Origin of the sequence: Paeniglutamicibacter sulfureus (assembly GCF_039535115.1) — a bacterium.
Classification (GTDB): Bacteria; Actinomycetota; Actinomycetes; order Actinomycetales; family Micrococcaceae; genus Paeniglutamicibacter; species Paeniglutamicibacter sulfureus.
The window spans coordinates 2,626,545-2,683,123 of sequence record NZ_BAAAWO010000001.1 but is presented as its reverse complement, the minus strand read 5'-3'; the positions used below and the strand labels follow the sequence as shown (position 1 = coordinate 2,683,123).

General features: G+C 64.1%; 52 protein-coding genes and 1 pseudogene (2 of these 53 cut by a window edge). 29 read left to right on the top strand and 24 right to left on the bottom strand.

Annotated elements, in window-relative coordinates; all coding sequences use genetic code 11:
* Positions 1 to 1,335: the 3' portion of an MFS transporter gene (locus ABD687_RS12255; RefSeq protein WP_302263957.1), read on the top strand. 105 nt of this gene lie to the left of the window's left edge; the window shows 1,335 of its 1,440 coding nt (coding positions 106–1,440); its start codon lies beyond the left edge, outside the window; it ends in the stop codon at positions 1,333 to 1,335.
* 8 nt (positions 1,336 to 1,343) lie between these two features.
* On the opposite strand, the gene ABD687_RS12250 is transcribed toward ABD687_RS12255, so the two are convergent.
* Positions 1,344 to 1,898 (bottom strand): TMEM175 family protein, encoded by a 555-nt coding sequence (locus ABD687_RS12250; RefSeq protein ID WP_302263958.1) that lies wholly within the window; start codon positions 1,896 to 1,898, stop codon positions 1,344 to 1,346.
* Between the two features lie 86 nt (positions 1,899 to 1,984).
* On the opposite strand from ABD687_RS12250, the gene ABD687_RS12245 reads away from it, so the two are divergent.
* Positions 1,985 to 2,581, top strand: coding sequence for an isochorismatase family protein (locus ABD687_RS12245; RefSeq protein WP_310290798.1), 597 nt, complete (start codon positions 1,985 to 1,987; stop codon positions 2,579 to 2,581).
* A 21-nt stretch (positions 2,582 to 2,602) separates the two neighbouring features.
* Here ABD687_RS12245 and ABD687_RS12240 read toward each other — a convergent pair whose 3' ends face one another.
* A complete protein-coding gene (locus tag ABD687_RS12240) occupies positions 2,603 to 3,550 on the bottom strand; it encodes a CHAD domain-containing protein (RefSeq protein WP_310290801.1) in 948 nt (315 codons plus the stop codon).
* Between the two features lie 115 nt (positions 3,551 to 3,665).
* On the opposite strand from ABD687_RS12240, the gene ABD687_RS12235 reads away from it, so the two are divergent.
* Entirely contained in the window at positions 3,666 to 3,950 is a 285-nt protein-coding gene (locus ABD687_RS12235; protein WP_310290803.1) for a VOC family protein, read from the top strand.
* Between the two features lie 91 nt (positions 3,951 to 4,041).
* Here the strand turns inward: ABD687_RS12235 and ABD687_RS12230 are convergent, their stop codons facing one another.
* Positions 4,042 to 4,251 carry a hypothetical protein gene (locus ABD687_RS12230; protein WP_310290805.1) on the bottom strand — a complete coding sequence of 70 codons (210 nt, stop codon included), beginning with the start codon at positions 4,249 to 4,251 and terminating at the stop codon, positions 4,042 to 4,044.
* Between the two features lie 327 nt (positions 4,252 to 4,578).
* Between ABD687_RS12230 and ABD687_RS12225 the strand changes: the two genes are divergently transcribed.
* The 3 genes from ABD687_RS12225 to ABD687_RS12215 all read left to right on the top strand — a co-directional run bounded on the left by ABD687_RS12225 (position 4,579) and on the right by ABD687_RS12215 (position 7,239).
* Positions 4,579 to 4,764, top strand: coding sequence for a CsbD family protein (locus ABD687_RS12225; RefSeq protein WP_264268719.1), 186 nt, complete (start codon positions 4,579 to 4,581; stop codon positions 4,762 to 4,764).
* Positions 4,765 to 5,191: 427 nt separating this feature from the next.
* A complete protein-coding gene (locus ABD687_RS12220; protein WP_310290809.1) occupies positions 5,192 to 5,599 on the top strand; it encodes a hypothetical protein in 408 nt (135 codons plus the stop codon).
* A gap of 53 nt (positions 5,600 to 5,652) precedes the next feature.
* Positions 5,653 to 7,239 carry an FAD-dependent oxidoreductase gene (locus ABD687_RS12215; RefSeq protein WP_310290812.1) on the top strand — a complete coding sequence of 529 codons (1,587 nt, stop codon included), beginning with the start codon at positions 5,653 to 5,655 and terminating at the stop codon, positions 7,237 to 7,239.
* A 74-nt stretch (positions 7,240 to 7,313) separates the two neighbouring features.
* Here the strand turns inward: ABD687_RS12215 and ABD687_RS12210 are convergent, their stop codons facing one another.
* Complete coding sequence (locus tag ABD687_RS12210) at positions 7,314 to 8,222, bottom strand: MBL fold metallo-hydrolase (protein ID WP_344760992.1); 909 nt, start codon at positions 8,220 to 8,222, stop codon at positions 7,314 to 7,316.
* Positions 8,223 to 8,753: 531 nt separating this feature from the next.
* Between ABD687_RS12210 and ABD687_RS12205 the strand changes: the two genes are divergently transcribed.
* Positions 8,754 to 9,335, top strand: coding sequence for a TetR/AcrR family transcriptional regulator (locus tag ABD687_RS12205; RefSeq protein ID WP_310290818.1), 582 nt, complete (start codon positions 8,754 to 8,756; stop codon positions 9,333 to 9,335).
* A gap of 24 nt (positions 9,336 to 9,359) precedes the next feature.
* Here ABD687_RS12205 and ABD687_RS12200 read toward each other — a convergent pair whose 3' ends face one another.
* The 6 genes from ABD687_RS12200 to ABD687_RS12175 all read right to left on the bottom strand — a co-directional run bounded on the left by ABD687_RS12200 (position 9,360) and on the right by ABD687_RS12175 (position 18,010).
* Positions 9,360 to 10,892 carry an MFS transporter gene (locus ABD687_RS12200; protein WP_310290821.1) on the bottom strand — a complete coding sequence of 511 codons (1,533 nt, stop codon included), beginning with the start codon at positions 10,890 to 10,892 and terminating at the stop codon, positions 9,360 to 9,362.
* A 446-nt stretch (positions 10,893 to 11,338) separates the two neighbouring features.
* Positions 11,339 to 12,205 carry an SDR family NAD(P)-dependent oxidoreductase gene (locus tag ABD687_RS12195; RefSeq protein ID WP_310290824.1) on the bottom strand — a complete coding sequence of 289 codons (867 nt, stop codon included), beginning with the start codon at positions 12,203 to 12,205 and terminating at the stop codon, positions 11,339 to 11,341.
* Positions 12,206 to 12,210: 5 nt separating this feature from the next.
* Positions 12,211 to 13,005 (bottom strand): carboxymuconolactone decarboxylase family protein, encoded by a 795-nt coding sequence (locus ABD687_RS12190; RefSeq protein ID WP_310290826.1) that lies wholly within the window; start codon positions 13,003 to 13,005, stop codon positions 12,211 to 12,213.
* A gap of 682 nt (positions 13,006 to 13,687) precedes the next feature.
* A complete protein-coding gene (locus tag ABD687_RS12185; protein WP_310290828.1) occupies positions 13,688 to 15,940 on the bottom strand; it encodes a cytochrome P450 in 2,253 nt (750 codons plus the stop codon).
* A 10-nt stretch (positions 15,941 to 15,950) separates the two neighbouring features.
* On the bottom strand, positions 15,951 to 17,159 hold the full coding sequence (locus tag ABD687_RS12180) for a serine hydrolase domain-containing protein (protein WP_310290830.1): 1,209 nt from the start codon (positions 17,157 to 17,159) through the stop codon (positions 15,951 to 15,953).
* A gap of 38 nt (positions 17,160 to 17,197) precedes the next feature.
* Positions 17,198 to 18,010, bottom strand: coding sequence for an SDR family NAD(P)-dependent oxidoreductase (locus ABD687_RS12175; protein ID WP_310290833.1), 813 nt, complete (start codon positions 18,008 to 18,010; stop codon positions 17,198 to 17,200).
* Positions 18,011 to 18,320: 310 nt separating this feature from the next.
* On the opposite strand from ABD687_RS12175, the pseudogene ABD687_RS12170 reads away from it, so the two are divergent.
* Positions 18,321 to 19,607, top strand: a pseudogene (locus ABD687_RS12170) (MFS transporter); the annotation flags it as partial.
* 211 nt (positions 19,608 to 19,818) lie between these two features.
* On the opposite strand, the gene ABD687_RS12165 reads toward ABD687_RS12170, so the two are convergent.
* Positions 19,819 to 20,733, bottom strand: a complete 915-nt coding sequence (locus tag ABD687_RS12165; protein WP_310290835.1) for a LysR family transcriptional regulator — start codon at positions 20,731 to 20,733, stop codon at positions 19,819 to 19,821.
* Positions 20,734 to 20,867: 134 nt separating this feature from the next.
* On the opposite strand from ABD687_RS12165, the gene ABD687_RS12160 reads away from it, so the two are divergent.
* The 8 genes from ABD687_RS12160 (at position 20,868) to ABD687_RS12125 (ending at position 28,685) form a co-directional block, all read left to right on the top strand.
* Positions 20,868 to 22,052, top strand: coding sequence for a cytochrome P450 (locus ABD687_RS12160; RefSeq protein WP_310290837.1), 1,185 nt, complete (start codon positions 20,868 to 20,870; stop codon positions 22,050 to 22,052).
* A gap of 10 nt (positions 22,053 to 22,062) precedes the next feature.
* On the top strand, positions 22,063 to 23,043 hold the full coding sequence (locus tag ABD687_RS12155; protein ID WP_310290839.1) for a PDR/VanB family oxidoreductase: 981 nt from the start codon (positions 22,063 to 22,065) through the stop codon (positions 23,041 to 23,043).
* Between the two features lie 39 nt (positions 23,044 to 23,082).
* Complete coding sequence (locus tag ABD687_RS12150; RefSeq protein ID WP_310290841.1) at positions 23,083 to 24,300, top strand: FAD-dependent oxidoreductase; 1,218 nt, start codon at positions 23,083 to 23,085, stop codon at positions 24,298 to 24,300.
* A gap of 2 nt (positions 24,301 to 24,302) precedes the next feature.
* Positions 24,303 to 25,154, top strand: a complete 852-nt coding sequence (locus ABD687_RS12145) for an SDR family NAD(P)-dependent oxidoreductase (protein WP_310290843.1) — start codon at positions 24,303 to 24,305, stop codon at positions 25,152 to 25,154.
* A gap of 100 nt (positions 25,155 to 25,254) precedes the next feature.
* On the top strand, positions 25,255 to 26,466 hold the full coding sequence (locus tag ABD687_RS12140; protein ID WP_310290845.1) for a cytochrome P450: 1,212 nt from the start codon (positions 25,255 to 25,257) through the stop codon (positions 26,464 to 26,466).
* A 6-nt stretch (positions 26,467 to 26,472) separates the two neighbouring features.
* Positions 26,473 to 27,480 (top strand): alpha/beta fold hydrolase, encoded by a 1,008-nt coding sequence (locus ABD687_RS12135; RefSeq protein WP_310290847.1) that lies wholly within the window; start codon positions 26,473 to 26,475, stop codon positions 27,478 to 27,480.
* A gap of 6 nt (positions 27,481 to 27,486) precedes the next feature.
* Positions 27,487 to 28,311 carry an N-acyl homoserine lactonase family protein gene (locus ABD687_RS12130; RefSeq protein WP_310290849.1) on the top strand — a complete coding sequence of 275 codons (825 nt, stop codon included), beginning with the start codon at positions 27,487 to 27,489 and terminating at the stop codon, positions 28,309 to 28,311.
* On the top strand, positions 28,311 to 28,685 hold the full coding sequence (locus tag ABD687_RS12125; RefSeq protein WP_310290852.1) for an FmdB family zinc ribbon protein: 375 nt from the start codon (positions 28,311 to 28,313) through the stop codon (positions 28,683 to 28,685). Before ABD687_RS12130 ends, ABD687_RS12125 begins: the two co-directional genes overlap by 1 nt.
* 188 nt (positions 28,686 to 28,873) lie before the next feature.
* Here ABD687_RS12125 and ABD687_RS12120 read toward each other — a convergent pair whose 3' ends face one another.
* The 7 genes from ABD687_RS12120 to ABD687_RS12090 form a co-directional block, all read right to left on the bottom strand.
* On the bottom strand, positions 28,874 to 29,494 hold the full coding sequence (locus ABD687_RS12120) for a flavin reductase family protein (RefSeq protein ID WP_310290854.1): 621 nt from the start codon (positions 29,492 to 29,494) through the stop codon (positions 28,874 to 28,876).
* Between the two features lie 145 nt (positions 29,495 to 29,639).
* On the bottom strand, positions 29,640 to 30,515 hold the full coding sequence (locus ABD687_RS12115) for an NAD(P)-dependent oxidoreductase (protein ID WP_310290856.1): 876 nt from the start codon (positions 30,513 to 30,515) through the stop codon (positions 29,640 to 29,642).
* The gene (locus ABD687_RS12110; RefSeq protein WP_310290858.1) at positions 30,508 to 30,906 is read right to left on the bottom strand and encodes a carboxymuconolactone decarboxylase family protein; all 399 of its coding nucleotides are present in this window, start codon (positions 30,904 to 30,906) and stop codon (positions 30,508 to 30,510) included. Before ABD687_RS12110 ends, ABD687_RS12115 begins: the two co-directional genes overlap by 8 nt.
* 56 nt (positions 30,907 to 30,962) lie before the next feature.
* A complete protein-coding gene (locus ABD687_RS12105) occupies positions 30,963 to 31,880 on the bottom strand; it encodes a dioxygenase family protein (protein ID WP_310290860.1) in 918 nt (305 codons plus the stop codon).
* Positions 31,881 to 31,908: 28 nt separating this feature from the next.
* On the bottom strand, positions 31,909 to 33,030 hold the full coding sequence (locus ABD687_RS12100) for a maleylacetate reductase (RefSeq protein WP_310290863.1): 1,122 nt from the start codon (positions 33,028 to 33,030) through the stop codon (positions 31,909 to 31,911).
* 63 nt (positions 33,031 to 33,093) lie between these two features.
* Entirely contained in the window at positions 33,094 to 34,431 is a 1,338-nt protein-coding gene (locus ABD687_RS12095) for an MFS transporter (protein WP_310290864.1), read from the bottom strand.
* 531 nt (positions 34,432 to 34,962) lie between these two features.
* Positions 34,963 to 35,475 carry an HtaA domain-containing protein gene (locus ABD687_RS12090; RefSeq protein ID WP_310290868.1) on the bottom strand — a complete coding sequence of 171 codons (513 nt, stop codon included), beginning with the start codon at positions 35,473 to 35,475 and terminating at the stop codon, positions 34,963 to 34,965.
* Positions 35,476 to 35,779: 304 nt separating this feature from the next.
* Between ABD687_RS12090 and ABD687_RS12085 the strand changes: the two genes are divergently transcribed.
* From ABD687_RS12085 to ABD687_RS12075, 3 genes are all read left to right on the top strand, one after another.
* The gene (locus tag ABD687_RS12085) at positions 35,780 to 36,643 is read left to right on the top strand and encodes an SDR family NAD(P)-dependent oxidoreductase (protein WP_310290870.1); all 864 of its coding nucleotides are present in this window, start codon (positions 35,780 to 35,782) and stop codon (positions 36,641 to 36,643) included.
* A 67-nt stretch (positions 36,644 to 36,710) separates the two neighbouring features.
* Complete coding sequence (locus ABD687_RS12080; RefSeq protein ID WP_310290871.1) at positions 36,711 to 37,868, top strand: serine hydrolase domain-containing protein; 1,158 nt, start codon at positions 36,711 to 36,713, stop codon at positions 37,866 to 37,868.
* Between the two features lie 16 nt (positions 37,869 to 37,884).
* The gene (locus ABD687_RS12075; protein ID WP_310290873.1) at positions 37,885 to 40,128 is read left to right on the top strand and encodes a cytochrome P450; all 2,244 of its coding nucleotides are present in this window, start codon (positions 37,885 to 37,887) and stop codon (positions 40,126 to 40,128) included.
* A gap of 59 nt (positions 40,129 to 40,187) precedes the next feature.
* On the opposite strand, the gene ABD687_RS12070 is transcribed toward ABD687_RS12075, so the two are convergent.
* Positions 40,188 to 40,865: a TetR/AcrR family transcriptional regulator gene (locus ABD687_RS12070; protein ID WP_310290875.1), complete on the bottom strand. Its 678-nt coding sequence runs from the start codon at positions 40,863 to 40,865 to the stop codon at positions 40,188 to 40,190.
* A 317-nt stretch (positions 40,866 to 41,182) separates the two neighbouring features.
* Positions 41,183 to 42,340 (bottom strand): SMP-30/gluconolactonase/LRE family protein, encoded by a 1,158-nt coding sequence (locus tag ABD687_RS12065; protein ID WP_310290877.1) that lies wholly within the window; start codon positions 42,338 to 42,340, stop codon positions 41,183 to 41,185.
* A 647-nt stretch (positions 42,341 to 42,987) separates the two neighbouring features.
* Here ABD687_RS12065 and ABD687_RS12060 point away from each other — a divergent pair.
* The 5 genes from ABD687_RS12060 to ABD687_RS12040 all read left to right on the top strand — a co-directional run bounded on the left by ABD687_RS12060 (position 42,988) and on the right by ABD687_RS12040 (position 48,545).
* On the top strand, positions 42,988 to 43,719 hold the full coding sequence (locus ABD687_RS12060) for a tyrosine-protein phosphatase (protein WP_310290880.1): 732 nt from the start codon (positions 42,988 to 42,990) through the stop codon (positions 43,717 to 43,719).
* Positions 43,716 to 44,549: a metallophosphoesterase gene (locus ABD687_RS12055; protein ID WP_310290882.1), complete on the top strand. Its 834-nt coding sequence runs from the start codon at positions 43,716 to 43,718 to the stop codon at positions 44,547 to 44,549. Before ABD687_RS12060 ends, ABD687_RS12055 begins: the two co-directional genes overlap by 4 nt.
* A gap of 72 nt (positions 44,550 to 44,621) precedes the next feature.
* Positions 44,622 to 45,638 (top strand): ABC transporter substrate-binding protein, encoded by a 1,017-nt coding sequence (locus tag ABD687_RS12050; protein WP_310290883.1) that lies wholly within the window; start codon positions 44,622 to 44,624, stop codon positions 45,636 to 45,638.
* Between the two features lie 7 nt (positions 45,639 to 45,645).
* Entirely contained in the window at positions 45,646 to 47,379 is a 1,734-nt protein-coding gene (locus tag ABD687_RS12045; protein ID WP_310290886.1) for an ABC transporter permease, read from the top strand.
* Positions 47,380 to 47,402: 23 nt separating this feature from the next.
* Positions 47,403 to 48,545: an ABC transporter ATP-binding protein gene (locus ABD687_RS12040; protein WP_310290889.1), complete on the top strand. Its 1,143-nt coding sequence runs from the start codon at positions 47,403 to 47,405 to the stop codon at positions 48,543 to 48,545.
* 266 nt (positions 48,546 to 48,811) lie between these two features.
* Here the strand turns inward: ABD687_RS12040 and ABD687_RS12035 are convergent, their stop codons facing one another.
* A complete protein-coding gene (locus ABD687_RS12035; RefSeq protein ID WP_310290890.1) occupies positions 48,812 to 48,967 on the bottom strand; it encodes an Rv0909 family putative TA system antitoxin in 156 nt (51 codons plus the stop codon).
* 479 nt (positions 48,968 to 49,446) lie between these two features.
* Here ABD687_RS12035 and ABD687_RS12030 point away from each other — a divergent pair, with 479 nt between their 5' ends.
* Entirely contained in the window at positions 49,447 to 50,520 is a 1,074-nt protein-coding gene (locus tag ABD687_RS12030) for an alkene reductase (RefSeq protein ID WP_310290892.1), read from the top strand.
* 124 nt (positions 50,521 to 50,644) lie between these two features.
* On the opposite strand, the gene ABD687_RS12025 is transcribed toward ABD687_RS12030, so the two are convergent.
* Together ABD687_RS12025 and ABD687_RS12020 are read right to left on the bottom strand one after the other, a co-directional pair.
* Positions 50,645 to 52,015 (bottom strand): MFS transporter, encoded by a 1,371-nt coding sequence (locus ABD687_RS12025; RefSeq protein ID WP_310290895.1) that lies wholly within the window; start codon positions 52,013 to 52,015, stop codon positions 50,645 to 50,647.
* Positions 52,016 to 52,200: 185 nt separating this feature from the next.
* Entirely contained in the window at positions 52,201 to 52,698 is a 498-nt protein-coding gene (locus tag ABD687_RS12020) for a flavin reductase family protein (protein ID WP_310290897.1), read from the bottom strand.
* 228 nt (positions 52,699 to 52,926) lie between these two features.
* Between ABD687_RS12020 and ABD687_RS12015 the strand changes: the two genes are divergently transcribed.
* From ABD687_RS12015 to ABD687_RS12000, 4 genes are read left to right on the top strand one after another with little or no spacing between them, the layout of a single operon-like run.
* Positions 52,927 to 53,454 (top strand): cupin domain-containing protein, encoded by a 528-nt coding sequence (locus ABD687_RS12015; protein ID WP_310290898.1) that lies wholly within the window; start codon positions 52,927 to 52,929, stop codon positions 53,452 to 53,454.
* Positions 53,454 to 53,912, top strand: a complete 459-nt coding sequence (locus ABD687_RS12010; RefSeq protein WP_310290900.1) for a nuclear transport factor 2 family protein — start codon at positions 53,454 to 53,456, stop codon at positions 53,910 to 53,912. Before ABD687_RS12015 ends, ABD687_RS12010 begins: the two co-directional genes overlap by 1 nt.
* 8 nt (positions 53,913 to 53,920) lie before the next feature.
* Positions 53,921 to 55,156 (top strand): acyl-CoA dehydrogenase family protein, encoded by a 1,236-nt coding sequence (locus ABD687_RS12005; RefSeq protein WP_310290902.1) that lies wholly within the window; start codon positions 53,921 to 53,923, stop codon positions 55,154 to 55,156.
* A gap of 45 nt (positions 55,157 to 55,201) precedes the next feature.
* Positions 55,202 to 56,506, top strand: coding sequence for a carboxylesterase family protein (locus tag ABD687_RS12000; protein WP_310290905.1), 1,305 nt, complete (start codon positions 55,202 to 55,204; stop codon positions 56,504 to 56,506).
* Here ABD687_RS12000 and ABD687_RS11995 read toward each other — a convergent pair.
* Positions 56,442 to 56,579 carry the end of a PaaX family transcriptional regulator gene (locus ABD687_RS11995; RefSeq protein WP_310290907.1) on the bottom strand. Its footprint extends 792 nt past the window's final position, so the window shows 138 of its 930 coding nt (coding positions 793–930); the start codon falls outside the window, past its right edge; it ends in the stop codon at positions 56,442 to 56,444. The two genes, ABD687_RS12000 and ABD687_RS11995, sit on opposite strands and share 65 nt — an antisense overlap.

Genomic DNA, 56,579 nt, shown 5'->3' with positions numbered 1-56,579 from the left:
CTGGTCAATACGGCCCTCGCGAACGTCATCACCAGCTTCCTCTGGTTTGCCCTGACCTTCTGGGTGTATCTGGAAACCCGTTCGGTGCTGGCCACCGGGCTCATTGGCGGCACCTACATGCTGCTGGTTGCGTTCTTTGGCCTGTTTTTCGGGGTGCTGGTGGACAGGTACCGCAAGCACGCGGTGATGGTGGGTTCCACGCTGTTTACCGTGGCCTGCTTTGGGGTGGCCGGGGCAATGTTCATGCTGGTTCCCGAGGCCGATCTGATGAGCCTGACCGGGATCTGGTTCTGGCTTTTTGCCCTCGTGATCCTCATTGGCGCGGTGGTCGAGCAACTGCGCAACATCGCCCTGTCCACCACCGTGACCCTGCTGGTGCCCGCGGACCGCCGGGTCAACGCCAACGGCTTGGTGGGGACGGTGCAAGGCCTTGCGTTCATGATCACCTCGGTCTTCAGCGGACTGGCCATCGGGTTCCTGGGGATGGGAGGCGCGATCATCATTGCGCTGGTGGCCTGCGGTGCGGTGCTGGTGCATCTGCTGGTCCTGCGGATTCCGGAGCCAAAGATCGTGCGGGCAGAGGGGCGCGAGAACTTCGCCGATCTCCGTGCCGGCATCGCTGCGGTGCGGGCCACCCAGGGACTGTTTGCCCTGATCCTGTTCACCACCTTCAACAACCTGACCGGCGGGGTGTTCATGGCGCTGATGGACCCGTACGGCCTGACGATCTTCCCGGTGGAAATCTGGGGCGTGGTGCTCGGGGTGACCGCCACCGGGTTCCTGATCGGCGGCGGACTGGTGGCCAAGTTCGGCCTGGGCAAGAACCCGATCCGGACCATGCTGATCCTGGTGGCCTGCACCGGCGTGCTGGGTGCCACGTTCACGATCCGCGAGTGGTGGTGGCTTTATGCGGTGGGGATCTGGATTTTCATGATGATTATTCCCGCGGTGGAGGCGGCCGAGCAGACGGTGATCCAGAAGGTGGTGCCGTACAAGGTCCAGGGCAGGGTGTTTGGCTTCGCCATGACGTTCGAATCGGCCGCCGCTCCGATCACCGCGTTCATGATCGCGCCGCTGGCCGAGTTCTGGATCATTCCCTACATGGCCTCCGACCCGGGCAAGCAAAGCTGGGGTTGGCTGCTAGGGGAGGGGAACGCCCGCGGGATCGCGATGGTGTTCCTGGTTTCCGGGATCGCCTCGATCATTCTTGGGCTTGCTGCACTGGCGACCAGGTCCTACCGGCGGCTCTCGATCGCCTATGCCACGGCTCCGGAGAGCGCGCCGATCGCGGAGGGCCAACAGGACGTGGAAGCCACTTCCGACGACGATTCCTGAACGCCGATTCAGGCGGGTTGATGCCCCGCACCAAGGTTGCGCTCGATCCGGCGATCCGGGACCAGCCAGAGCACGGCAACGGCCACGAAGAACGCGACGCCCAGGTAGCCCCAGACCCTGTCGTGTTCGCCGCCCAGCAGGGCGGCAAGGATCCCGAGGGTGTAGAGCACCAGGGACGCCTTGCCCTTCCGGTCCGGTCCCATGGCGCGCTTGAGCGCCGAGTCGGCGCCCTGCCCGCGGATGATCACGCGCTGCAGGATGAGGTAGGCGGCTGCCGCCGCCAAAAGATTGATGCCGTAGGTGACGACGGGCGTCCTGGCCAGGGAGCTTTCATCCATCCAGGCGGTGCTGAACGGCAGGAGGGACAGCCAGAAGAGCAGATGCAGGTTGGCCCAGAGGACTCCGCCGGTGATCTTCTCGGTGACCTGGAACATGTGGTGATGGTTATTCCAGTAGATGCCGATGTAGACGAAGCTCAGCAGGTAGGTCAGCAGGCTGGAACCGATGACCGGGAGGAGCGAAGCCAGGTCGTGGCCCTCGGGAACCTTGAGTTCCAGGACCATGATCGTGATATACCGTGTCTTTCATCTGCACGAATTGCCACGGGTCGGCCGCGTCCGGCCGCCGAGGGACTCGAGAGGAGCACGACATGGAGAAGAAGACCGCCCCGGAACCGGTGCGCGACCAAGCCCGGGACCACCTGCTCACGCCGCAGAACTGCGTGTTGGCGTTGATTGACTTCCAGCCCGAACAGTACGGGACCGTCACCTCGACCACGCGCGAGCGGATCGACCTCAACGTGGTGGCGCTGTGCCGGCTGGCCACGAAGTTCGGGGTGCCCGTGGTGCTGTCCACCGTCGGGGTGGACATGGGCGTGAACCAGGGAACCAGTCAGGTGATCAAGGACGAGTTGCCCGGTGTGAGGGAGATTGACCGCAGCGGGGTGAACGCCTGGGAGGACGCGGACTTCCGCGCGGCGATTGAGGGCACCGGGCGCCGCAAGGTGGTCATCGCCGGATTGTGGACCGAAGTCTGCCTGACCTTCCCGACCCTGGACATGCTCGCCGAGGGCTATGGCGTCTATCCGGTGGCGGACGCCGTCGCCGCCGGCGCCCAGCCGGTGACGGCGATTTCCTTCGGCTCGGAGCTCATGCGCAACTGGGCCCGCGAGGACTCGGACAAGCTGCGCGAGGTGATGCGCTGGTACTTCCCGCGCAAACAGGAACTCGACGCGGACGGCAAGTAGGACCGCTACCCCCCCGAACGCTCAGCGGCGCAACCGCAGCGCACCCGATGTCCGCCGGGCCCGGGCGTACTGTCGTGCCGCAGATCTGGCGATGCCTTCCTCCCGCTTGAGAATCTTTTCGCACGCGTGCCGGGTATCCTGCCGTAGGGAAGGTTCGGCGGCCAGAGATTCGAGGAAGGCGCGGGTCATCACGCTGTCCTGGTGGTTGCCCAGGATCTTCTGCAGCCGGCGTGCCCGGTGGGCCAGGGTGGCGGCCCGTTTCGAGTGGATCCCGGCGGCGGATTCCGCGGCGTGCAGCAGCCGCTTGGTGTCCTTGCGCAGCCGGTGCAGCGCCACATCGCGGTCGTGCCCGGGTTCGGTGCGCACCATGGCCCGGTACGCGCGGTCAACGATCCTGGCCTGGTCGTTGACCGATGCCGCGACCTCGGTGCCGGCGGGGCGGCGGGCAGGTTCCCTGGCCGGGGGATCGTCCCGGAATCGCTCGAGGTCCTCCAACAGCCGACGATAGCGCCTGGACTTCAAGGCCTTGCCCACCCGCCGGTGTCCGGCGTCGAGGGCATCGCCAAGCCCGCGTTCGAGGGACTCCACGAGAACCTCGGTCCGCCACTTCGCGGGCAGCTCCTCGATGCGGTCACGGAGTCGTTCGCGCACGACCTCGGCATCCCGGGAACGGCCCAGGGCCTTGGCCAGCCATTTGAGCTCGTGGCCCAGACTCCGGCGTGGGCTTGCCTCGAAAAGATGCCCGTAGATTTCCAGGGCGGAGCGCAGCCGCCGGGTTGCCGATCTCATGTCGTGGACGGCTTCCGGGCTGCCGGAACGAACCTCGGGATCTTGGATGAGCAGTTCCTTGATTTGGTCGTCCAGGTAGCCGATGGCCACATCCAGGACGGTCCCGTTTTCGCGCTTCGCCGGGTTGCCCGAGGTGTGGCCGGGCGGCGGCGGGTCGGCGGGTCCCCGGGCATTGGCCATGGCGTGCATCCTTTCCCGGAACCTCGAACACGGGTGGCCTCCGCGGGCAGATCCCGGGCGGCCCGCCGCGGTTGCGTCAATCCCGATTCTAGAACCCGGAGGCCAACCCGGACATATGCGGATCTGGGCAGGCAATGGGCAGCAGTCACCCGCGCCGACCCCTCGGCCGGAGGAGACAGCATCTACCTGCCGCCCAACGGTCCGGGCGGATTCGGGATGTTCTTTCAGCCGGGAACCACGCCGCGGGCGCGAGGTCCAGCGCCTGATCGGGCTCGGAGCCACGCACCAGTGGGACGTGCTCGACGAGGTGCCCTACGTCCGGTGGACCACCCTCGCCGATCCGGAGGGCAACCTGTTCTGCGTGGCCGAGCACCCGCCGGTGGACCAGCAACGCGCATAGGGACGGGCGAAGTATCGGCTGTCGAACGGAAGCGACGTCGGGCGTCGCACCGCTGACGGGCTGCTGGAAATGGAAACTTGAAGGAACTTGCTCAGGCCACGAGCTGGTGCTGCCGCGAGTCCACGGTGGGCGCATTTCCGGGTTGCGGTGAAGCGCTCGCCTCGGTCACCTGGTCCATGGAGATCCCATGGTCCAAGGCTGTTTGGATGATGGCGTCCAGCGCATCGGTACGCTCCTGAAGGAGCACCCGGGCGGAGGAGACGTCTTCGGTTGCTGCGCGGATCAGATCCAGCTCATGCACGGTTTTTCCCTTTCATTGGCTTCAAAGTTCGCATCTTGAAGGCTAGCCTGTCCACCTTTGCACGCCATGAATGGCGGGTTAAATCGAGGATTCCCATGGATCCGGTACCTGCTCAAACTGGCTGCGCCTCGTTCAACGCCTACCTGTTTGAACGATCCGCCATGCTCCAACCAAGGGCTCCGGCCAACCCTGCCGCCGCGTGAACCGTGGGTTCGTTGTCCACGGCAGAGCCTCATTGCCGGACTCGGCATGGATTCCCAGCAAACACCAAGAAAAGAATCCTAAGTTAGGGAATGTTCCTGTTTTCATCTATCGAAGGAGGGCCTCATGGGTCTCGATGACAAGATTGGCAACAAAGCAGAAGAAGCCGCCGGAAAGATCAAGGAAGAGACCGGCAAGGCCACCGACGACGAGAAACTGCAGGCCGAGGGGGCTGGCGAGCAGGCTGCTGCGAAGACCAAGCAGGCCGGCGAACACCTCAAGGATGCTGCAAAGGACGTGACGGGTCACTAATCCCGCCACATCGCCCAGCAACACAGGCTCCCCGTGCGGAGATCCAAGCAACATCGGATCCCACACGGGGAGCTTCCTTGTTCACCCGTCGGCAGCCGCTCCGCGCCACCGGCAGACGGACGGCGACGGTCAGGGCTAGGCCCTCGGGCAAACAGCGTGCGCAGGTGCGCCGTCTTCAATGTCCATTGTTCGGTTCAACGAACAGGGAAAAGCCTTCATATCGGAGCTCCTGAGAGATCGGATGGCGGCCGTTTCTTCCGAGGACGCGTCCGGGCAATCCACCGGTTCGACCGGGACAGTATTTCCCTGCGCGCGCAGACCATTGATAAACCCCCGGTGAAAAGCGATGATCAAGACATAGTCGCGATCGGTCGAAGTTTTGCCGACGCGGACCGATGCTCCACCCCCTGAGGGAAGGATTGGTTCCATGGCCATCGCCGCACTGCTCTGCTGGCTCGTCACCGCAGTCCTGGGTCTCACGATGTTCGGCCTATGGCTGCGCAACGGCGGTCTGCGTGCTGCCCGGGGAGATGCCTCCTTCCCGACGCGACTCGTGCCGCCGCTGATCTTCGGCCACCTCTTCCTCGCGGTTGCCGGCTTGGTGGTGTGGATCATCTACATTGTCAACAAGGAGGTCCTCCTGGCCTGGACCGCGCTCGGCCTGCTGGTCCTCGTCGCAGTCCTGGGGGAGATGATGTTCCTGCGCTGGAAGAACGGCAGGACCGAAGGTACCCCGGAATCGCGGTTCCCGCTCGCGATCATCTACGGGCACGGCCTGTTTGCGGTGGCCACAGTAGTCCTGGTGTTGCTGACCGCATTGGGCATTGGAACTTGATCCAGCCGGACAATGCCGGCATTCCGAATACTGGGCCATCTGGAGGTAAGGCAATGAGTAGCGCATCGAACAGTGAACGGCTCGAAGGCGAACCAATATCACTTTGGGTTGCCACCGGCGGAACCACCGACTATCCCGGCCCGCGCGGCGACGTGGAGGTGGACGTTGCGGTGATCGGCGGCGGTATCGCCGGATTGACGACGGCGTTGACGCTCAAGCGCGCCGGCCGGAGCGTGGCGGTCATCGAAACCTCCAAGGTGGGCACCGGCGTCACCGGCCACACCACCGGCAAGGTCACCTCCCTGCATCGGCTCGCCTACACCGACTTGCGCGACAGCCACGATGCGGACACCGCCCGGGTCTATGGCCAGGCCAACGAGGCAGCCATCCGCCATATCGCCGACGTGGTGGCCGCCGAAGGCATCGACTGCGACTTCCGCACGGTGGCCAACTACACCTACGCCGAATCCGACGACGCCCTGGCACGCGTGCGTGCGGAGGCCGAATTTTCCACGGAGCTTGGCCTTCCCGCCACGTTCACGGCCGATGTGCCGTTGCCTTTCCCCGTCAAGGGTGCGGTCAGGTTCGACGGGCAGGCGCAGGTGCATGCCGTGAAGTATCTCCAAGGGCTCGCCCGGGCCGTCAACGGGGATGGCAGCTTCGTCTTCGAGGGGACACGTGCGACGGACATCCAGGAGGGCTCGCCCTGCATCGTCAGCCTCGATGGGGGCATCGTCCGGGCGCACGACGTCGTCGTCGCCACGAACGTGCCCTTCGGCGACCAGGGGCTGTTTGACGCCCGGTGCCTCGCGCACCGTTCCTACCTCGTCGCCGCGCAGGTGGACGATGCGCCGCTGGACGCAACGTTCATCAGCGTCGACGAACCCATGCGCTCCATCCTGACCGTCGCCGTGGACGGCAGGAACTATGTGCTCGCCGGCGGGGAGGGGCACCGCGTCTCCGAATCCGGCGACACGGCCGAGCGCTACCGCAGGCTGACCGCCTTTGCCCGCGAGGCCCTGGGTACCGGGGAGATAGCCTACCGGTGGTCGACGCAGGACGGCATTCCGCTGGACGGCCTGCCCTACGTGGGTCTCATGTCTCCCACCGCCAAGCACGTGTACGTGATCACCGGCCTGCGCAAATGGGGCCTGACCAACGGAACGGCCGCGGGCCTGATTCTTGCCGACAACATCACTGGCCGGGAGAACCCGTGGGCGGAGGTTTTCAACAGCAACCGCGTCACCCCGGTGGCCAGCGCGAAGCGGCTCATCGGGGAGAACCTCAAGGTCATCGCGACCGATCTGACCAGCAAACTGGCCCGCCATCGCGACCGCGCGGAATTGGCGCCCGGTCAGGGGGAGGTGCTCGAGACCAAGGGCGAGAGCACGGCCGTTTACAAGGATGCCGAAGGGCAGCTCCATGCCGTTTCGGCCATCTGCACGCACCTGGGCTGCACCGTTGAATTCAACTCGGCCGACACCACCTGGGACTGCCCCTGCCACGGATCCCGCTTCGCCACCGATGGCAGCGTCATCCAGGGACCTGCCATCGACGCCCTCCAAGCCAAGCCGGTGCCCTGGGCCGACGTGGAAGAGGGGGCCGGCGCCGCCGGAGACGCCACGCCCGCAGCCGACTAGATGGTTGAGGAGCCGATGGAGAGAGGCGGGCATTTGCTGGAATCCGCTCGCCTCCCTCTCTTGGACATTGGCAGTTAGGACAGCGGAATCCGCAGGAGATCCTGGCCAACGGTCAGATCTCCCGAGAAGTCCCGCTTCACCGTCTGACGCCAGCGTTGTACAGGCCAATCCATCGGCACGAGGTGATTCAGAACCAGTCGGCCAACTCCGGCTTCCTCCGCCACCTTGCCAACTTCATCCGCAGCCGTGTGGGCCCCGAGCATGTGCTGGTAGCCGGCCTGGACTTGCGGCGAACGCGGCTCCGGCATTTCCCCGTCAAGCCATTCGCGGGAAATGGCCTCGTGCACCAGCACGTCGGCACCCTTGGCGAGTTTGACCAGGTTCGGCGTGCGCGACGTATCGCCGGAAAAGACCACGCTCCCGGCTTCCGTCTCGAATCGGTAGGCGAATGCGGGAAACACCGGTGCATGTTGGACGAGGATGCAGGTGACGCGGACCCGGTCGTCCTCGTAGACCTGCACCGGTTCCATGTCTGGAACGTTGTTTCCATTGGGATCGGCTATCAAATGCGAGGGCAGCTCGATATCGCGCGCCTTGACGAGTTGATCGGGGCTCTTCGCATGGTTGTCGGCGATCCGGTCATTGAAATCGGTGGCAAATGCGCGCTTGATCAGTTCCCAGGTTTCGGTGGTTCCCGGGGTCGGGTTCTCCGGGGCCACCACCGGTCCGCGAGCCCCGCCACCGAATACCGGTGGCAGCATTCCACGGTTCCCGGGACCAATCAATTCAACTGGACGATCGACCATTTGAAGGCCGTTGAAGATCCCCGAAGTGAAGAGACTATTGAGATCCACGATGTGGTCCGAATGCAGGTGGGTTATGAATACAGCGCGGAGCGCGTCGAGCGGTCCGCCGCCCGGCACTTGCCAGTTTCCCAGCCGAGCCTGCCGCAGTCGTTGCAGGACGCCGTGGCCCGCATCCACCAGATAGTATCGGTCACCGACCCTCAGGGCGCTTGCAATGCCCTCGCACTCGGCCCCTGGCATGAAGGTAGGGCCACCGCCAACACCCAGGAGGATCACCTCGGTATCGGACGTGGATCCTCGGGCGCCACGCACGGAGGCCTGGCCGGGTGCGGCGCCTATGGCCGTGGCTGCCCCGGCCACCAGCCCGGACTGCAATAAACGTCGACGTGAAAGCTTTGTAAGCGGCATTTGATTTGGCATGTGACGACCCTAACAGCGCGGCTTGGTCTTTCTGCGCGATCAAGTTCAAGCCGTGGAGAGCAGGTATACGACCCGGGTATGGCCCCGGATTCGGTGTTCAACTTGTCCTCAGATCCACGGTCACCAGACCGTGCGTGGGCACATCCCTCGGACGAGTTTGAGACAATGTTGATATGCGGCACCAGCCCCGCAAGGATTTTCCGCCAAGGATTCCAAGCAAACAGTCGGCAAGTCCTCCCACGAACGGAACATGAGCGCACCTTGATTTCGCACACTCCAGAACCGCCGGTGACTGAGCGCACCTCCAAGAGCGCAGCCACTCGACAGCGTTTTGTGGATGAGGCACTACGGCTGTTCAAGGACAAGGGTTATGAGCAGACGTCAATGGCGCAGATAGCTTCGGCTGCTGGCGGGAGCAGGGCCAACCTTTACCTCTACTTCAATAGCAAGCCACAGATCATCATGAGCCGGATGCAGGAGATTGAAGCAGAGGTTGCCGATTTGTACGCGATCCTCAACCAGATGCCGGACCACACGCCCGATTCGATGAGGCAGTGGCTCGAAAAAGCTCGTCTCATGTGGGTGCAGTACGCTGCGGAGTTCGAGGCAATCAACCGTGCCATGGCTGCTGAGCCGAACGTACTCGATGAATGGCTGGGATTGCTCAGGCGGATCGCCTCGGTCCAGACCACGTTGTACAACGGTTGCCAGACCGAGGATGAGCGGCAAGACCGGGAGGTGCACATGGCGACCCTCATGACGAGTTTGGAACGAAACTTCTACTTTCTGTACATCCGAGGCCACAACGAACGAGAGGACCGGGTCCTCGCCTCATTGGCCCGGCAATGGGCAAATTTGTTCGGCGAGTGACCCGGCCCTCAGGCCGGAGCGGGATTAGTGGGCTTGGATACGGGAGAGCCGCACCTGCTTCGACAGCGTGAGGCCCGAGACGATGGCGAAAATCGTCGCGAAGGCCGCCACGGTGAATCCGACCTCAAAAACCTCCGGCCGCGGTGCCATGGTGATCGGGTCGGAGCCCCAACCCATGATGGCCGAGAAGATCGCCGCGCCGATCGACGAAGCAGCGAGTGCGATGGCTACGTATACCGATGCAGTTCCGGCCGCCTGTGCTTCGCGTGCTTCGAGCGCAATGACGGAGACCGCGGTGGTGAGGAGCGAGGTGTAGGCGAAACCGAAGACGAATATCGCCACGAGTACCGCGATTACATGCTCGTGCGTGAAGCGCAGGAACACGAAGTCGGCGGCCAGGGCAAACGCCGCACCCAGGATCACGTTGCGCGCCGGTATGCGGACCAGGGCCCGGGAGACATAGCGTGCGGCAACGATGCCGGCGATGATCATGGGGATGAAAAGTAGGCTGGAGAAGAGCGGGTTGAACCCGAAGCCGTAACCGAGGAGAGGTGCCGGCAACATGGCCCAGGTCATGACGAGGTTGAACATGAGCATTCCGGTGATGCCCATGGTGAGGAACACCGTATAGGCGGGCAGGAGTCGCGCCGAGAACATTTCCTTGACATCGACCAGGGGATGGGCCGAACGGGACTCCCAGACCAGGGATGCGACAAGCAGGACGACGCCCAGTCCGACGGCGACGATGGTCAGCATCGAGGTGGGCCCCCACACCATCGACTGGCTGATTCCAACGCACAAGGCCGTGAGGCCAAGGCCCATGAGCAAGACGCCCACGACGTCCAAGGACCTCGAGGAGCCCTTGTGGCGCAGGAGTGCGTCCGAGTCGTCGCCCCAACGGAGGAATGCAACCAAGGAGAGCACTGTCAGAAGGGCGCCGAAAATGAACGCAATTCGCCAGCTAAGTCCGAGCGCAACAAACAGGCCACCGAACGCAAAGCCAATGAATACTCCCACTGCCTGGCCTGCCGCAATGACGGCTACGGCCTTCTTGCGATCCACGGAGCTGAGGCGATCGCGCATGATTCCCAGGCAAAGGGCCTGCCCGGCCATAACGCCCGTGAGGAAGCGACCGATCAACAGCACGGTGAAGTTCGGGGCAATCGCGGAGACGACATAGCCCAAGGTGATCCCCAGGACGCACCAGATCATCAGGCGGCGATGGCCGAAGACGTCACCGGCCTTTGCCAGCAACGCAATGGTTGAAGCCCCGCAAAGTGTGGTGGCCAGCAGTGCCCAAGATACCTGCTGGGGCTCCAGGCCCAGTCCGGCTGCCATTGACCCGTAGAGCGGAATGGCCATGAGGGTCCCGACCTCATTGAGCATTTGTAGCAGCGAGAAGGTCACCGCCATCATCAGGCCGCCCTTGCGCCACCCGAGGGTCCTGCCGGCTGGTTCCCCCGAATCGATGGTGTCCACTGTCGAACGTCTGCCGAACGAGGATGGCGAAGCCGACCCCTGTGGGGTGGCTGCGGCCGGTAACCGATTAGTACTCATGCGATCTCCTTGGGAGGGTGGAACACCTGCCGAACGGGCGCAGGCGCCCCCATCGGACATCCGCCAATCTTTGCGAGCGTGATGCAAGTCACCATTGTCCGGACATTACTAGACACGTGTCAAGATCTGGGGATTGTGCGGGTATATGGTTCTCGTATAGCAAGTAGGCCGGAAGGCGCGCGGGCCAGAACATTCTGCGCATGCCGACAGGGGCGACCATGGCCGCCCGCCGGATCTTGCCTGCAGTTTCAGGCCCAATTCAGGCCACCACGAAAAGCCGGCGCACGGCGCCGGCTAAATGGGGGCTTCCATCAGCTTCCAGTCATGCGGTGCCATCCCGTTGCGCTGCAGACCCCGGCGGGCAGCATTGCAACGGCAAGGCACCGGGGAATGCCCGGGCTATGAAAATCGTGCGCGGAGCCGTCCGGGCAACGGTGAAGGAGGGCCTAGAGTTCCACCTCGTTGGGTCCGACATGCTGGCCGCCACCGTCGATGTTGAGCACCGCACCAGTGACATAGCTGGATGCAGGGGAGGCCAGGTAAACGGCCAGGCCTTCGAGTTCAGAGAGCTCTCCGGCTCGTTTCATTGCGGAGACCTTCATGAAATCCGAGCTCATCGCCTGGGCAACGGGGTTTGCCTTGCGAATCCCGGTCTCAAAAAGGCCGGGCGCGATCGCATTGACGGTGATCCCTCGATGGGCGAGCTCGAGCGCGGCGTTGCGGACCAAGCCGACCACCCCTGCCTTCGTCGCGGCATAGGCGTAGCCGACCATCGGATCTGCCCGAATACCACCAACGGAGGAAGTGACGACGATGCGTCCGGTTCCCGCATTCAGGTGACGTGCCGCCGCCGACATCGCGTTGACGGCCCCGGTGAGGTTCACGTCGAGGACCTGCTGCCAGCGCTCACGATCCAGGTCGGTGATCCGCCCGGACTTCAGGCGCGGACCGATCCCTGCACTGATCCCCGCGTTGGCGAATACTGCGTGAAGTCCGTGCTCGCCATGCTCGAGCCGCTCGAAAAGCGCGTCGAGCTCTTCGAAGTCGGTGGTGTCCACCGTGGCAACGTCAACCAGCACGTCTCGTCCGGCCAGTTCTGCCTGGGCTTCCAGAAGCCGATCCCCGACAATATCGAGCAGCGTCACGTGGGCGCCGGCCTCGGCCAAGGCGGTGCCCATGCGTAGGCCCAGACCGCTACCGCCCCCGGTGACGACGATCCCCAAACCCCGAACATTGAATAGTTCGCCAAGTTTTCTCAGCCGGCGTTCCTCGGAAATCGTTGAATGGTTTGTGTTAGTGGTTGTAGTGGTCATGCTGTTTACTCCTGTTCGGCGGTTACGGATTCATGCGCACGCACGCGGGCCATTGCCAGTGCACCCTCAAGCACCCCGTGGGTGCCGAGGGTGGAAGCAATCTGCAGGACGGCCAGCAGCTCTTGCGCGGTGGCTCCGTGGCGCAGTGCATTGCGGAAGTGCTGCTCAATGCCGGGCCGGTGCAGATGGGTGGCGGCGACGTCGAAGGCAATGTAGATGAATTCCCGGACCTTGGGTTCCAGCTCGCCTTCGGTCCAGGGGAGGCCGGAATACTCGCAGTACGCCTCGAAGAGGTCCGGATCCAGGCGCAGGAGTTGTTCGAAATCTTCATGCCAGAAGCCCCTGCGCGCTTCGAAAGAGGCCTTGAGTCGGTGCTGGTGCTCGGTCAAGGGCTCAGGGGTCTGTGGCAGGTTGCCCGTCTCCCTGAGGACCTTCTCCAGGATCGGCCCACCTACGTTGTGCGCGTGGATACCCAATGTCCCGGTCAGTTGCAGGACCTCCGCGATTTCCTGCTCGGTAGCGCCGGCACGCAGGGCTCCGCGGATGTGGCCCTCGGTCCCGGGCCCGTAGAGGTGTGTGGCCGCCGCGGCAACGGCAAGGTGGACCAGATGGCCGATCTTCTCGGACAGGACCCCTTGGCGATTGGAGACGCCAACGAGGCCGGCATGTACCTCGAACATACGCGGGTTCAATTCCAGCAACGCCTGCAGCCGTTCATCCCAGCGACCGTGCAGTCGCTCGAAATCCTCCCGGAGTTGCGTCGGTGAGATCGCCTGAGCGGACACGGTGTTCGTCGTCATTGTCGGTAGTCCTTCATTGTCGGGGGTGGAGTTGGGCCATCGCAATGCTGCCTGCGGGGATGGTCGTGCCGATCGTGGTGGGTGCGACCTGGTGTTGTTGTCCAGTGTTCGGGGCCTGCCCGGGGGAGGTCTTGGGTTCAAGACAAGTCGACCGGCCCTCGGTTGCGACCTTGCGGGATGGTGACCGTGGCCCGGATGTCCTGACGGTCCAGGCGGCGAGTGCCTTCAAGCAAGGAACCATGCGGTTGTGGCCCTGGTCACCACGCTAGTATCGGCCGGGACCGCTTTGACATAGCGGCGACATAGTTGGGCGTCAGGGGATATAGCCTTCGCGTATGGGGGCGGTGATATTTGCCTGCAGCCGGGCCGAATGGCCGGTGCTCGAAGGAATTTTCCACCGTGCCCACGAGGTGTGCAGAAAGGCGCCAACCGGCTTTTTGTCCTCGCGGACTTGCCCGTCGGCACGTCGGATCCACCAGGGGGGAAACCCCGCCCATGCACGTCTGGAGCGGGGAAGGTCCAGACGTGCATGGGCGGCACCCCTGGATCTTCCCCGCTCTGGACTAGACCTTCCGCACCCGGAGGACGCCGCCCTGCCGGCCCTCCGTGGGCCGACGCGTTGCAGGCCGACGATTCCGCGCAAGATGCGTGGACGGACGCGGTGAATTGCGTCGAGCCGCTGTCAGCGGCCGAGCACCAGCCGCGGACAGTTCCCGGCGGCGCGGGACACGCAGATCATCATGGTTTCGTTGGCTTCCTGTTCCGAGGCCGAAAGGATCGAGTCCCGGTGGTCGGCACGCCCCGAGAGAACCGGGGTCTCACACGTGCCGCAGGTTCCGGTCTTGCACGAGGAAATCACCGGCAGCCCTGCCTTCTGGGCTGCATCCAGGATTGTCTCGTCCGCGCCGACCTCAATGACCGTGCCGGACTCGGCGAACTCGACTTCGAACGGGGCATCTGGAGCGGTTCGCTCCACGGACTTGGGCGCGAACCGCTCCAGACGCAATGAATCCTTGGGCCAGTGCGCCGCGTGCTCCTCTGCTGCCCGGAGCAGCGGCTCGGGACCACATGCGTAGACCAGGGTGTCCGCCCGCGCCTCGGCAAGCAGCCCGGGCAAGTCCACGTGCCCGAACTCGTCTTGGGGAACAATGGCGACTTTCTCGCCGTAGGCGGCCAGCTCGTCGAGGAAAGCCATCGACGTGCGGGTGCGGCCGCCGTAGGTCAGTTCCCAGTCGGCGCCCGCGCGCTCGGCCTCCCTGATCATGGCGAGGATCGGCGTAATGCCGATGCCTCCGGCGATGAACAGGTACTTCCCTGCGGGGGAAAGGCGGAAGTTGTTGCGCGGCCAGGACACGGTGACGCGGGAGCCGGGGAGGAGCGTCTCGTGGACGGCAGCGGAGCCGCCTCGCCCTGCCACTTCCTTGAGCACGCCAATCCGGTAGATGGTTCGCTCCTCGGAGTCCGAGGACAACGAGTACTGCCGCACGTAGGGCTCAAGCTCTCCGTTGGGGATGTGGACATCGACGTGTGCCCCGGCCTTCCAATGCGGAAGCTGGCCCCCATCCGGATGTCCCAGAGTCAATGCGGCAACGCAGTCAGAAGCCTCGGTCCGTTGAAGGACCTGCAGGTTCACCGTGCGGATCGTGCGTTCGCGGGAGCGTTCGACATCGGCCACGTCCCAGTGCACGTTCAGGGAACGACGCACCGGCAGCAGCGCCATTTTCAGGAAGTCCGGCGCGTCGGTCTCGTCGGGCCGAAGCGAGGGCAGGCGCTCGAAAAGCACCCGCAGGCCGGTGGTTCCCTGGACCCGGGCCAGCGGATTGCCCAGGCAGGTGTGCCGACCGGCGGTGAAGGCCAGGTGGTCGGTGGGGTTGGGGCGATGGATGTCGAATTCGAAGGGACGATCCACATGCTCGGGGTCGGTGTTGGCCGAGGCCAAGGCGATCCAGATCATGTCCCCGGCCGCGATCTTGATCCCGGAGAGTTCGACGTCGCGGGTGGCGCGGCGGGAGGTGAAGGTCGAGGACGGGCGTCGGCGGACGGTTTCCTCGAAGACCCGTGACCACAATTCTGGCTCGTCGATCGCATCCTGCAGCGCCTCGGGGTTTTCGGCGAGGAAGATGACCGCGTTGGTCATGGCCTGGGCGGTGGTGTCGGTGCCGGCCGCCGCGAACTCGGAAACGTGCAAGGCGATCTGCGGGGTCGGAAGTGCCCAGGACCCGTCGTCGTTCCTGGCCGAGGCCATCACCGAGATGATGTCGTCGGCGTCCGAATCGCGCCGTGAATCGACGATGCCGCGCAATACCAGGTTGGCCGCGACAAAGCGGTCCCACACCTCGGAACGCTTCGGTTCGGGCAGCGGCTCGTGGGCGGAGGACAGCACCGCGAAGAGGTCATCGCGCAACTGCCGCAGCATGGCCTCATGCTCATAGCCGAGTCCCAACAGGGCCATGATGGTCTGGGTGGTCAGCTCCAGCGAGTATTCCTCGAGCAGGTTCGCCGACCCCTTGGTCTCGAACCTGTCGATGATCCGGTGTGCCCGGGCCTCGATTTCCGGCTGGAGCCGGTCCATGCGTTCCTTGATGAAGCCGCGCTGGGCCACGGAGCGGGCGTCGGTGTGGCCCGGCGGGTCCTGGCCCACGATCATCTTCGCCACGAGTTCCGGCGGGTAGATGTCCCGATGCTTCGCCGGGACGTCCGCGGCGGAGTTGGCCGCCGAGGAATAGGTCTGCCAGTCGGAGAGGACGGTCAGGCAATCCTCGTGCTTGGTGACGATCCAGGCGTTGAGGTACGGATACCAGAACACCGGGGTGGCGTCGCGAACTTCCGCCAGGTGGCGGGCGGGGTCGTGGTAGTAGTCGTCGCCCATGGCATCGAAGCCGTGGGCGACGGGGCAGCGGCCCATGGGCCGGGCATTGTCCTGGAGGACGGTCATGGCCGGTTCCTTACTTGCTGGTGACCGCGGAGGCGGCGATGGTGGACAGTTTTTGGAAGCGTGCGACATTGTCGCCCTCGTCCATCACCCCGGAGGAGAGGAAGCAGAAGGACAGGCCGGAGACCGGGTCGACCCACAGCAGCGAGGATCCGGCGCCGTAGGAGCCGAAGGTGCGCGGGGAGACAAACGGACCGAAGAACCGGGCGTGCGTGCCGCTTCCGGCCAACGCCATGCCCAGGCCCATGTTCCCCGGCGGGAGGTCCCAGCTGCGAGCTGCGGCGACCATGCCGTAGAGGTCGTTGATCTGATCGCCGGTCTGGTTGGACGTGGCAAAGTCGAGCACCGACTCCCCGAAGAGCTGCTCCCCGTTCGCGGTGCGGCCCCTGTTGCGCAGCACCTCGGTGAACGCGAAGACGTCCTCGATCGTGGAGACCGCGCCCACCCAGGGCATCTCGGCGTCGGGGCGGTCGATGACGTCGTTGAGGCACTCGATGTCCTCGGGCTTGAGCCACGAGTCGTTGGCTTCGATGACCTTCAGCGGCACGGCCCGCTCTTGCCAGTCGGCGGGCATGCCGAAGCGGGTGTTCTCCATCCCGATCGGCCCGAACACCTTCTCCTGCATGAGCTCCCGGAAGGAGGCTGCCCCGTACGCGCGGCGGGCCATCTCACCCATGAGCGCGTGGTTGATGGCCGCGGAGTAGTTGAGGTTGGTGCCGGGCTCATTGATCACGTCCACGCCGCAGAGCGCCGAAATGACGTCTGCGAGCACGGCGAAGCCCTCCGGGCCGACCCCCGGGTTGGGAGTGGCGGGCATGCCGGCGCGGTGGGTGAGCAGGTGTGCGAGGTTGATCCGGTCCTTGCGGGCCGCGCGGAACGGTTCGGTGCCGAAGAACTCCGGGATCAGGTCGACCACTCGCGTGGAGAGCATGAGCTTGCCCTCGCTGAGGGCCCGGTAGATCAGGACGTTGGTGAAGCCCTTGGACATGGAAAGGATGCGGTACACGTCATCGGATCGGGTGGGGCGGTCGGTTGCGACCTCGGCCATGCCGTAGCTGCCGCGCATGGCGATCTCGCCGTGGCGCGCCACGATGACATTGGCGCCGTGGTAGTCGCCGCGGTCGATGTCCGCCCGGATGGTCTCGTCCAGGACCTCGAGGAAGCGGCGTTCAAGGCCCGGGGTATCGGTGATGGTGGTCTCGGGGAGTGCGATGTGCTGCATGGGGGAGTTCTCCGTTCAGGGTGCCGGGGGCGGTGGGGTCAGAGCATGAGGGCGCCGCCGGAGGGCGACATGGTTTGGCCGGTGTAGTGGCCGGCGTCGTCGGAGGCCAGGAACAGGACCGTGCGGCCGATCTCTTCCGGTTCGGCAACCCGCTTGAGCGGCTGCAGGGCCAGCAGGGCCTGGACGTGGTCCTCGCCGGAGGCGGTGAACATCGGGGTGTTGATGCCTGCAGGTGCCAAGGCATTGACCCGGATGTCGAAGGGTGCGAGCTCCGCGGCGACCGCCTTGGTCAGGCCCACGACCGCGGCCTTGGATGCCGGGTAGTAGGCGGGCATGGGCAGGCCGATGAGCCCGGCGACGGAGGCAAAGTTGATGATCGAGCCGCGGCCAGCCTTCTTGAGCAGCGGGACGGCGGCGCGAATGGTGTAGAAGGTGCCGTTGAGGTTGATCGCCACGACTCGGTCGAAGTCTTCGTCGGTGATACCGCCGAGGAACTCCGGGTTGTAGGGCTCGCCGGACTTGAAGGACTCGACCATTTTGGTGTTGATTCCATCCACCCAGGCCTGCTTTTCCCTGTTCGGCGTGGAGACACCGGCGGCGTTGACCAGGATGTCCAGCTTGCCGTGGTCGATATCCACCTGCGCGAAGACCTGGTTGACGGCCCGGGAGTCTGAAATATCCGCCACGAAGCCGTGGGCGCGGTCCAGGGTCGTGAATTCGCGATCGAGGGCCTCTTGTCGAAGATCGATCCCATAGACGGTTGCGCCCGCCCCGATCAACGCCTTGGCGGCGGCCAGGCCCATGCCCGATGCTGCGCCGGTGACAACTGCGATCTTGCCGTCCAAATCCATGTGGTGCTCCCAATCTTCTCGAGGCCGTTCCGCGGGTGGAGCGAAGTGTCGTGCCTCACAGTGATAACGGAGACAGCCTGCCACAGTAATTAGACACGTGTCTAGTAATTTCCGGGAAAAGGCATATCTATTCTGTATATCCGCAGGGGTTAATTGAGGATTTTCGTTGTGCCGGCCACCCGATCCGGCATTACGCTCGGGGCATTCGCCTATGACGCCCCTCACATTTCAGGAGATCTACGTGTCCGTTGCCAACTCGTAAAACCAACGCCCGAAAGGCGCTGCCCGCAAGGTCGCGGCCGCCAGCCTCGCGGGCAACACCATCGAGTACTACGACTTCTCGATTTACGGGCTCGCCGCGGCGCTCGTGTTCCCACAGCTTTTCTTTCCCGACACCAATCCATTCATCGCAACCTTGGCCACCTTCGCCACACTTGCCGTGGGCTATTTTTCGCGCCCGCTGGGCGCCGTGATTTTCGGGCACTACGGGGACCGGATCGGCCGCAAATCCATTCTGGTGATCACCCTGCTCATCATGGGTGGGGTGACCACGCTGATTGGCCTGCTGCCCACATTCGAAACGATTGGAATCTGGGCGGCCATCATCCTGGTCGTGCTCAGGCTCGCGCAGGGGATCGCCTTTGGCGGCGAGTGGGGCGGAGCCATCCTCATGGCCTTCGAGTTCGCGCCACCGAACCGCCGCGGATTCTATGCGGCCATTCCCCAGCTGGGTCCCGCCGCCGGATCGATTCTTGGCAACGCGGCCTTCCTGCTGGTCACCCTCCTGCCGGACGAGGACATGCTGGCATGGGGATGGCGGATCCCCTTCCTCTTCAGCTCGGTGCTTGTCGCCGTGGGCCTGTTCATCCGCCTGCGCATTTCCGAATCGCCCGAGTTCAAGGTCGTCAAGAAGGAAGGCCATGAGGTCAAGGTCCCGCTTCTCGAGGTGCTCAGGAAGCACTTGAAGTCGGTCGTCCTGGTGGCTCTCTCGCACCTGGGCTTCGGCGCGTTCTCCATCCTGGTCATCGTCTACCTGGTGAACTTCAGCACGAAGGAAGCGGGCATCGACCCCACCATCATGCTCACGATCACCTTGGCAACCTTCATCGTCCAGATTCCGATGATCCTGCTCGCGGGCCACCTCTCCGACATCGTGAGCCGCAAGAAGATGATGGTCATTGGCTCGGCCCTGGTCATAGCTGCCGTGTTCCACCTCTTCTGGGCCGTGAGCACGCACAATCCATGGCTCATTGCCGTGAGCTACATTGTGGGCTTTGGTTGCTGCTATTCCCTGGTCTACGGTGCCCAGGCCGCATTGTTTGCGGACTCGTTCCCCGCCGAGGTTCGTTTCACCGGAATGTCCCTTGGGTACCAGATTGCCACCAGCCTGGGTTCGGGCTTGACCCCGATGGTCGCCGCCGTGCTGCTGCAGTACACGGGCAGCCCGTACGCGATCTCGATCTTCGTCGCAGCGCTTCTCTTCATCGCCATGATCTCCATGACGAGGCTGATCGCCATTGCGGACCTCAACCGCGGGAAATCCTCCGGGGCCGCCGGGACTTCGGACGCACCGGCGGAGGTCTCCGCGCACCGGTAGCCACCATGGGGGGCTTTCCGCTGGACTATTGGCCAGACGAATCGACGGGATTCGTTCCGCGACGTCGACCTTGCAAGGCCCTCCCCGAGGGAACATGTGCGCGGTCGTCGCACCCCCCTGGATCCCGGGGGGTGCAACGACCTCGGTCCTTAACGAAGGAACTCCCGGCCTGCAAGGCCCCCCACTGCCGGGCAGGGGCCCATCGGCAGGGTTAGGTCCTCGCGGCCCGCGGCCCCACGAGGACCTCAATGAACTTGGTGGCAACCTCCGAGGGCTCGCGGGCGGTGCTCCAGACGGCCGCGATCTCCATCGGCGGGATGGGGGGATCGATCTTGCGCGTGACGATGGTGGTGCGCGCGATCTGCTGGATTTCCGGCGGCATGATGCTGATCCCCAGATCGGCGGCCACCAGCGGAAGCGTTGTCTGCAGGCTGGTCACCGGCTTGATTGAGGGCAGGGGCAGGCCTTGGGCGAGCCAGAAGTCCACCAGCATCTCGGTCATGCCCGGGAGCCGAAGCGAGGGCATGGGAAGAAGCCAGGTTTCCCCCATGAGGTCCTGCAGGGGGATCGTCTTTGGTGCGTCCTTGAACCTGGTGGGCAGCACGGGGGAGATGCCGAGCTTGGAGATCAGTTCCACCCGGGTGTCGTCCTGGTACATCGTCTGCAGCCGGCTTGCCGAGCCGGTTGCCACGATCGCCACGTCCAGGTTCCCGTTGCGGATCTGCTCGATCACGTTCCCCGGGTTGACGTCGGTGAGGGAGATGTCGGTGCCGGGGGAAGCTTCCCGGAACCGGCCCAGGACCCGGGGAAGATATGCCCAGGCGAACGGCAGGATGACAGCAAGGTGCAGCGAGCCGCTGAGCCCCTGGCCCTGGCGCATCAGTTCCTGGGTCAGGTGCTCCGTCTCGTCAACGAGCCGGGCCCCCTTTTCCAGGAGCAGCCGGCCGGCGCGGGTCGGGGTGATGCCCCGGGCGGTCCTGTCCAGCAATCGCACCCCCAGCTCGTCCTCGAGGTTCTTCAGCGAGGCGCTGAGCGGTGGCTGGGTCATTTGCAGGACCTTGGCGGCCTTGGAGATCGAGCCCTGGCGGGTGATTTCGAGGAAGTAGCGAATGTGGCGAATGTCCATACATGGATCGTATACCTGCTCCCTGCGAATGAGTAGAAGCGTATGGCTATGTTTCTTGCATCACATTACTGTCGTAACCAATGAAGTGATCGGGGTTACAAATCCCCGGACTGGAACTGCAAGGGAGTTGCCGCGTGAGCACCGAAACCACCACCGTCACCAAGGACGACTGGAACCCCATCAAGCTGGAGACGTCCGAGTACCCGGCCGTCTACAAGCAGCTTCGGGACGAATGCCCGGTCGCCTATACCAGCGACTACGAGGGTTTTTTCGACTTCTTCCGGTATAGCGACGTCCAGAAGGGCTCGCGCGATTGGCGCACCTATGCGTCCGGCCAGCCGTTCCTGGAATTCCCGCAGTTCATGCGCTCGATCCCCATTCAGGAGAACCCGCCGGTACACACCTTCTACCGCAAGTTCCTGGCGCCGTACTTTCTCCCGGCGCGGCTGGAAATGCTGCAGCCGGACATCGAGGCGCTGGTCGCAGAGCACCTCGATCCGTTGATCGAAGCCGGCGAGGCCGACATGATCGAGGAATTCGGCGTGATCGTCCCGCAGAAGGTCCTGGCAAGGTTCCTGCTGTTACCGGACGATGCCTGGGTCACCATGGCCGACAGCCTGGCCAAGGCAGACGCGGTCCGCAACGACGTGGAAAAACTCCGCGAGGTCAACAAGAACCTGTGGAATCCGACGGTCGAGGCCCTCATTGAGGACCGCCGCGCCAACCCGCAGGACCCGGCCATCGACATCATGTCGGGCGTGCTGGAACTCGAGCCCGAGGGCCGCCCGATCACCCAGGACGAGGCCGTGGCCATCGGCGTACAGATCTTCTCGGCCGGGGCAGACACCACCACCGCCGCCATCGGTTCGATCATGAAGTACCTCGCCGGAAACCCCGAAGCGCAGGCGCAGCTGCGGGCGCAGCCCGAGCTCGTGGAATCCGCGATCGAGGAAATCCTCCGGCTGGCGCCTCCCCTGCACCACACCGGGCGCAAGACCACCCGCAAGGTCGAGGCTCACGGCGTCACCATTCCCGCCGGCGCCAAGGTGGGGCTCAACGTCTTTGCCGCGAACCGTGATGAGGACAAGTTCCCCAACGGTGATGCATACGTGGCGGATCGTTCCCCGAACCCGCACCTGACCTTCGGGCACGGCCCGCACCAGTGCATGGGGTCCCCGATCGCCCGGGCAGAACTCAAGGCCATGGTCGTCCAGCTCCTGGAGAAGACAAGGAATTTTGAACTCGTTGGGGAGATCGTTTCCAACGGCCGCCCATTGCGCACAGGGTGGACCCACGCCCGGGTCCGCTTCGAGAAGTAAGGAATAGACAATGACCGTCCAAAGCCCCGCGCGCACCGACGCGCTTGTCTACCGCGCACCGCTGCAGGTGCTGGCCAAGAAGGACGCCAGCGACTGCGTCACCGAGCTTGAACTCGTTGATCCGAGTGGAGAGGTTCTTCCGGCATGGAAGCCCGGAGCCCACCTGGAAATCCACCTGCCTTCGGGACTCAGCCGCCAGTACTCGCTGTGCTCCAGCCCCACGGATTCCGGAAGCTACCGCCTGGGCATCCTGAAGGACCCGAACTCCCGCGGCGGATCGCAAGAGGTCCACGAAAAGATCGAGGCCGGCGACATCCTCGAGGTCACGGGCCCGCGAAACCACTTCCCGCTTGTCGAATCGGCGGAGTACCACTTCATTGCCGCCGGCATCGGCATCACGCCCATGATCCCGATGATGGAAGAGGCCGAACGCAACGGCAAGGACTGGAAGCTGACCTACATGGGCCGCTCCCGCACCTCCATGGCCTTCTGGAGCGAACTCGCCGACAAATACCCCGGCAAGGTCGACATCCGCCCCGACGACGAATGCGGGTTCCCGGACCTTGCCGCACTCACGGGGACTCCCCGTGAAGGGGTCAAGATCTACGCCTGCGGTCCCGAGGGCCTGCTGCGCGCACTGGAGTCCCTGACCGCCGAATCCTGGCCCGCCGGAACACTGCACCTGGAACGATTCGCACCCAAGCCGGTCGTCGCCGCGGCCAAGACGTCCTTCACGGTCAAGCTGGCCCTGAGCGGGATCGACATCGAGGTGCCCGAGGACCGCAACATCGTCGAGGTGGCCGAGGAAGCCGGGGCTCCGGTCATCTTCTCCTGCATGGAGGGGACCTGCGGGACCTGTGAAACCCGCATCATCAGCGGACAAGCAGACCACCGCGACTCGATCCTGAGCGACGAGGAAAAGGAGTCCAACGAAATGATGATGATCTGCGTTTCGCGTTCCGCCTGCGACGTCCTTGAACTCGAGATCTAGTCCCTTCTCCCTCACCCTTCCCCGGAAAGGCTCCTTAGAATGAGCACCGAATCCTCATCCGTCCCGCCCACCGTCCTTGTTGTAGGTGCGGGACCCGTTGGCATCCTCAACGCACTGGGCCTGGCCCGGGCGGGTGTCAACGTCAAGGTCTTCGAACGCGGCCTGGACATTGCCATGGCCCCGCGGGCCATGGTGTACCACTGGTCGGTCCTTGACGGACTGGCCCGCATGGGCCTGTTGGAGGACGCCACCGAGCGCGGATTCCTCAAGCAGGACTACACCTACAAGGTCCACAAGACTGGAGAAGAAATCAACTTCGGTCTCGGTTCCCTCGAAGGCATCGTGGAGCACCCGCACAACCTCCACCTGGGACAGAACGTCCTGGTCCAGATCGCGCTGGAACACCTGGCCAAGTACCCCAACGCCGAGGTCCACTGGGGACACAAATTCACCTCCCTGGTCCAGGACGAGGACTCGGTGACGGCCACCTTCCAGACCCAGACGGGCGAGACCGAGGTCCGTGGCACATGGCTGATCGGTGCCGACGGCGCAGGCAGCAAGGTGCGCGCGGCCGTGGGCATCGACTTCGAGGGCGTGACCTGGCCCGAGCGCTTTGTTGCCACCAACATCCGCTACCCTTTCGAGGCCGAAGGCTACAGCCAAACGACCATGCTGATCGATGACACCTACGGTGCCATCATCTCCAAGATCGACAACTCCGGCGAGACGGGCCTGTGGCGCTACACCTACTGCGAGGACGCCGCACTTCCCGAGGAATCGGTGTCCGATCGCATGCCCGGCTTCTTCGCACAGATCGTCCAGGACCCGGACAAGGTGGTGGTCGATGCCTTCTCGCCGTACACCATGCACCAGCGCTCGGCCAGCAGCTACCGTGCGAACCGCGTGCTGCTTGCCGGGGATTCGGCTCACGCCACCAACCCGACCGGTGGCCTGGGCCTGACCTCGGGCCTCTTCGACACCTACGTGCTGGCCGAAGCCCTGGCCGCGGTTGTTGCCGGGGAAGCCGACGAGTCCGTGCTCGATGACTACGCCACCGAACGCCGCCGTGTTTTCACCGAGATCGTCAGCCCCGCGGCCAGCAACAACAAGAAGCTCGTCTACCATTCCGATGACCAAGAGGCACTGGAAGGGCAGCTCGAGAACCTGCGCCGCCTGGAAACCGACAAGGAAGCCGTTGTTCAGCGCCTCCTCTTCCCCAAGTCGCTGGAAACCAAGTCCCTGATCGGGGCGTGGTAACGATGCCCGGAATCGAAGACTTTGCGGGAAAGGTCGCCGTAGTCACCGGGGGTGCCAGCGGGATCGGCTACGCCCTGGCCCAGAGGTTCCTGGAGGAAGGCATGTCGGTGGCCATCGCCGACGTCGAGCAGTCGGCGCTGGATTCCGCGGTGGCATCGCTCAGCGCCAAGGGCCGGGTCATCGGTGTCCCCACGGACGTGCGAGACATCGAGGCCGTCGAGAACCTCGCGCGCACCGCCCTGGAGCAGCTGGGCCGCGTCGACGTCGTGTGCAACAACGCCGGGGTGGAAACCGGGGGCAGCTTCCTGTCGATTTCCGAATCCGCCTGGCGCTGGGTCATGGACGTGAACTTCTTCGGCGTGCTCAACGGCTGCCGGGTGTTCCTGCCACTGCTTGAAGCCAACGGTGGCGGGCACATCGTCAACACCGCTTCGGTTGCCGCCTTCAACTCGGGCACCGCCACGATGACCCCTTACTGTGCGTCCAAGTTCGCGGTACTGGGCATGAGCGAATGCCTCGAGGTCGAGCTGCGCACGGCGGGTTCCAATGTGGGCGTTTCGCTGCTGGCCCCCGGGCCGGTCAAGACCCGCATGGTCGATGCCGAGCGCAACCGCCCGCAGGATGTTGCGCAGGCAAACGAGGAGGGCCGCGTCAAGGTCATGGAACGGCTCGCCGCCGTCACTGCACAGTCCGGCCTGGAACCGGCGGTTGTCGCGGATCAGGTGTTGGAAGCGATCCGGAACAACACGTTCTTCGTCCTGCCGCACCCGGATATGGCAACCGCCGGCATCCAGCGCCGCATGGATTGGATGGCCACCGGCACTCCACCGCCGGTGCGCCAGGCCGGTTCCTGACCGCACCGAGACCCGTTTCCGGCCGGGTTCCCGTGAAGGGACTTCCGGCCTCCAGCCGCACCGGCATCCAAGATTTCAAGAATTCGAAGGGGAACAGAAAATGTCAGTACCATCCACACAAGAAGTCATCGAAGCGCCAGTTTCCGACTACGACGCGTTTTCGCTCGAATCGTTGCATGACGTCCATGGACACGACGGCGCGCAGCGGGAAATCGCGCCGGTCGTGTACATGGAAAAATACGACTACTACGCGATCACCCGCTTCGCCGAGATCCAAAAGGCCCTTCGCGACTGGCGGACATTCTCCAGCACCGACCGTCCGTTCTATGCCCCGTCGCCTTTCCGCCCGCGCACGCTGATCCTCGAGGATCCGCCGGAGCACACGGCGTCCAAGGGAGCCGTCATGCGCGTCTTTGACGAGGGCAATCTCAAGAAGATGGGCGAATACTTCAAGGCCGAGGCCGAGCGCCTCCTTGACCAGATGCTGGCCGACGGTCCGGCGGACATCGACGCCTTTGACGACTTGTCGGTCAAGTACATCCTCAAGGTGTTCCCCGATGTCCTGGGCCTGCCCGAGGGAGGCCGCGAACTGCTGCTGAAGTTCGGAGATGCGGTCTTCAACGTTTTCGGTCCGCCGAGCGAACTCCAAAAGCAGAAGCTGGAAAGCGGTGCGGTGGCCATCGACTGGGTAGAGGAGAACACCGCGCGCGAACGCCAGTCCGAGGGCGGCATTGGCTGGCAGCTTTACCAGATGGCCGACGAGGGCAAGGTCTCCGAACACACGGCCCAGCAGATCCTCAAGTCGATCTTTGCCGCCGGGTTCGACACGACCACCGCCTCGATCGCCTCCATGGTCCGTGCCTTTGCCGACAACCCGGCCGAGTGGCAGAAGCTGCGGGAGAACCCGTCCCTCGTGGACAACGCGTGGGAAGAAGCCATCCGCTTCTACCCGGCCTCGCGCTACGGCGGCCGCGTGGCCATCAAGGAAACCGTCCTGGGCGGGGTCCGGATCCCTGAAGGTGCCAAGATCCTCACCATGTGGCTCGGCTCGGGCCGGGACCCGCGGCAATTCGTGAACCCCAACGAATTCCATGTCGATCGGGACATGGCCCGTGGCCACCTCTCCTTCGGTTTCGGCATCCACACCTGCGCCGGCAATGTGGTGGCACGCCTTGAGGCCACGACCCTGCTGCGCGCCATGGTGGAGCGGATCGAGAAGATCGAACTGGTCGGGGAGCCGCGACAGACGGTGAACTACCAAGCGTTCGGGCACGATTCGGTCCCGGTCCGGCTGACTCCGGTCGCCAGGTAACCCGGCATGTCCAACACCGCACCTCACGCCGATGCCGCCGCGCGCACGGTTCGGACCGGGGGATTCTTCCTTTCGGGCGACGTGAACGACGCGGATTCGCAACCCTGGCAGCTGGGCCCGGCATGGGTCCAGTGGGAGGCTCCGGCGTCCGGGACCTCGGGGTTGCCGTTCGTTTTCGTCCATGGCGGTGGAGGACAATCCACGGACTGGCTGGGGGTCTCGGCTTTGGCTCCGGGCTGGGCGGTCCAGGCGGTTGAGGCGGGATTCCCCGCCTACCTGATGGACCGGCCCGGCCACGGCCGTTCACCTTATGACCCCGCGCGGCTGGGAGCGCGCACGTCGTTCCCGGATTACGCGGGAGTCGCGGCGGTGTTCGTCCCGCCGGCGGCCTCCGGGGATTCGGCGACGCCAAACCCCGCCTGGGCCTGGGGGAGGAAACCCGGCTCGAAGGAACTCGACGCATTGGTCGCCTCCTCCGGCGGCATGCTGCTGGACACGGCCCTGGGCCAGGAGCTCGATGCCCGTCGCCTGGTGGATCTGTTGAAGATCATCGGGCGCAGTGTCCTTCTCACGCATTCCGCCGGGGCCGCGGCCGGGTGGCTTGCGGCCTCCCGGGTCCCCGAACTGGTCCAAGCGGTCATCTCCGTCGAACCCCTTGGTCCGCCGTTCCGCGACCTCGGTGCAAGGGGCTCCCTGGAATTCGGGGCCACTGCCGTGCCGCTGGAAGGGGACCGGTTGGATTCCATTCCCGTCCTCGTGGTGTCCGGGGCAGCCTCCGGACGCGGCGACGCGGACAAGGAAACAACCGACTTCCTGCGCACCCAGGGTGCAGTGGCCACGCACCTGTCGCTGGGAAACGAAGGCATCGCAGGCAACGGGCACGGACTCGTGTTCGAAGCCAACAACCACGACGTCTTCCAGGAAGTCCTGGACTGGATCGAAGGCCTCCAGAAGGATCACCACGGAAACCCGCAACGGGTTCCGGAACCGCAATACATCAACCACGAGGGGTAGTAGAAGATGTTAGAAACAAACGCACGGGCCACGCCCGCGCACACCGCACGTTCCACCAACATCCGCATGTGGGGCCTGGACTCGCCGAAGATGACCATTGACGCGGCGCACCTGGTGGTCGGCGCCGAGGGCACCGTTCAGATCCCGCTTCCGGCCTACGTGATCGAACACGAACAGGGCCTGGTGCTCTTTGACACCGGCATGGACCCGCGAGTGTGCGAGGACCCGGCATTGGTCTACGGAGACCGCCCGGAAACCTCCATGATTTCCGGCACGCCGGAGCAGCGCATCGACCGGCAGCTGGCCAAGCTCGGCTACCGTCCCGAGGACGTGACCCACGTGGTGCTCTCGCACACCCACGCCGACCACTCCGGCGGACTGTATCTCTTCCCGCAGGCGAAGTTCTATGCCGGGCCCGGCGAACTGCAATGGGCGGCGGGCCCCGGTCCCGCCACCGCGCATCTGTTCAACCCGGGCGACTTCTCCGATGAGGTCATGGACTTCACCTGGACCACCGTCCAGGCGCCGGTCTTTGACCTGTTCGGCGACGGCGCCATCCAGATCCACCACACGCCCGGGCACACCCCGGGCGAATTGAGCGCACTGGTTCGCCTGCCGTCGCAGAACGTCATTCTCACCGGCGACACCGTGCACCTGCGCGAAGCCGTCGAATGGGACGAAGTGGATCCCTCGGACTGGGACTACGGCGAGGCACGTGCGTCCATCACCAAGCTCAAGGAATTGCGCGACGCGGAGAACGCCCGGCTGTGGATCGCCCACGATCCGCGCGACTGGGAGGACTTCGGCGGGGCCCTGCGGGAGCTGTCCTGATGAGCCGGATGTTCTTTGACTACCGTTGCGGCGACTGCGCGGCGGACAGCGAGTTCTTCATCCCGGCCCCGGCACCGGAATCCCAGGACTGCCCGGTGTGTTCCGGAGTGGCCCGTCGCCGGTACACCAGCCGCGGCCTGGGGCGCAGCGGCGCGTCCCTGGCGGCGGTGGCTCCCGCGGCCGGCAGCATCGACTGCCGCGACAACGCGGATGTCCCCGGGCTCTGCCACGTGGCACCATCGGCGCGCCGACGCATGGTGGCCCGCCACCGCGGCGACCTGGAAACCTACGAGGCCGAGACCAAGCGGCAGACACGCGAGTTCGAAACCTCCGGACCCAAGACGGTCCACCAGGTAGTGGGCCACAGCCACTAACGGGTCGCTCCGACACAACGGGTGGATTCCATACCTATATATAGGTATGGAATCCACCCGTTTTTTGGTGTGCGCTCCGATAAAGCGCTCCTCTGCGGACAAAAAGCCCGGCTCCCACTGACGGTGGTCCGACGGCCCCCCAAGGGTGCCACGGAATCGGTTTGGGGTCGAGCTGTTTCGCTGAAGTTCTAGCGGGGCCTCACGAGATCAAAGCGGCCCTGGGCAAGGGCCTCGAAGTAGGCACTTGGCCCGCCTGCACGCAGGACAGGCTGGGCGAGAGCCGTCTGGTAAATACCCTCGCGAATCAGGGCCTCATCGATGTGCACCGCGATGACTTCCCCGATCGTGAGCACACCGGGAGAAGTGTGCCCGTCTGCACCACGCAATTCAATGACGTCACTGACCCGGCACTCGAAACTCACTGGCGAGGCCGCGACACGCGGCGCACTGATATCAACGGAATCAGCGGCCTCCAAGCCGGATGCGACGAATTCATCGACGTCGGCCGTTGTTGACGTTGCGTTCATCTGCTCTGCGAGGGGGCGCGTGACCAGGTTCCAGGTGAACTCACCGCTCAGCTGGGCGTTGCGCGCGGTGTGCTTGCGGGTGGTGCTCGAGAAGCCAATGAGTGGTGGCGTGTAGGAGAACGCATTGAAGAAGCTGTACGGTGCGAGGTTGCGAACCCCGGCAGGGGAAAGTGTTCCAATCCAACCGATCGGACGCGGCCCGACAATTGCATTAAACGGATCATGCGGAAGCCGGTGGCCCTCTGCTGGGCGGTAGAAGTGCGAACTCATCTGTTCAGTCAATCATCAATCGACGGTGCAGGAATGTTTTTTGCGCACGGGTCGCGCACCAAATCGAGCGGGCAAGACGCACCGGGGAGCAAACGCCAATGGCGTCTGTTTCTGCGGATGATCCACGAGAAAAAGACGCCATCAGCGATGCTGCGGGTCAGTCTTTCGACGCCGCCCAGCGGGCAATCTCCGTGTGGTCCGAGGCCGGATCCAGCTCGGTGGCCGCCTGGCCCCAGAGCTCGACGGCACGTGCACCGAGCTGCGAGGGACGGCCCAGGGACTCGGCCAGGCTTGCGGCGATCTTCATGTCCTTGAGCATCAGGGCCAGGCCGAAGCCCGAATCGAAGCTGCCCGGCAGGATGAAGTTGGGCCACTTGTTCTCGGTGGAACCGCTGCGTCCGCTGGAGGAGTTGAAGACCTCGAGCATGGTCTGCGGGTCCAGCCCGAACTCCTTGCCCGCGGCCATGGCCTCGGAGGTGACCAGCAAGTGGGTTGCGGAAAGCAGGTTGTTCAGGGCCTTGAGCGCATGGCCCGAGCCCACCTCCCCGGTGTGGCGCACCTTGCCCAGGACTTCAAGGATCGGGCGCAGGGTTTCGATGGTCTCGGCGTCGCCGCCTGCCATGATGGTCAGCTTTCCGGTGACGGCTCCGCCCACGCCGCCGGACACCGGGGCGTCGACGAGCGTGGGGCCGCCTGATATGGCCAGGCGTTCGGCCAGTGCGCGGGTGCGCAAGGGCTCGGAGGAACTCATGTCCACCACGATGGCGCCTTGGGGAAGTGCCGCCGCGGCGCCGTCGCTTTCCAGGACGGACTCGACAATCGAGGAGTTCGGCAGCATCAGGATCAGCACGTCGGCCAAGGCCGCGACCTCGCCGGTGCTTTGAACCGCGCTTCCTCCGGAGGCCACCAGCCGGGCGCGGTTCTCGGCGGACAGGTCGGTGCCGATGACGGTGTATCCGGCCTCGAGCAGGCGTGCGGACATGGGCGTGCCCATGTTGCCGAGGCCGATGAACCCGATGCGTGGCTTAGACATTGATGCTCATCTCCTTCAGGGTCGCCTCGGCGATGCGGAAGGACTCCAGGGCCGCGGGCACGCCCACGTAGATGGCGCTCTGCAGCAGCACCTCCTGGATCTCCTCCGGCGTGACGCCGTTGTTGATGGCACCCTTGACGTGCACGGAGAGTTCGTGGCCGCGGTTCAGTGCGGTGAGCATCGCCAGGTTGATCATGGAGCGCGACTTGCGGTCCAGGCCCGGACGGGACCAGGTGGCACCCCAGCAGTATTCGGTGACCAATTCCTGGATCGGCTTGCCAAATTCGGTGGCGTTGGCCAGGGACTTCTCGACGTGGGCGGCACCGAGGACTTCCTTGCGGATGTCCAGGCCTTCCTGCAGGGTTTCGGCGTGGGTGTGGTGGTTTTCCATGGTGGGTCCTGTTTCTTTTGGTGCGGGTTCGGAAGAGCGGGTGGTGAGGGAGATGCCTAGGCCGGCGGCAGGACGATGTCGAAGGCAACCCGCTTCCACGGCTTGCCCTCCAAGTCCCGTCCATCCGGGGCCGGCGTTCCTGCAGGCTGCGAAATGAAGTCCTTGATCAGGGATTCCTTGACGCCAAAGACCGAATCCTTGTCCAGGTACTCGCAGCCGTCGACGAAGATGTGGGTGACCAAGGTGCGGGTTTCCGGGGCCGAGACCATGAAGTGCAGGTGCGAGGTGCGCACCGGGGAGCGGTCGAAGCGCTCCAGCAGCTGGCCCACCGGGCCGTCATGGGGAATCGGGTAGGGCGTGGGGGTCAGTGCCCAGAACGCGTAGTTCCCGTCCGCGTCGGCGTGCAGGTGGGCGCGGGCCGCGGTCCGGCCGTCGTTGTACTGGACGTCGTAGAACCCTTCCTCGTCAGCTTCCCAGACCTCGATTCGGGCACCGGGCAAGGGGTTTCCCGCGGTGTCCTTGACGCTGCCCTCGACCCAGCAGGCCTCCCCGGCGGCTCCGCCGGAGATGTCCCCGCCGATGGCGATTTCCGGGGCGTTCTCAACGAAGAACGGACCGAACACGGTGGCCTCGGTGGCGTCGCCGACCGCCTCGTTGTTCACGGCAATGGTTTGCATTGAGGCGCCCAGGACGTCGGACAGGAGAATGAATTCCTGGCGGGTGTCGGTGGTGATGTGGCCGGCGCGCGTCAGGAATCCGATCGCGGTGCTCCATTCCTCCTCGGTGAGGCGCACCTCGCGAATGTAGGAATGGAGGTGGCGGACCAAGCCATTGATCAGCTCGCGGTCGCGTTCGCTGCCGCCGCCGGCAAAGGAAGCGATGACCTCGGAGACCAGGTTCTCTTCGCGTGCGATTTGTTCATCCGAGAGAACCTGGGCGGGTGCGGCATCGGTGAAGGCGTTGTCGATTCTCATGTGTGCTCCTGGGGGTTTCGGGTGGTGTTTAGGCGAGGGCCGGGGACAGGACGGCAGGAGTCGTTCCGGCAAGGGCCGCGCCGAGCAGCTCGGCGATGTTGGATTCGGTCACGGCCGTGGGGTTGGAGGCGGGCGCTGCCTTGAGAATGCGGGACACCGCCTCCGGGATGTCGGCCGTCGTGAAGCCGTAGTCGGCCAGGGCGCGGGGGGCGTCCAAGCGGGTGCGCAGTTCGTTCAGCAGTGCGACGGCTTCGGCCGCGGCGTCCAGTCCGTCCAATGCCGGAGCGCTGGCGCCCAGGCCTGCGCGGATGGCGGCCGATAGCCGTGAGGCGGCTTCGGGGGCCGAAGGAGCATTGAAGGCCAGCACGTAGGGCAGGACCGTCGCATGGGTTTCGGCGTGCGGCATGTTGAACGTTCCGCCCAGCACGTGGCAGATCTTGTGGTGCAGGCCCGAACCTGCAGAGGCGAAGGCCACGGCGGAGAGGTAGGCGCCGTAGAGGGCGGTTTCACGGCCCGTGATGTCGGTGGGATCGGAGTGGATCAGCGGCAGGCCCTGCGCCAGGGCGCGCACGCCCTCGGCAGCCAGTGCCGCATTGATGGGATCGGCGCGCGGTGCCCACAAGGAATCCACGCAGTGGGCCAGGGCATTGAGGCCCGAGGCCACGGACAACCCCACCGGAAGGCCAAGGGTCAGGGCCGCGTCGTAGATGACGGTGGCCGGAAGCACCTTGTCATCAGCACCCGTGGTCTTGGTGGCCTCCTCGGTCAGGCCCCAGACGTTGGTGGCCTCCGAACCCGCATAGGTGGTGGGAACGGCAATGATGGGAATCCCGGTGGTCAGGGCCACGGCCTTGGCCAGGCCGGTGGTGGAGCCGCCGCCCACGCACACGATCAGATCGATGTGTGCGTCCGTCGCCGCCTGGCGGGCACCGACGGCATTGGCGATCGGCACATGCTGGACCACGTCCGTGTGCCACAGGGCGACCTGCACCTGCGCCAGGGCGATCTGGGCGAATTCGCGCTCGAACTCCGAAGCGATGCACATGATGTTCGTGGCCCCGAGCCGCGCGGTTTCGGCGGCCACGTGTTCGGCGGCCAGGCCGGTTCCGAAGAGGACCCGCTGGCCCAGGGTGGTGTGTTCAAACTGCATGGTGGTCCTTTGACTGTGGAAGTGGGGAGCGGTGTGACCGCGAGGACGGAACGGAAAGTGGTGTCAGATGCCCGCGGCAGCGGTGGCAAAATCCCGTGCTTCAACCTGCTTGCGCAGCCGGGCCAGCTTGACCAACTGCAACAGGCAGACCAGTGAGATCAGCAGCGTTGCGACCACGAAGACCGGGACGAAGACGATGCTGCCGGTGGACATGACCAGCCAGGTGGCGATGAGCGGGGTGAATCCCGAGCCCAGGACGTTGCCCAGCTGGTAGCCCAGGCTCATGCCGGTGAACCTGACCTCGGCGGGGAAGCTGTCGGCGAAGAGTGCAGGCTGCATGCCGTAGCAGAAGGTGTAGAGGCAGCCGAAGCCCAGGGCGTACGCAACACCGATCAATGCCGGCTGGGTAGAGACGACGGCAGCGAACATGAAGATGATGCCTGCGATCGCAGCGAGCGTTCCAAAGATGACGAGCACCTTGCGGCCGTACTTGTCCGAGAGGTGACCGGAGAGCAGGATCATGGGGATCTGGAGGACAAAGGCGATCATGGTGAAGCTCAGCATGGTGGAGGCGGGGATGCCCAGCGTGTTCTGGCTGTAACCGACGAGGAAGGTCATGACCACGATGGAGAAGGCTCCGAAGCCCAGGAAGCTGCCGGCCACGAGCAGGACGGCCTTGAAATTGTTCTTGAAGACTGAGGCCAGGGGAACCTTGACCTCGAGTCCCTTGTCCTTGGTGGTCTGGAACTCGGGGGATTCGGCAATCTTGAGGCGGATGAACATGCCCACGATGACCAGTACGAAGCTGAGGATGAAGGGGACGCGCCAAGCCCAGGCGAGAACGTCTTCGCGCGGCAGCAGCGTGACGGCCAGGAAAGCGGCGTTGCCGAGCAGTGCGCCGGTTGCCGGTCCGACCTGGGGCACGGCGGCGAAGAAGCCGCGACGGTTCTCGGGTGCGTATTCAAAGGCCATGAGGATGGCACCGCCCCATTCGCCGCCGAACGCGATGCCCTGCACGAAGCGCAGGAAGATCAGGATGACGGCGGCCCAGATGCCGATTTCGTTATAGGTGGGAAGCAGGCCGATCGCGAGCGTTGCAATGCCCATGAGCAGCAACGTGAACACCAGCATGGGCTTGCGCCCGATCTTGTCACCGAAGTGCCCGAAGACGATTGCTCCCAGTGGGCGGGAGAGGTAACCGACAGCCAAAGCCCCAAAGCTTGCCAACGTTCCCACCAGCGGGTCGGAGGACGGGAAGAAGATCTGGGGGAAGACGAGGGCTGCGGCCAGTCCGTAGATGGAGAAGTCGTAGTACTCGATGGCGTTTCCCGCCAGTGAGGCGGCCGCGACGCGACGCAACGATTGGCGTGGTGTCGGGGGTGTAGTCGTGATGCTCGACATTGGGCATCCTCCTGGAGGTTGGTCTGAATCGGGAGCGGATCGGAACGTTTGTGTGTGGCGAGTCACACCGATCCTAGAAGTCCAATACATATAGAACAAGTAATTGAGTCGCGGACAATATACGTTTTGTGTATGGCCTGAAATTCGGGGATTCCTTGGCCGAGGGGTTGTTTCGGCGGTTGGCAGGCGGCTGTTTATGCCAGCGGACCAAGGTTTCAGGAGATCGTCGGATTCCGCGATGGCCGGGGTTGGCGGATGCGCGCGACGCAAAGAGCTCGTCGAGCGTGGCAGTGTGGCGCTCGAAATCGACACCGATCGCGGGAGTCGATGTTGACAGTGGGCTTGCCTGCCCCCGGATCGTCTCGGTGGACCGAGGCCGGGTGCGGGCGGTGGTGGCGGAGACGTTGATCCGCGCTTGGCGGCGGGCGAAGAAAGATGGCGCTGACTCTGGAAAGCGCCATGGGAATCGCTGAAGCCGGGCGTATTCGTTGCCCGGGCATCGGCGCCGGAGTGGTGCCGCCGGTCCTTTGATCAGCCCGCAGGCGTGATGGGGAGGTTGATGAAGAGGGGATCCATTTCCTGGCCAACGGGGTACTGGTCGTTGAAGAGCGCGACGCCGCCGGGGGCGAGAAGCGTCGGGACGTCTTGCCAGAGTGTGCCGGTTTTCAGTGCCTCTGGCGGTGGCAGTTCCAGGGTGGCCAGGATTATCCCGCCGGTTGCGGGTCCTGCGGATATGCCGAGGCTCGCACCTTGGGGGGTCAGGGCAACCCAGGGGTCCAGCAGATCCAAACGCATCATCCCGCCGTGTCCGGACATGCGGACTTCGCCTTTGAAGTGCAGGGTGCCGTAGCCGGTGTGCGGATCCAGCTTTCCGCCATTGGGTGCGAAGTTGAAGTAGCTCCCATTGGTTGCCTCGGCGCCGCCCTCGATGGATACCGAGACGTCGGGGAGGAACGAAATATATCGCACGAAGCTGCGCTTGATGCCCCACGTGAGGCCAAGCGGAGGTGTCGCGCTTTCGTGGGAGTCGATGTGGTCGGTCATGGGTCACCCTTCGGTGTGGGAAGCAGGAAATCATCGACATCAAACCGTGCGCCCGAGCAGCTGAGTGCAAGGGGGCGGTGTGGTCGCGTCGGAAATGGGACGTGGGTCACGGAAGTTTTCCCATCATCCACGGTGGACACGCGTCTGGCAAGTTGACCGATCGTTGCCCGTGAACACACAAAGATTTTCCGAAACTCACTGGACAAGTGTCTAGCGAGTTGCAATGATGGTGACACGCGCCACGCAAATCCGGTGACGCGGATTACTTTTCTCCGGCTCGTTGCCACCTCCTGATAGGACTCCCATGACCCTCACCCCAGCCGTTCCGGAAACCAGCACGACTGCTTTCGCGACCGCCGGAAGGCTTCACGGCAAGGTTGCCGTCATTACGGGTGCGGCCTCAGGGATCGGCCTGTCCACGGCCCGCACCTTCGCCGCGGAAGGCGCAATCGTCATTGCCGCCGATCTTTCCGCAGACGGCCTGGCGCGGGAACACTCCACGGCAGAAAACATCCACACCGCACCGCTGGATGTCGCAGATTCGGCCGCAGTCAATGAACTCTTCGCGGATGTCGAGGCAAAGCATGGACGGCTGGACATCGTGATCAATGCCGCCGGCGTCAACGCCCCGAGCCGCGCGGCCAACGAAAAGCTCGTCGAGTCCAACGTCAAGTCCTTCCGTGCCGCGCAGTCCGGTGAGGAGTTCCACCCCGATTTCCTGTCCGACATCTCCGACGAGGACTTCCGCCGCGTCATGGACGTGAACCTCTTTGGCCCGTTCTACGTGATTCGGGCAGCGGCGCCGCTTCTCAAGCGCACCGGCGGCGGAGCAATCGTGAATGTCTCCAGCGCGGCGGCGCTGATGGGTGTGCCCATGCCGCTGTACTACCCGGCATCGAAGGCCGGGGTGCTTGGCATGACCCGTGGTGCCGCCGCCGAACTCGCACCGTTCAATATCCGCGTCAACGCCATTGCCCCCGGGGCGGTTGACACCCCGCTCTTCCGCCAGCAGCCCGAGGAAATCACGGGCATGCTGATCGGCATGCAGCCGATCAAGCGACCGGCCACGCCCGAGGAAATCGCCCAGACCTTGCTCTTCCTCTCCAGCGAGGCAGGCGCCTACTACACCGGGCAGACCCTCTCGCCCTCCGGCGGCCTGCACATGTAGTCCGGAACCCGACCGTTCCACCCGTTTCCTGGCCCACCCCCCCATTCCCGGATTTCCAAGGAGAACCATGAGCGCCCACCTCAACGCCGAGACCCTCGAACTGCTCGAGACCACCATCCGCAACGACATCAACGAAGGCACCTACGACGGCGCACGCATCATGGTGGCCCGCCACGGTGAAGTGGGCCTCGACGCCACGATCGGCTGGGCCGACCGCGCCGGCGGACGGAAGCTCAAGGAGGATGACATCTTCCGGGTGTTGTCGCTGACCAAGGCCTTCACCAACGCCTTGGTTTACCAGGCCCTGGGCGAGGGAAAGCTGCAGTTGAGCACCCGGGTCGTGGACGTGATCCCCGAGTTCTGGGGAGTCGACCGTTTCCGCACCATGCGCAAGGACCGGGTGAACCTCGCCCACCTGCTGACCCACCGTTCGGGCATGCCGGCCACCCCCGAACCGTTGCCCACCGCCGAACTTGGCAACCTGGAAAACGTCATTGCCGCGATCTGCAAGCTCGACGTGATCCACGAACCTGGAACCAACCTCACGTACTCGCCGGCCATCAACCACGCCTTGATGGGCGAGATGCTTCGCCGGGTCTATGGGGCCTCCTCGTTCCGGGAGCTGGCCGAGAAGAACCTGTTCTCCGTCCTGGACATGAAGGACACCCGCTTCGGGCCGTTGGACGAATGGAAGGAGCGGGTGGTTCCGCTCAAGGCCTACATCCCCGACAGCGGCTGGCTCTCGCCCAAGGACGTCGAGGACCTCAACGACGTGGTCAACGAGGACGCCGAAATGCCATGGGTGGGCTCCGTGTCCACCGCCCGGGACGTCTTCGCCTTTGCCGAAATGATCCGCCGCAATGGCCAAGCCAACGGCAAGTCGGTGATTGCCCCGGCCATCCTGGACGCCGCAACCACGCTGCAGACCGGCGACATGACCAACGATCTCTACGCCATGATCGCCAAGATGCGCGGCTGGGAAGAGCCGCCGGGAAATTTCGGGCTCGGCTTCTCCCTGAGCGGGACCGGCACCCACCCCTCGTTCTTCGGCCCCTTCACCAGCCCGCGCACGCACGGGAACTACGGTGCCGGTTCGACCCTCTTCTGGATCGATCCCGAACGCGATATGACGTTCGTCTGCCTGACCTCCGGCGTCATGGACGAAGGCGACAACGTCCTGCGCTTCCAGAAACTTTCCACCATCGCTGCCTCGGCAGCCCTCTGATCCCCGGAGCAACAACATGACCACCACACCAGCAATCGATCAAATGCGCGGTCCCTTGGCGCCGGACTTCGACCCTATGGGCGATGCCTACTACCGGGACCCCACCCGGCACATCACCGAGGCCAGGGGGGACGTCGAAACGTTCTTCTTCCCCTACCTCAATGCCTGGATCGTCAACCGGCGCGCGGATGCCGAGTTCGTGCTCTCGGACTGGAAGAAATTCTCCAGTGCCTCCAACGCCGGCCTGATCCCGGTGCCCGACGCCCACGCCGCGACCATGCCCCCGGAACTGATCTCCCGGATCCTGGTGGGCTCGGACCCCATGGGCCACACCATCGCCCGCCGCGTAGCGCAAAAGGGGTTCCTCCAGCCACGCATTGAGGCCCTGCGCCCGGAGATCGAAGCCCGCGCACATCGCATCCTGGACAAGTTCGACTCCCTGGGCGAGATCGATTTGCTGGAGAACTACTGCCTGGAACTGACAACCCAAACGCTGATGGCGCTTATGGACCTCGGGTCCGAGTACGTGCCGATGATGCACCAGCTGCGCGACGACTTCTTCCAGGTCCTGGCCAGCGCCCAGGAGGAACTGCCCGAGCCGCGGCGCTCCGAGGTGTGGGACCGCTACGTCAAGACCCAGCTGGTCCTGCGCGGCATCGTGGCCGAACGCCGCGAAAGCCAGAACGAGGACCTGATCTCGGTCATGGCCCGCGACAAGGACAAGGACGGCAACTACTCGCTCTCCGAGGCGCAGATCGCGCTGCACCTGAGTGAATTCGCCGCCGCCGGCACCGACACCACCGCCCAGGCCATGGCCAACGCGGTGCTCTTCCTCAACGATTCCCCTCAAAGCGTCACTGAGGCGCTGGAGGATTCGGCGCTGTGGCAGCGCGTGTTCGACGAGACCGTCCGCCGCCGCCCGTCCTCGCCCTTTGCCTCCCGGCGCTCCAACATCGACGTGACCCTCGGAGGGGCGGAGATCAAGGCCGGGGACATGGTCTGGATTTCCCTGGCCAGCGTCAACGTGGATCCCGACCATGTCGAGCGGCCCTTTGAGTTTGATATCCACCGCGAGGATCCGCGGGACCACCTCTCCTTCACCAAGGGACGCCACACCTGCCTGGGCCAGCCGTTGGCCCGGGTCCAGGGCGCGGTTGGCCTGGAGGTGTTGTACGAACGGCTTCCGGGATTGCACCCCGCGGAGAACTGGGAACTGGACTTCATCCGGATGGCCCTGCTGCCTGTGCGGCGCAGCCTGCAGGTCAAGTGGGATGCGAAAGCCATCGAGTCCGGGCACGGACGCGAACTTCCCGCCGATCCGATGGCCACCCTGCAGCTTAGGGTCGGCTCGCGGGTGCAGGAATCGGACGGCGTGATCTCCCTGTCGCTGGTCGATCCCAGCGGTGCGGCACTTCCGTCATGGAAACCCGGCGCCCACATCGATGTCCAGGTCGGGGACCTGGTGCGGCAGTACTCGCTCTGCACCCCGGAGGGCGATCAAGGCGCGTGGCGCATCGGCGTCCTGAAGGAAGCCAACGGCCGAGGCGGCTCCAAGGGCATTCACGAGACCGTGCAGGAAGGCGACCTCGTGACGGTAAGCCACCCGCGCAACAACTTCGCACTGCTGCCCTCTCGCCGCTACATCTTCATTGCCGGCGGGATCGGGGTGACCCCGATCCTGGCCATGGCGACCCAGGCCGAACGCGATGGTGCCCAGTGGTCCATGGTCTATGGCGGACGCTCCCTGGCCACCATGGCGTTCACCGACGAACTGCAGGCATTCGGCGAGAAGGTCAGGCTGGCCCCGGAGGAAACCGAGGGTTACGTCAACTTCAACGAGCTCCTGGGCGAGGTCCAGCCGGACACTCTGATCTACTGCTGCGGACCCGAACCGTTGCTCAAGGTGGTGGAAGCGGCTTCGGCGCACTGGCCCTCCGGCAGCCTGCATGTCGAACGTTTCGTGGCCAAGGAATTCGACACCGGCGGGGATGTCCCCTTCGAGGTGGAATGCGTTGACAGCGGCGTCACGCTGAACATTCCGGTGGGCAAGAGCATCCTGGAAGTCGCCGAGGCCGAGGGGCTCTCGGTGATCTCCTCGTGCGGCGAGGGAACCTGCGGAACCTGCGAAACACCGGTGGTTTCGGGCGAGGTGGACCACCGGGATTCGATCCTGACGGACGAGGAAAAGGTCGCATGCGACTCGATGTTCATCTGCGTCTCGCGCTCCAAGGGCGGGTGCCCGCTTAAGCTCTCGCTGTAGCTCACCGACGCCTTGGTTCCCCAAGGGGGCTGGCTCCGCCGACTCAAAAGTCGGTGGGGTCAGCCCTTTTCGGATTCCGGGAAGGTCGATTCCAGGAAGGCCAGCCACTGGTCGGCGAGGGTGTCGAGCAACAGGTCCATCTTCACGGGCCGGCGCCGGATCACGGCGAAGTACATCATCCGTTCCAAGGCCGACTGCAGCGTCAAAAGGTGCAGCCTGGCCTTTTCATGATCCTTGGCATTGGTGAACCGGCCGAAGGTCCGGGGCATGACCTGGTAGGAATTGGCCAGAGTGGAAATCCACATGTCGGTCACCGCGTCGTCGTTGGCGAGCGCTTGTTCCATGATGGTGAAATCGCTGCGCCGCGTATCCCACAGGGCCATGGTGCTGCGCAGCCAGGCCTTGACATTGCGCAGGGTCGGCTTCGTGATGGCGTCAAGGTCGCTGTAGGCGCGCAGCACATCGGGGGACGATCGCTGCATCAGTTCCAGCACCACTTCGGCCTTGGACTTGAAATACACGTAGAAGGTGGCGCGACTTGTCCCGGCGGACGTGGCGATGTTCTCCGCGGTCGTTTCGTTGTAGCCGCGAATCCTGAATTCGGCTTCGCCGGCGGTGATCAGGCGTTCCCGGGTGAGGCGCTTCTGGGCTTCGCGCGATGACGGCTTTTGGCCTGGGATATCCAGCAATTCGCTGCTGCGACCCCGCTGCGCGGACTTCTTCTCTGGGGCAGTCATTTCACTCGATTTTATCACCGGAGGACCGCACAAGACGGAAGCCGCGGCGGGAATGGCCCAAAGCGGAGCAGTGCGTCGCGGCGTGCGGTGGAGTGGTGGATCCGAAATCACCAAGGCGGCGGGTCCCCAGGTCAAGCACCGGGTCCAGGGGGCCATGTTCTGCGCGGATCTTGGTGTCCCCTAGGAGCACAGGACGCCCTGCGATCGATGGCCCGGACCTACGGGACCGGGATGGTACACAACCCGCAGGAACCGCCCGGGCAGCTACTGGTTCCAGCTGCCCGGGTGGTTCCTGCGGTCCGTTGAACATGGTGTCGCTATGGCTTCGTCAATTCCATGATCTTGTTGCCGTCGACACTTCCGATCAAGAGGCTCCCGTTAACTTCTATGACCGTGGTGGCGTTGGTAAAACCTGTCGAATTTCCCGAGGCGATCTCCTTGGCGGTGAAGTCGCCGGGTTGGATTTCCATGACTTGGAAGCCCGGCTTGGGTGCGGTGGCTCCGCTGCGGAATCCTTGGAAAGTCTCGAAACTGTCGATGTCCTGTCCCGTCACCAGAAGGGTTCCCGAGGCGGTCCAACGCAAGTTATCCGGCATGAAACCAAGTTCCAAGACTTGTGGAGCTGCGTCGGGTTCGTCAACCGAGAACTTTCGGATGTCCCTGCTGCCCCAGCCGGCCGCAAATATGCTCTTGCCGTCCTCGGACACGGCGATGCCGTTTGGTGCGGACATCTCAGAGCCGCGGACCTTCTCCCATCCCTGGGAGGGGGTGGAATGCAGGACGTAGCCGGTCTCATCTCCGGCGAAAGCCGTCTTGAAGCCAGCCATCATGTCGGAGGGGTCGAAGTAGTTCGTCACGTAGAAACCGTCCGAGGCCGGATCCGGGGCGACGCCGTTGCCGAACGTCCCCTTCGGCAGCAATTCACAGCCAATCCAGGTGACGTCCACATTGCCTTGGGGCGAGGGCGCAAGGCTAAAGACCTCGACGGATTCCCTGCCGCCGTGGTTCACGACATAGAGCCGACTCGTTCCATCGGTCTGCTCTTCCAGCCCTATTCCATGCGGCGATGCAACATTCAGTGAAGGGGGAGCGGGACAGTCGCCGTAAAGCTTCTTATCCAGCTCCACGGCGTGCTTGCGTTCTGGCCAGATTTCGGTCAGCTCGAAAGTCGACTTGCCCATGAGATACAGGTGCCCGGAGCCGCCAGCGTCGTTGCCCGGATCCGCCGACATGCCACTAACGATCAACGATTCCGTCCCGGGCAATTCGATGAGGTCCTCGGGTTTGGAAGGGGCGTCAACCAGTCGTTCATTCCAGCCTTCGGCGACAGAGTCTGTCGGGCTGGCTGAAGTAGTGCCATCCTTTGGCCCGCCCGCCTGACCTGTCGCCGATTCGGCGCATCCGCTGGCCAGCAGGGCAAACAGGGCAATTGAAGAGCCGGCTATGGCTTTCCGTCCAAAATGTGCTCGGATCATGCCGCGGCACCTCTTACTTGAATTTTCATCAGGTCCTCTCGTGCAAGCAAATGGCCACTCATATACAGAGCTGGCCGTCTCTTTCCGTTTATTCGGCCGACCAGGTCGGCGGGCCGAAATGATTCAGCATCACGTGGTCGATGCCGACTCGCCTTGCAAGTGAATCTCCTGTGGTCTCATCAGGGCCGTGCAGATGCCTGCTGAGGCCTTCGTGTTGATTTCACTGGGAAGGTTCATCATTAGGAGGAGACGCTAATGTGATCCGCGAGACATGGCCATATGAATCGAGTAAGTTGCGGCACCCAGATATACCTCTAGCGTATGAGATCGTTGAAATCTCCCTATTGGTCCCAGTCCGCAATCTGCCTCTTCCGAAGCTCGACCGTAGGTCCACCGGCAACAAGATCCCACGGGGAATGTCCCTCGACGACGGAAGTGGTCAGGAAGCACAAAGTCGGAGGCTCTCTCCAGGACGGGTGGGCATCTTATCTGGCCTGCGACAATGTCGAACGCGAAGTCTTGACCGCGCCTCCACTCGCAGGTGGACGACCGTTAACCATCCGGCCATGTCAACGGACTGTAATCAGTGTGCAACTGGATTTCCCCGTCGGGGAAGCTCGACAAACCCAATGAGGAAAGCCCCCGATATGTCCCGCCCCACGGAAGCCACCACTTCGGTGCCGAACCTGCGCCGGGTCCCCTCCGCCGGTGTCGGTCGGCTGTTTAGGTCCGCTGCCCCCAGCGGACTTGAACCCGAAGGCATGCGGGAACTCAATCGCCTCGAGGTGCGGACGGTCGTGGACCTGCGCGAGTCCTTCGAAATTGCCGAACGCCGGGGCTACGTCCCCCACGGCGCCGTGCATGTTTCCGTCCCGCTGTATCTCGGTCCACTGCCCGTGGCCACTGCCATCGAGGATGTCTACTATCGCCTGCTGACCACCCGCGGCACGGAAATCACCAAGGCCGCGGGCGCCATCGCCGCAGGTCTGCCGACCGGCGTGCTGGTGCACTGCGCCGCAGGGAAGGACCGCACTGGCCTGGTGGTGGCCCTGGTCCTTGAAGTCGCGGGCGTCCCGCGACAGATCCTGCTTGACGACTATGCGCGCAGCGCCAGAGACCTGCCGGCGATCTACCGCGAACGCGTGAACCACGAATTGTCCTGTGCGCTGGGAGACAGCTCGGAATTGCAGGCCGCGCTCCACTTGCACCTGGAAAGTCCGGCGGCGGCCCTTGACGCTGCACTGGACATGGTCGAAGCGCGCTTCGGTTCGGCCGCCTGCTACCTACTGGCCCACGGGCTGGATCCGGCCGACCTGACCATTCTGCGCGAGGAGTTGGCGGGACCCGGTGCCGCGGAGGAAGCCGGCCCGGACCTATGAGCGCAACCGGCACCACGTTGGTGCAATTGACGGACACCCACTTATTGACAGGCGGAGCCCTGCTGCACGGGCGGATCGACACCTGGGCGCGCACCGCCGAGGCGCTGGAAGCCGCCGCCCGGTTTGCCCCCGACGCCGTCCTGGTGACAGGCGACATTGCCGACCGCGGTGCGCAGGTCCATGCCCGTGCGGCGAGGTTGTTTGAGCAGGCGGAGAGGGAACTGCAATGCCCGATCATCGTGGTGCCGGGCAACCACGATCCGGCCGGCTCGGTGGGTGCGAGGTTCAATCGAAAGCGCATCGCCAGCGGCCCCAATCCGGCGGACACGGTGCACATGATCGGGGGCTTGCGGATCATTGGGCTGGACACCCACGGGTTCCGCGAGGCTGCCGGCGGACTCAGCCAGCCACAGCTTCGATGGCTGTTGGCCGTGTTGGAGACTCCCGCCCCCGGCGGGACGGTCCTCGCGCTGCACCATCCACCGATTGACTGCCTGATGCCAGCCCTGGCAGGCCGCGGACTGGCCCGCCCCGGGGAACTGGCCGCCGTCCTGGCCGGAAGTGATGTCAGGGCCATCCTCTGCGGGCACTACCATCTGCCCACGTCCGGAAGCCTGGGAACCATTCCGGTGTGGGTTGGACCGGCGGTCTCCTACAACCACAAGCTCTTCGCCACCGACGCTCCGGCCCATGACCAGGACACAAGTTGGTTCAGCGTCATCAAGGTCGGGAGCGGGCAGTTGTCGGCAACCCCGGTCCGGGTGCCACGACCCCTTGCCGTTACCGCGCAGGTGGTGGCGATGCCCGCCCGGCAACCTGCCTTGCTCTGAAGATCCCAGCAAAACCCCTAACACCCACTCGCAAGCCGCACCCCTGGGGGTGCGGCACTTCAAGGAGAAGAAATGAACAAGCGTCTGAGCGCGATTGCCCCGTTGATGTTGATCCCCGTGTTGGGCCTGACCGCCTGCGCCGGCGGAGCCTCCGCCGACGGGGCGGGGGAGGCAGCACCCAAGACCCTCACGGTTTACACCTCCGAGCCGCAAGCCAAGATCGACCAGGTCGTCGAGGCCTTTGAAAAGGCCAACGAAGGTGTAAACGTCGAGGTCTTCCGTGCCGCCACCGGCGAGCTCAAGACCCGCATCGCCACGGAAAAGCAGGCAGGCAAGATCACCGCCGACGTCATCCTGGCGGCCGATGTCCCCACCTTCGAGGCCTATGCTGCCGACGGCGCGCTGGCCTCGCTGGACGTGGAGAACGCCGCCGCGCTGGATCCGAAGTTCGCCGACCCCGATGGCTTCTGGGTGGGCACCCGGATCATCCCCACCATCATTGCCTACAACACCGGCGCCATCACCGAGGCACCCGCCAGCTGGGCCGCGCTCACCGAGGACACCTACAAGGGCAAGATCGCCATGCCAAACCCGGATGTCTCGGGTGCAGCTGCATTCAACACCGCGGTCTGGCTGCAGGAACCGGCACTGGGCAAGTCATGGATGGAATCGCTGGTGGCCAATGAGCCCACGGTCCTTGAAAGCAACGGTCCGGTCGGACAGGCAGTGGCCGCGGGAAGCTCCGACGTAGGCATCGTGGTCGATTACGTGGCGCGCGAACTGGCCGCCAAGGGCTCACCCATTGCAGTGGGCTACCCGAGCGATGGCGTGCCCTACGTGTCGCAGCCCGCCGGTGTCTTTGCCGATTCCGAGAACCAGGAAGTCGCCAACGACTTCGTTGATTTCCTGATTTCCAAGGAAGGCCAGGAGCTGGCGGTGACGCAGTCCTACCTGCCGGTTCGCTCGGATGCAGGTGTCCCTGCCGGTGCTCCGGCACTGAACGAGATCAACCTGCTGGACCCGGACCAGGTCAAGATCGCAGCCGGCCAGTCTGAAGCAGTCGAGTACTTCAACTCCCTGCTGAAGTAATACGCCCATGACGACCCACACCATCGACAAAGCAGCCACGAAGCCGGAACAAGTACACGCCGACGGCGCAACCGCACCGATTCGGAAGCGGCCGACTGGCAAGAAGCTGTTCCGTGGACCCCGCCGGTCCGGGGACGGCCTCGGGGTGCTGCGCACGGTGGTGTGGGTCGCCGTTGCGTTCCTGGTGGGGCTGCCACTTGCGGCATTGGCCGTGCAGGGAATCCAGCCTGCAGCACGGCAAGTCTTCGGGGATCCGGCGGTGGCTACGGCCGCGCTGAACTCGGTGGCCAGCGCCTCCGGCTCGGCACTGCTGGCCACGATCGCCGGCGCGTTTCTCGCCGTGGTGCTCGAACGCAGCAACGTGCCGTCCAAGGGCATGCTGCGCTGGCTGGTCATGCTGCCCTTCTTGATCCCGCCGTTCATTGGCGCCATGGCATGGATGGCACTGCTCGGTGCCAACGGCCCGGTCAACAAGTCCCTGCAGGGGCTGGGCATCGACGCCGAGATGAGCATCTTCGGCGGCTGGGGAGTGGTGTTCCTGCTCGCGGTGCATTCCTACCCCGTGGCCTACCTGGTCATTGCCGCCGCGCTGCGGCGGATCCCCGGGAACCTGGAGGAAGCGGCACGAATCTCCGGGGCGGGAACCGCCCGGGTGCTCGGCACCGTGACGCTTCCGTTGCTGCGCCCCGGGCTGTTTGCTGCCTTCGTGCTCACCCTGGTGGCAAACCTGTCCGACTTCGGCATCCCGGCATTGATCGGGCTTCCCCAGCGCTACACGACCTTGACCACGCTGGTCTATCGCTACCTGGCCTCCAGCACCACCAGCAACCCGCTGCCCGCGGTCTCGGCAATCGGCCTGGTGCTCTTGGCGCTCGCCGTGCTCACCGTACTTGCCCAACGCCGGCTGCCTGCCGGCACGCAATGGGGTTCCGGGGCCACCGGCATGGATTTGGAGTTGGGCCGAGCCCGTCTTCCGCTGGTCATCCTGTTGTGGTCATGGGTGGGGATCATTTGCCTGGTGCCCTTGCTGGCGTTGGCCACCCAAGCGTTGCTGCCGGCCCCGGGTGTCCCGCTGACGTGGGAAAACCTGACCATGGACAACATCGTTCGGGCCTCCACCTCACCCGGTGCGGTGTCCGGGATCGGGAACTCGGTGATGCTGGCCGGGGGAGCGGCGGTGTGCTGCACCGTGCTGGGAATGGGCATTGCGCTGCTGCTGACCCGCGGCAGGCACCGCAGCAACGGGTCACTCGATGTGGCGGCGACCCTGCCCCAGGCCCTGCCGGGTCTGGTGATTGCCGTGGGGTGGTTGCTGATTGCCCCCATGCTGGGAATCTTCAATACCGGTTGGGTGATCCTGGGTGCCTACGTCATGGCATTCACTGCTCTGGTGGTCCAGGCCGTGCGCGCACCGATGGACTCCGTGTCCTCCGCGCTCGAGGAGGCCGCCCGCTCCGCCGGGGCAACTCCGTTGCGTGCCCTGCTGGATGTCACCGCTCGCCTGGCGGGCCCGGCCGCCGTGACCGGCGGGGTCGTGGTGTTGTTGACAGCTGTGCGGGAACTGACCATTTCCATCCTGTTGGTGGCCCCCGGAAGCCAGACCCTGGGCGTGACCATCTTCAACCTGCAACAGTCGGGCGACTACGGCGGAGCCTCCGCCCTTGCCCTGGTGGTTGCCCTGGTGGGAATCCTCGGACTCTCGGCCACTGCCGCGCTGGCCAACCGCCGTGCGGACAAATAAGAATCTCCTGAAAGGAACTTCCCGTGGCAACCATTGAAATGACCAATCTGGGCCATGTCTACGGCGACGGGCATGTGGGCTTGGAAGGGATCGACCTTGACGTTAAGAACGGCGAGTTCCTAGCCTTGCTCGGCCCCTCCGGCTCGGGCAAGACGACACTCCTTCGGACCATCGCCGGTTTCATCCGTCCGACCGCCGGAAATCTTGCGATCGGCGGAAGCCCCATGGCCGGGGACGGAGTGTGGGTGCCTCCCGAGAAGCGTGCACTGGGCATGGTCTTTCAGGACCACGCTATTTGGCCGCACCTGAGCGTTGCGGGCAACGTCGGCTATCCGCTGAAACTGGAAGGCGTTCCGCGGCCGCAGCTGGCCAAGAGGGTGGACGCCGTGTTGGAGCAGGTAGGTCTTGCCGAATATGCCAACCGGAAACCAGCGGCGCTCTCCGGTGGCCAACGCCAGCGCGTGGCACTGGCCCGGGCGATCGTGGCCAAGCCACAGGCGCTGCTGCTGGACGAAGCGCTTTCCGCACTCGACGAGCCCCTGCGAGCCCGGCTCCGGCTGGAACTGCGAGAGCTGACCCGCGAGGAAGGGCTGACAGCGGTGCACGTGACGCACGACCGCGCCGAGGCGCTTGGGCTTGCCGACCGGGTGGCCGTGCTGAACCAGGGAAAAATCCAACAGATCGGGACACCCAGGGAATTGCTGCAAACACCGGCAAACGCCTTTGTCGCATCCTTCGTCTCGGATGCAACGCTGTTCCCCGGCACCCTGGTGGACGGGAACTTCCATGCGGACCATCCCGGCTTCCGGCTGCCGGTCCAACACGGTTTGTCCCGGGATGGGAAGACCCAAATGATCGGTGTTCGGCCAGCGGCCGGGACGCGGTCGAGGCGAGCCGTGGCCGCGGTGGCGCCGACTGCCATTCGGCTGGACCCCGAGGACAAGCAAACCAGGGCGGAAGCCCGGACCGGAGCAACGCTGGCCCGAGTCACTTCCGCGCTGTACGGGCGGCATGGATATGAAACGAGCCTGGATTGGGCAGGCACCCGGCTGCGCGTGCTGGTCCACGGATGGGTTCCGAAGGAGGGCGAGTTGGTCCGCCCGGTGATCGAGCAGGCACATGTGTTCTGCGACGAGGTGGACACCGCCGGAGAGCATGCGGCCTGAGTGGACTGGATTGTTTCGAGGCGTGCAGGAACGGTGAACAACTCGGCGGCCGATCGCCGGCTACCAACTCCTCCAAGAGAAGCTGGCCGCGCCCATGGCCATGTTCTGCGAAGCGCGTGACAAGAATCGCGAAGGAGTGAGAGCACGAGACTCCGTGCTGTCACTCCTTCGCGATTGATTCAGGCATCATCCGCTCCCCGCGGACAGAGGCAAGTGCGAACTCGGAATCCCCGGTGCCTGTCCATGACCACGGCCCGCGCGGAGGTTTAGGGGCGCTTGTCCAAGCGCTTGCGCGCTTCTTCCCGCGCGCGTTCGATCTTGTCCAGGTGCTTGCCCTTGGTGGCTTTTCCAGCCAGGACCGCTGCCTTGTCGACCACCTGGCCACCGGCCTGCCTGACCTTGGGGTTTTTCGCTGCTTCCATAAGGATCTTGCTGAATTTACTGAAACCTGCCACGGCGTTTCCCACCTTCTGTCATCGGAATCATGCGGTCGAAATTAATGATCGCATGTCTATCCAACGGATGGGGGTGCCGGATCATCCCCGGTGCCGAGGTCAACGGCCGCCGTTTCCCGCGACGATCTGATTTCGAGCATGGGCGCATCTCCGAAGCGGGTCACTTCCACGGACGCTCGCGGCGGCAGCGGGTGGTCGGTCAGGAACCTGGGCGGGTTCGGGGCCTCGGGACTCACTTGGCTTGCCATTCGCGGGCGTGCTTGATGACTGCCTTCGCATCGGAGCCGTTGAACTTGCCGATCAGGTCGTAGTTGAACATCTTCTCCACGGAAGTACCGACGGCTCAGGAACCGTGTTCCACCTCACCTGGTGGGCCCGGAAGGAATAGCGTTGCCCCGGGGCAGGTTGCACCAAGCAACCCACCCCAACGTTTGGAGTACTGCCCCATGGACCTGTTTTCCCCGCTCACCCTCGGAGAGCTCGAACTTCCCAACCGACTCGTCATGGCGCCGCTGACCCGCTCCCGTTCCCGCGTGGACGGCGTGCCGAACGACGACGTAGTCGAGTACTACCGCCAGCGCGCCTCGATGGGACTGATCGTGTCCGAAGGTGTGTACCCCAGCGCCACCGGCCAGGGGTTCGTCCGCCAGCCGGGCCTGGCCAGCGAGGAACAGATTGCCGGATGGAAGCGCGTGACCGACGCGGTCCACGCCGAGGGCGGCCTCATCGTCGCCCAGGTGATGCACGCCGGCCGGGTCACGCACCCCGAGACCACCGGGCAGGACCAGGTCGTCGCCCCGAGCGCCATTGCGGTGGAGGGGCTGACCCGGACCTACACCGGCAAGCATGCCTACCCCGTCCCGCATGCCCTGGAGACCGGCGAGCTGCCCGGAATCATCGAGGAGTTCGTGACCGGATCCCGCAATGCGATGGCCGCGGGCTTCGACGGCGTGGAACTGCACGGCGCCAACGGCTACCTGCTGCACGAGTTCCTGGCCCCTAGCTCCAACACCCGTACCGACGCCTACGGTGGATCCCCGGAAAACCGGGCGCGCTTCGTTATCGAGGTCGTCACCGCCGTGGCCAAGGCCATCGGTGCGGGCCGGACAGGCCTGCGCATTTCCCCCGAGCACAACGTCCAGGGTGCGGTGGAGAGCGATCCGGTGGACACCGCGGCTACCTATGCCGCGCTCATCGACGGGATCGCACCCCTGGGCCTGGCCGCCCTGAGCGTCCTGCATGCCGATCCCTCCGGCGAACTGGTCCAGGACCTGCGCTCACGGTTCAATGGACCCGTCCTGCTGAACACCGGGTTCCAGACCGTCACCACCTACGACGACGCGGCCGCGGTGGCCGCCAACGGCTGGGGCGACGCCGTGGTGGTCGGCCGCCCGGCGATCGCCAACCCCGACCTGGTGCGCCGCTGGCAGGAAGGCCTGCCGCTGAACGAGCCCGATTCCTCCACCTTCTACACCGAGGGTGCCGCCGGCTACACCGACTACCCGTTCTGGGAGAACTAAGCCGGCGGTTCATAAGTGCGCGGGGTTCCCCGCCGATTGACGTGAGGACTTGGCGCCTGCGCAAAAATGTGTGGGGTGGACGAACCGAAGTTCGTCCACCCCACACGTATTTCTTGGGTTTCCGTTAGGCCGCGTCCACCAAGGACCCGTCATTGAGATCTTTGCCCCGTGTTTCGGGGGAAGCAATTGCTGCGACGAGCACAAAGGCGCAAAGCACCATCAGGTAGATGTCGAAGATCCGTGGATTGCCTTGCGAGTAGAGCCACGTCTGCAGATACGGAGCCGTGCCACCCGCCAAGGCCCCGGCGATGGAGTACGGCAGGCCCATCCCCACGGCCCGCACGTGCGTGGGGAACTGCTCCGGGAAGGTTGCCGGCATGATCGCCGTTGGTGCCGAAATCAGCACCATGCCGATGCCCATGTAGAAGGCCAGGCGCCACACTTCCGGACCGCCGTTGAGCACCAGCGTCAGCGGAATGATGAGCACGATGGCGCCGACTGCGAAGAAGTACCAATTGAACTTGCGTCCCACCCGGTCCGAGAGCCAGCCCCAGAACACCAGGCAGGCCATGAAGAACACGTTGGCGCCTGTGCTGATCCACAGCACCTGCGTCGGATCCATCTTGAGCGGGCCCATGGCAAAGGCGGGTGCCATGATCGACCAGACGTAGAACATGACGGTTCCGCCGGCGGCCAGGCCAACGATGCGCAGGCAAGCGCGACGGTGGCGCCAAATCTCGCGACCCAGGCCGCGCGTGCGTGGAATGGCCAGACCCGCGGCCCTGGCTGCCGCGGCGGCTTCGACCTTGGCACGAAACATCGGCGTTTCATCCAGCTTGCGGCGAAGGTACAGGGCATAAACACCTAGCAATCCACCGAGGATGAACGGTACGCGCCAGGCCCACTCGCGCACGGCATCGGTACCCAGCGTCGAGGAAAGGATCGCTCCGAGCAAAGTTGCGGCGATGACGCCGAGGGTGACGAAGACGAAGACGGAGGAAGACCACAAGCCGCGCGATTTACGCGGGGCCATTTCCGTCACGTAGGTGAAGGACGAGACCACTTCTCCGCCGTGTCCGAGTCCCTGCAACATGCGTCCAAGGAGCAAGAAGACCGCCGCGGCCGCACCGATCATTTGGTAGTTGGGGGAGATGCCGATGAGCAGGCTTCCCCCGGCCGTGATCAGCATTGACACCGACATGGCTTGGCGGCGTCCATATTTGTCGGCGAACCAACCGAAGAACAACCCGCCCAGAGGTCTCATGAAGAAGCCGGCGCCAAAGATGGCGAGGGTCCCCAGCAGAGCGGTGACGGGGTCCTTGGCGTGAAAGAACTGTCCGGCGAAGTACGCGGCAAATATGGAATACGCCGTCCAGTCGTACCATTCGAGGGCATTTCCCACGCCCACGCCCAGGATGATCTTGCGCTTTTCCTTGCGGTCCATGGCTGAACCGGGCAAGGCCGTTAATGCCGTGGCAGTTGTTGAATCACTCATGATGTAAACCTTTGCGAGTAGGTGTCGAAGGAGAACTTTGGAGTCCGTGGAAAGGCCACGACCTTTTTATAGGCGCCGCCTGGGTGGGGCATGGCTCACCCCGAATCTGGTGCATTTTTGGCCCTTGGGCCGTTATCGAATTCTGGCGGTCGTCATGTGAATGCCAGATCTTGGCAGGGGTCCTGCTATGCGGCGAGTTGCCGAAAGGCGGAGTCGTGGAATACCAAGGGGCTGGTGGTCTTGTCGGCGTGTAGGGCGTGGATCTCCAGCAGCACGACGTCGTGGTCCCCAGCGGGATGTTCGTCGAAGATGCTGCATTCAAACCACAGTGAAGCATGGGGCAACAGCAGGGCGCCGGACTCCAAGCGGTGAACCTCCACGTCGGCGAATCTGGCGTTCTTGTCGCGGTTGGCCAGTTGCCGGCAAAGGGCGCCCTGGTCCTGCCCCAAGATGGAAACGCCCACGCGTCTCGCCTGTCGCAGGATGGGCCACGTCCCGGAGGACTTCTGTACTGCGAACATCACGAGGGCCGGCTCTAGTGAGACTCCAACGGTGAACGACGAAGCGACGAGTGCGTGGGCAGCCCCATCGACCTCGGCCGTCATCGCGGCAACCCCGGAGGGGAAATGGGCAAAGGTCTCGCGAAGGACCTGCGAGTCCAGGGTCTGGGGTGTCAAGATCATTTTCTGCTCCTTGGCTGGTTCTTCCGCCGGCGCAGGAGTCCGGTGGAACTTCCTGTGAGCAGTAGCTTGCCAGAGGAAGACGATCCTGTATAGCCCTTTTTGAACGCTCGTCTAGATTTCGGCAATATGACGCGTCTCACAAATGCGTATTGCGCATTCGTGGCGACCGTAGTAGCTTCGGTCATATCGTTCGGCGCCAGTGCGCCAGCCACCATGAAGGAGCAAAAGATGACACAACTTACCCAGCAGCAGACCAGTCGCCTGAGCGTTGTCAGGCAATCCGAGCGGGAAAACCTGTGGTTTCTGGGCGACTTGATCCAGCCGATCATTACCAGCGAAATGACAGACGGCCGATTCATGATGGCACTGACCCACTCAAAGCTTGCCTCGGAGCCGCCGCTGCATGAACACGTCGGCGAGGACGAGATCTTTTACATCCTTGAGGGAACCGTGACATTTTGGGCCGCCGAAGCCGATGGGCTGACACTGGGCCCCGGCGACTGCATCCTGATGCCCAAGGATGTCCCGCATACCTTCCAGGCGAGCCCCGACATCGAAGCCAAGTGGTTGGTCATGTCGGCACCCGGGGGACTGGAGAAGTTCTTCCGTGCCGTCGCCATTCCGGCGGAGTACGCTGGCCCGCAGCGGGACTGGGAAATGGACGAGGAAACCGAACAGCGACTCCAGAATGCTTGCGACGACTTCAATATCACCCTCCTGGCCGAGCCGGGCGTGGTGACGGGAACGGGCATCTAATGGGACAGACGTCCGACGGGCAACTGGTTGTAGTGCGGAAGTTCTGGGATGCCCAGGCCGTTGGAGACGAGCAGTCAGCACGCTCGGTGCTGGCCGAGGACCTCGAGTGGACTGTAGTAGGTCAGCACTCCCAACTGGCACGAACGTATCGAGGGGTGGATGAATTCTTCGATGAATTGATCGGAACACTTGCGGCGACATTCGTGCCGGGCAGCGCGGTCATGGAGATCCGGGGCATGTACCTCGATGTCGGTCAGTCCGTGGTGGTCACGCATCTGCGGGAGACCGCAAGCACCCGTGACGGACTGTTGTTCGACAACGACATCGTCACCATCATGACCGTCGCAGGCGGCCGGATCGCCAAATGCCAGGAATTCATGGATCTCCACGAGGTCCGCCGGGCGTTCGGCGAGGAAATCCGAAACGCACCCATTGCAACATTCAACGTACAAGGTTAGGCAGAGCAATGATCGAAGTAGCAGAAAACCTTTCAAGCGAAACCGCCCGACCGGTCGCGATCTGCGCGCCCCCGTCGGAGATCACCGCGGACATGGTTAAGCGTGTTCACGAGATCGGCCCGTTGCTGCGCAGGAATGCGGTGGACGCCGATGCACAGAGGGTGATGTCCGACGAATCAATCGAGGCCCTGGACTCCATTGGAGCCATGCGCATCTCGGCGATGCAACGCTATGGAGGGTATGAAGGCGGCGCCTCGATGCTTCTTGAGGTGGCTCGAACCATCGGCTTCTACGACCCGGCCGCCGCCTGGTGCACCGTGATTTCCAATGGTTCGGTCATGCTCGCCAACCGCTATTCCGACGAGGTGCTCGACGAAGTGTTCGCCGGCGGTCCGGTGCGCATGGCCTCGATCTTCGCCAGCCCCCAGGGAACCGCGACTCCCGAGGCCGGGGGCTGGCGGGTCAGCGGCGAATGGCCATTTGCGTCGAATTCCTCGCACTCCGAGTGGGCCATTGGCATTCTCTTCATCGAAGACGGCACCACCGAAACTCCACAGATTGGGTTTGCGCTCATGCGCCGCGGGGAATACGAGGTCAGGGACACCTGGCACACCATTGGCATGCGGGGATCCGGGTCCAACACCATGCACACCAAGGACCTCTGGGTGCCGCAGGGCAGGGTCATCACCTTTACCCAGCTGATGGGCGATGCAAACGAAAGGGACCCCCGGGCCACGTTTGCCCGGCGACTCACCCCGCACCTGACCATGTCGACCACCATTCAGGCGGCCTCGCTGGGAGCTGCGCAGGCTGCACTTGACCACGTGACCGAGAAAGCCCAAAACCGGGGCATTACCTACACCCACTACAAGCGCCAAATCGACTCGGGTGCCTTCGTCCAGAACCTGGGACAGGCCAGCATGAAGATCGACTCGGCACTGTTGTTGCTCCAGCGTTCTGCTGCCGAAATTGATGAAGCAGCGGCAGGAACCGCTCCCATGCCCTTGGCAAACCGCGCCAGACACCGGGGCGGCATCGGGCACGCGGGACATGAGTTGGTGGATGCAGTCAATGACCTGTGCTGGCTTCACGGCACCGCTGCCTTTGCCGAGAACAGCCTGCTGGGACGGATGTGGCGGGATATTAATACGGGCACTCGACATGCCTCGATCACCGCCCACATGGGATATGAACTCCACGGCAACGGGCTGACCGATACCGTCTACATCTCCACCAAGCTCTAGGCCGGGGCAAGGATGGGAACCTCGACGTCGCCAAGAATCGACGGTTTGAAGTCGAAGATCGACCAAGCCGGCATACGTGCGGTGCTTGGAATCCGCTATGCGCAGCTCTCCAATGGAGAGCGGTTTTCGGCCCCGGTGGCAGTGCATGGACAACTGGAAGTCCAAAGACTGGCGGAGGTTCCCGTCTTTCCCCAGCTCCCCAGTCGCCTGGCCAGTGTCATGGGCACGGGCAGGGATAACCCGCAAACCGAGGACTCCTTCTTCCTGAATGTTTGGGCACCCGAGGGTGCCGTTGGATTGCCCGTCCTGGTCTTCGTCCATGGCGGTGCCTGGACGAGCGGCGGAGGATCCAACGAGTGGTATGACGGGTCGGCGCTTTCGGCCGAGAACATGGTGGTCGTTACCTTAAACTACCGCATCGGTCCCGTGGCCCATCTGGCGGCACCCGGGGCTCTGGACCTCCCGCTGCAGGATTTGGCATTGGCCCTTCAATGGGTCAGCGAAAACATCGGCGCCTTTGGCGGAGATCCTGACGAAGTCACCCTGGCCGGCCAATCTGCGGGGGCTTGGTATGTACATCTGCTCAGCATGGATCCGGGTGCGAAGGGACTTATGCGCCGTGTTGCCTTGCTGAGCATGGCGACGCGTGAGCCGTGGAGCAGGGGAAAGCTGGAGACTGTGAGGGATGCCGCCGCCAACCGATTGCATCCCCGGAGCCTTGAAAATGCCGAGGTGGGGGACTTGCTCAAAGCGGGCGTCGGCGCGCTGCAGGAAACAGCCGAACGCCGCGGACTGGGCCACGCGCCATCCGGTTATCTGCCAGGCCTTGCCGAAAACATCCCGGAGGATTTCCTGCGAACCGAATGGTGTGCACAGAACGTCCACGTGAACGACGTCCTGCTAAGTTTTACGGCCCAGGAAACGGGGACGTTCTTCTGCGAAGCATCGGAGGAAAGGTCGGTGACCCATGAAGCCGTCGACGCGTGGGTGGCAACCTTGGATGAAGCGGATCTCCCGCCGGACATGGACCTTCGATGCCGATCCCTGGAACCGTACGATCGGATCGTACACATCTCGTCATGGGTTCAATTCCAGCGTTTTCCGACAGAGCTGGACAACGCGTACAGCGAACGTGGGTTGAATTCCCATCTCGTGCGCCTTGCGATGCGGAGTCTGCAACCCGGAGTCTTAAGCGGTCATTGCCTCGACCTGCCATATTGGTTTGGGACCCCTAACGCGTGGGCGGATGCGCCGATGCTTCAAGGCGTTGACCCCGAGGAATTCGCTATCGAGTCCCTACGATTGCGCCGACTTTTGGCGCGTTTTGTGCAGGGCCACCGGAGTGCGTAGTGCCGTGGATGATGCGTTGGGCGTGCCATCCGGCCAACGGGCTCAGCAGGGCTCGCAAATCAAGGAATAGGTA

Coding starts and splice junctions, on each gene's coding strand:
- ABD687_RS12250 (WP_302263958.1), bottom strand. CDS start 1,898: ATGGTCCTGGAACTCAAGGTTCCCGAGGGCCACGACCTGGCTTCGCTC.
- ABD687_RS12245 (WP_310290798.1), top strand. CDS start 1,985: ATGGAGAAGAAGACCGCCCCGGAACCGGTGCGCGACCAAGCCCGGGAC.
- ABD687_RS12240 (WP_310290801.1), bottom strand. CDS start 3,550: ATGGCCAATGCCCGGGGACCCGCCGACCCGCCGCCGCCCGGCCACACC.
- ABD687_RS12235 (WP_310290803.1), top strand. CDS start 3,666: ATGCGGATCTGGGCAGGCAATGGGCAGCAGTCACCCGCGCCGACCCCT.
- ABD687_RS12225 (WP_264268719.1), top strand. CDS start 4,579: ATGGGTCTCGATGACAAGATTGGCAACAAAGCAGAAGAAGCCGCCGGA.
- ABD687_RS12220 (WP_310290809.1), top strand. CDS start 5,192: ATGGCCATCGCCGCACTGCTCTGCTGGCTCGTCACCGCAGTCCTGGGT.
- ABD687_RS12215 (WP_310290812.1), top strand. CDS start 5,653: ATGAGTAGCGCATCGAACAGTGAACGGCTCGAAGGCGAACCAATATCA.
- ABD687_RS12200 (WP_310290821.1), bottom strand. CDS start 10,892: ATGAGTACTAATCGGTTACCGGCCGCAGCCACCCCACAGGGGTCGGCT.
- ABD687_RS12195 (WP_310290824.1), bottom strand. CDS start 12,205: ATGACCACTACAACCACTAACACAAACCATTCAACGATTTCCGAGGAA.
- ABD687_RS12190 (WP_310290826.1), bottom strand. CDS start 13,005: ATGACGACGAACACCGTGTCCGCTCAGGCGATCTCACCGACGCAACTC.
- ABD687_RS12185 (WP_310290828.1), bottom strand. CDS start 15,940: ATGACCGTCCTCCAGGACAATGCCCGGCCCATGGGCCGCTGCCCCGTC.
- ABD687_RS12180 (WP_310290830.1), bottom strand. CDS start 17,159: ATGCAGCACATCGCACTCCCCGAGACCACCATCACCGATACCCCGGGC.
- ABD687_RS12175 (WP_310290833.1), bottom strand. CDS start 18,010: ATGGATTTGGACGGCAAGATCGCAGTTGTCACCGGCGCAGCATCGGGC.
- ABD687_RS12165 (WP_310290835.1), bottom strand. CDS start 20,733: ATGGACATTCGCCACATTCGCTACTTCCTCGAAATCACCCGCCAGGGC.
- ABD687_RS12155 (WP_310290839.1), top strand. CDS start 22,063: ATGACCGTCCAAAGCCCCGCGCGCACCGACGCGCTTGTCTACCGCGCA.
- ABD687_RS12150 (WP_310290841.1), top strand. CDS start 23,083: ATGAGCACCGAATCCTCATCCGTCCCGCCCACCGTCCTTGTTGTAGGT.
- ABD687_RS12145 (WP_310290843.1), top strand. CDS start 24,303: ATGCCCGGAATCGAAGACTTTGCGGGAAAGGTCGCCGTAGTCACCGGG.
- ABD687_RS12140 (WP_310290845.1), top strand. CDS start 25,255: ATGTCAGTACCATCCACACAAGAAGTCATCGAAGCGCCAGTTTCCGAC.
- ABD687_RS12135 (WP_310290847.1), top strand. CDS start 26,473: ATGTCCAACACCGCACCTCACGCCGATGCCGCCGCGCGCACGGTTCGG.
- ABD687_RS12130 (WP_310290849.1), top strand. CDS start 27,487: ATGTTAGAAACAAACGCACGGGCCACGCCCGCGCACACCGCACGTTCC.
- ABD687_RS12125 (WP_310290852.1), top strand. CDS start 28,311: ATGAGCCGGATGTTCTTTGACTACCGTTGCGGCGACTGCGCGGCGGAC.
- ABD687_RS12115 (WP_310290856.1), bottom strand. CDS start 30,515: ATGTCTAAGCCACGCATCGGGTTCATCGGCCTCGGCAACATGGGCACG.
- ABD687_RS12110 (WP_310290858.1), bottom strand. CDS start 30,906: ATGGAAAACCACCACACCCACGCCGAAACCCTGCAGGAAGGCCTGGAC.
- ABD687_RS12105 (WP_310290860.1), bottom strand. CDS start 31,880: ATGAGAATCGACAACGCCTTCACCGATGCCGCACCCGCCCAGGTTCTC.
- ABD687_RS12100 (WP_310290863.1), bottom strand. CDS start 33,030: ATGCAGTTTGAACACACCACCCTGGGCCAGCGGGTCCTCTTCGGAACC.
- ABD687_RS12095 (WP_310290864.1), bottom strand. CDS start 34,431: ATGTCGAGCATCACGACTACACCCCCGACACCACGCCAATCGTTGCGT.
- ABD687_RS12090 (WP_310290868.1), bottom strand. CDS start 35,475: ATGACCGACCACATCGACTCCCACGAAAGCGCGACACCTCCGCTTGGC.
- ABD687_RS12085 (WP_310290870.1), top strand. CDS start 35,780: ATGACCCTCACCCCAGCCGTTCCGGAAACCAGCACGACTGCTTTCGCG.
- ABD687_RS12080 (WP_310290871.1), top strand. CDS start 36,711: ATGAGCGCCCACCTCAACGCCGAGACCCTCGAACTGCTCGAGACCACC.
- ABD687_RS12075 (WP_310290873.1), top strand. CDS start 37,885: ATGACCACCACACCAGCAATCGATCAAATGCGCGGTCCCTTGGCGCCG.
- ABD687_RS12070 (WP_310290875.1), bottom strand. CDS start 40,865: ATGACTGCCCCAGAGAAGAAGTCCGCGCAGCGGGGTCGCAGCAGCGAA.
- ABD687_RS12065 (WP_310290877.1), bottom strand. CDS start 42,340: ATGATCCGAGCACATTTTGGACGGAAAGCCATAGCCGGCTCTTCAATT.
- ABD687_RS12060 (WP_310290880.1), top strand. CDS start 42,988: ATGTCCCGCCCCACGGAAGCCACCACTTCGGTGCCGAACCTGCGCCGG.
- ABD687_RS12055 (WP_310290882.1), top strand. CDS start 43,716: ATGAGCGCAACCGGCACCACGTTGGTGCAATTGACGGACACCCACTTA.
- ABD687_RS12050 (WP_310290883.1), top strand. CDS start 44,622: ATGAACAAGCGTCTGAGCGCGATTGCCCCGTTGATGTTGATCCCCGTG.
- ABD687_RS12045 (WP_310290886.1), top strand. CDS start 45,646: ATGACGACCCACACCATCGACAAAGCAGCCACGAAGCCGGAACAAGTA.
- ABD687_RS12035 (WP_310290890.1), bottom strand. CDS start 48,967: ATGGAAGCAGCGAAAAACCCCAAGGTCAGGCAGGCCGGTGGCCAGGTG.
- ABD687_RS12030 (WP_310290892.1), top strand. CDS start 49,447: ATGGACCTGTTTTCCCCGCTCACCCTCGGAGAGCTCGAACTTCCCAAC.
- ABD687_RS12025 (WP_310290895.1), bottom strand. CDS start 52,015: ATGAGTGATTCAACAACTGCCACGGCATTAACGGCCTTGCCCGGTTCA.
- ABD687_RS12020 (WP_310290897.1), bottom strand. CDS start 52,698: ATGATCTTGACACCCCAGACCCTGGACTCGCAGGTCCTTCGCGAGACC.
- ABD687_RS12015 (WP_310290898.1), top strand. CDS start 52,927: ATGACACAACTTACCCAGCAGCAGACCAGTCGCCTGAGCGTTGTCAGG.
- ABD687_RS12010 (WP_310290900.1), top strand. CDS start 53,454: ATGGGACAGACGTCCGACGGGCAACTGGTTGTAGTGCGGAAGTTCTGG.
- ABD687_RS12005 (WP_310290902.1), top strand. CDS start 53,921: ATGATCGAAGTAGCAGAAAACCTTTCAAGCGAAACCGCCCGACCGGTC.